Consider the following 57,671-nt stretch of genomic DNA (forward strand, 5'->3'; position numbering starts at 1 on the left):
TGGACAACAGCCGCTCGATACGGCGCACCCGATAGCGGACTGTGTTGGGGTGCACCTGCAGCCGGCTGGCGGCACCGGCGATGTCACCGAAGCAGTCCAGATATACCCGCAGCGTGTCGGCCAGCACCGGGTCCTGTGTGTTCAGCTCATGTATCCGTGGGTCGACCAGTCGTTCGTCGGCCCCGATCAGGGTGACGATTTCGTCGAGCAGCACCGCGGTGCGCGCTTCGGCCAGCGACGTCACCCGACCGAATGAGACCGGGTGGCGTTCGGCGCTGTCCAGCACCCGGTCCACCTCGATGCGGGCGGCGGGCACGGCAGCCAGACCGGGCACCGGCGCGGCGATGGCCGCGCGCAGTTCGACGTTCAACTCCGCCCGCAGCGCACTGATGGTGCCTCGCACCCAGGACGCGACCGACCGGGTCTTGGCGGTGTGCGGAAGCAACGCATAGATGCGTGAACCGTTCGACACCACCTGGGCATCGCGCCGAAAGGCACTGGCGCTCAACGCTACAACGTCGGCAAGCCGGGCCGGGCGATCGGCGCCGCCGATTGTGTCCCAGCCGATCAGCGCGCCGGTTCCGTCCGTCGGCAATCCGAGCTCGCGCGCGAGGCTCGATGCGTCGCCGGGCTCGCCCGGCATCAGTCCGAGGAGTTGCTGGACCTGCCGAACATGGGGGGACGGCCGGGCCGCGAGCCGGCCCATGATCCTGGCGGCCAGCACGGCGGCACCCCGCAACATCTCTTCGGCGTCGTCGGCCAGCGGCTGCGAACCCTGCTGCACCCAGATAGTGCCCGCGAACGTCGGCGGCTGCGACTGGTGGATACCGATCGCCACCCGGGGGCGCAAGCCCAGTTCGGGGCGTGCATCGACGCGCACGACGGCGCTACCGGCACGCAGTGCGTCGAAGATGCCCCATTGGCCGATCCACTGCAGATGCTCGGGCGGGCCGGCGCGGCCCAGGATGGACAGCCGCCGCAGCTCATCGGCCTCGTCGCTGGAAGCGGAGTAAGCCAACACATGGGACTGTGCGTCTTCGATGCTGACCATGCCGTGGATGCGGTCGGCCAGCGACTGGGCCAGTCCGAACAGGTCGGTGCCGGAGTCCTCGTGCTGGCCCGCGCGGTCCCCGTGGTGCTCCAAGACGTGATTGACCAGTTGATAGATCCGTTCCCAACGGGCCTGCGGCTCCACTGCGACCACCGCCGCGCCGGCCCGTGCCGCCTTGGTCACCAACTCATTCGAGGGCGTCTTGGCGAAGACCGCCACCGGGACGTTGACTTGTTTGCCGATCCAACGCACCGCCTCGTCGTCGCTCACGCCGACGAAGAAGAACACATCGGCCGAACCTGCCGCCCGTGCCAGGCCCAGGCGCAGGTCATCCGAGTCGATCAACGCGGCTGTGGCCACCGGGAGATCCAGCCCGCGGGGAGCCTGCACCAGGCTGACCATCGTCGCGTCCAGGGCGAGCAGCAACTGTCCCAGCCCGATACCTGCCATTTGTCGGATTCTACTAGCAAATTCGCAAGATATTGTCCGATCAGCCAATCGATCGCCGCGTCCGGCCGGGGATCCTGACGGAATGGACGCGATCACCCAGGTACCCCTCCCGGCCAACGAACGGGTTCACGATTACGCGCCGAACTCCGCGGAACGCGCCCGGCTGCGTACCGCACTGACCGATTTGGCCGACCATCCGATCGACCTGCCGCATGTCATCGGTGGCAAACACCGGATGGGCGAAGGCGAGCGCATCGACGTGGTACAGCCACATCGACATGCCGCCAAGCTGGGGACGCTCACCACTGCCGGGCATGCCGACGCGTCGGCAGCCATCGAGGCGGCGTGCGCCGCGAAGGCCGGGTGGGCGGAAACACCATTCGACGAACGCGCCGCGGTGTTTCTGCGGGCGGCCGACCTGCTTGCCGGGCCGTGGCGGGAGAAGATCGCGGCCGCCACCATGCTGGGTCAGTCGAAGTCGGTGTATCAGGCCGAGATCGACGCGCCGTGTGAGCAGATCGACTTCTGGCGGTTCAACGTCGCATTCGCCCGGCAGATCCTCGCGCAGCAGCCGATCAGCGGGCCGGGGGAGTGGAACCGCAGCGACTACCGCCCGTTGGACGGCTTCGTCTATGCGATCACCCCCTTCAACTTCACCTCCATCGCCGCCAATCTGCCTACGGCTCCGGCGCTGATGGGCAACACCGTGATTTGGAAGCCGTCGATCACGCAGACGCTGTCGGCCTACCTGACCATGCAACTGCTCGAGGCGGCCGGCTTGCCGCCCGGTGTGATCAACCTGCTCACCGGGGACGGCCTGGCGGTATCGGATGTCGCGCTGCGCGATCCGCGATTGGCCGGCATCCATTTCACCGGTTCGACGGCGACGTTTCAGCGGCTTTGGCAGCAGGTGGGCGCCAATATCGCCGGGTACCGGAGTTATCCGCGTCTGGTGGGTGAGACTGGTGGCAAGGACTTCGTCCTGGCGCACAGCTCGGCACGCCCGGATGTGTTGCTTACAGCGCTGATTCGCGGCGCGTTCGATTACCAGGGCCAGAAATGCTCGGCAGCGTCGAGGGCGTTCATCGCCCGTTCGGTGTGGCAGCGGATGGGCGACGAATTCCTTGGCGCGGTAGGCGCGTTGCGCTACGGCGACATCACCGACCTGTCCAACTTCGGTGGCGCCCTGATCGACCGGCGCGCCTTCATCAAGAACGTCGACGCCATCGAGCGGGCCAAGGGTGCCGCCGGCATCACCATCGCCGTCGGCGGCGAATACGACGACAGCGAGGGCTATTTCGTGCGTCCCACCGTCCTGCTGTCCGACGACCCGACCGACGAGGCGTTCGGCACCGAGTACTTCGGGCCGCTGCTGGCGGTGCACGTGTATCCCGACGACCAGTACGACCGGATCCTCGACGTGATCGACACCGGATCGCGCTATGCGTTGACCGGGGCGGTGATCGCCGATGACCGCCAGGCGGTGCTGACCGCCCAGCACCGGTTGCGTTTCGCCGCAGGCAATTTCTACGTCAACGACAAGCCGACCGGCGCCGTGGTGGGCCGTCAGCCGTTCGGCGGTTCACGCGGATCCGGCACCAACGACAAGGCCGGCTCACCGCTGAACCTGCTGCGCTGGACGTCGGCGCGGACGCTGAAGGAGACCTTCGTGCCGGCCACCGACCACACCTACCCGCATATGGCGGCACAGTGATGCCCGGGGTGTTCGCGCACACGCTGCGTCCGGCGATGCTGGCGGCCAGCCGGGCCGACGGGTTGCGCCGGGTGGTGGAACGCTCGACGCTGACTCGCCGGGTGGTGCGCAGGTTCGTTCCGGGTGACGGGCTGGACGCCGTTCTGGATGTTGTTGCCGCACTGCGTGATTCCGGTCGCTACATCAGCATCGACTACCTCGGCGAGAATGTCGTCGACGCCGACGACGCCGCGGCCACCGTGCGGGCATACCTCGATCTGCTCGACGCGCTGGGACGCCGCGGTGACTGCGTGTCCGACGGGGTGCGCCCGCTGGAGGTGTCACTCAAGCTGTCGGCGCTGGGTCAGTCACTGGATCGCGACGGCGACAAGATCGCGCTGGAGAACGCGCGCACCATCTGCGAGCGCGCCGAGGCCGTCGGAGCCTGGGTAACGGTGGACGCCGAGGACCACACCACGACCGATTCGACGCTGTCGATCTCGGGCGATCTGCGCGTCGATTTCCCTTGGCTGGGAACGGTGTTGCAGGCCTATTTGCGCCGAACCCGTGGTGACTGCGAGGAGTTGGCGTCGGTCGGGGCACGGGTCCGCCTGTGCAAGGGCGCCTACGACGAACCGGCTTCGGTGGCCTACCGGGCGGCCGGTGACGTCACTGATTCCTATCTGAGGTGCCTACGGGTGCTCTTCGCGGGTCGTGGCTATCCGATGGTGGCCTCACACGACCCGGCGATCATCCACGCCGTTTCCGGTCTTTCGCATGTATTCGGTCGCGATGACTTCGAGTACCAGATGTTGTACGGGATCCGAGACGACGAGCAGCTCCGGCTGGCCGAGGCGGGCAATAAGGTTCGGGTCTACGTGCCATTCGGCACCCAGTGGTACGGCTACTTCATGCGCCGGCTGGCCGAGCGGCCGGCGAACCTCGGCTTTTTCCTGCGGGCTTTGGCCGAACGAGGTCACTGATTGTGCTGCTGCGGCGCTGAAATCGTGATCTGGGCACCGTGACCGCACACTCGAAGCAGTAGCCGCACACTCGATGTGCACAAGCGCTTTCAACGTGGACGTAGGGCACCGCGGACCGGCCGTGGGCGATTGCTGCCGAAGCCGCGCACCACCCACGTGATCAACCCACACGACAACAGCATTGGATTTGACGAGTTTGTTGACTGGCTGATCGAGGCAGGTCATCCAATACACCGGATTGACGAATTTGCCGACTGGCGGAAGCGGATCGAGGCAGGATGGCCGCCGACGGGCTCGGGGTGATGGTGCATGGATCCGCTGGGCACCAGTGGAGTCCTCAGTCCATGACGAACCCGGCTTGGCGCTGCGCCTCGAGGATCTCCGGCACATGGGTCTCAGCCCACTCCCGCACAGCTTGGAGCGGCACCAAGAGGGAGCGGCCGAGCGGCGTTAGTGAGTACTCAACCCGCGGCGGATTCTCGTCAAAGTCGGTGCGGAGAACTAGCCCGTCAATCTCCAGGGCGCGCAACGTCTCCGTAAGGACTTTCGGCGTGATGCCCTTGATATACGTTTTGAGCTCGGTGAATCGCATGGTCCCATCGACGAGAGCGGTGACGACGAAGATCGTCCACCGAGCGCCGATGCGGTGAAGCACCGTGCGGCTCGGGCAGGTGGCCGCCATGACGTCGTATGCGTTGCCCATTGCGTCATACCTTCTACAGTCTTGCTGAATTGGCCAGTATCGAAACCATACCGCCGCTGCTGCGCGCCTCTAGAGTGGAGCTCCGGGCCGTGGCTCCGTGGCAACACGATGGAATTGGCTGATGTCGCCTCGCCTCCGACTACCTCACAATCGAAGGTCCCTGCCAACCCGAAAAAATCGCCGATGGCACGGCTCGTAGTCCGTTGTCAGGGCCGGTTTCGTTGAAGTTACCGGTATGGAAACCATACCGTCTGAGACTGCGAGGCCAGCTGGCCCGCGACGCATTGGAAACCAATCGCTATCAATGGAGCATGAATTGAGCAAAGAGCTGACTGGACAGACGGTCCTCGTCATCGGTGGGTCCAAGTACCTCGGTGAGGCAATCGCCCGCAAGGCTGCCGCCGCAGGTGCGGTGCCCGTGATCGGCGCACGTGAACTTCGAGATGCGTCGACCGTCGCCAGTGACCTGCCGGGTGGCATTGCGATTCGCATCGACGTCACAGACGAGGCGAGCATCGCCGCCGCCGCAAGAAAACTCGGCGGAGTGGATCACATTGTGATTACCGCTTCGGCTCACCACAACGTGCCGATTACTGAGCTGGAATCCGCCAAGATCATTTCCGCGTTCGAGGCAAAAGTATTCGGGGCGCTCCTCGTGGCGAAGCATTTCGCACCAATACTGCCGCCGAGCGGTTCAATTCTCTTATTCTCCGGCGTCGCTGCCTGGAAGCCCGCACCGCCTTACACGATCATGGGCGTAAGCAACGGCGCCGTCGCCTTCCTCGCCACCCATCTTGCGAAAGAACTCGCCCCGATCCGCGTCAATGCTATCTCGCCCGGCATCGTTGACTCCGGCACCTGGGATCGCCTGGGCAAAGAAACTAAGCAGGGCCTACTTGATGGCGTCGCGGCCTCCAATCTCGTTGGCCGCGCGGGACGCAGCGACGACATCGCGGACGCAGCTATGTGGCTACTGGGCGCCGGTTTCGTTTCCGGCGAGACCATTCACGTCGAAGGCGGAGCGAGGCACGCATGACATCGATTTCTGACGCGCTCTGATCTGATGAAACGCGTCAGGCGATTACGTTCGCAGCATGCACGTCGTCGGCGGCCGGGCCTCGATCTGCTCCATTGCCCACCCGTAGTCCGGCTTGCCGGCCGGGTGAGCTCTTCACCTCATCGGCGCGGCCGCGACCGTCGCGACTCGGCCGGCAGCAGGGCCTGAAGGTGTTCCCGGCGGTGGTAAAGCTGGGGCGTCCGGCAAACACGGCACACCCTGACATCGACCCGTTGTCAGCCAGGCCTGCCGGGGGCGCCTGCTGCCCCGTGGGTTCCAACTGCCCCGGGCGTTCCGGCTAGCCCGTCGGCGGCCTGCCCTCCGGCGCCGCCGCCGGCGCCGGCGACGCCACCGTTTCCGCCCGTGCCGCCAGTACCACCGGCGCCGCCGGCGCCGCCAGACCCGGTGGATCCCATACGGCCGAACAGTCCAGAGGCGCCGCCGGTGCCGCCACGTCCGCCGTCTCCGCCGTCCCCGCCGTCTCCGCCCGCTCCGCCGTCTCCGCCGTCTCCGCCGTCTCCGCCCTTGGCACCGTTGACGCCGGCGCCGCCGAGACCACCCGTGCCTCCCGTGGCGCCGGAAGCGCCGTTGCCGCCATTTCCCCCGGTTCCGCCGGTTCCGCCTGCACCGCCATCGCCGAATAGCCACCCGCCGTGACCACCTGCGCCGCCGGCTCCGCCGCTGGAACCGGCGCTGCCTGAGACGCCGGACCCGCCGGTGCCTCCGGTACCGCCGTTCCCGCCGGACGCATCGATTAGGTAGCCGGACCCGCCGACTCCACCTCGACCGCCGGCCGCGCCCGTCCCGCCGGGGCCGCCCGCCCCACCACCACCGCCCCCGCCAGCCTGGTACGAGCCGTTGCCTCCCACTCCACCGCCGACGCCACCGCCGGAGCCGCCAATGCCAGGAGAAGAGCCTCCGGCGCCCGGGTTTGCTCCACTACCGGCGGCGCCGGGGACGCCCCCAGCGCCGCCGTTCCCGCCGGACCCTTCGTCGCCTCCGCCGCCTCCGCCGCCTCCGCCTGACGTGCCGGCGGTACCCGCGCCGCCGGCACCGCCGGGTCCGCCGGGTGCACCGCTTCCACCGGCGCCGCCAGCGCCGCCGCCGCCCCCGGCACCGCCGTTGAAATTAGATGCGTCCCCGCCGTTCCCGCCTGCCGCGCCGGGCGCACCGGCGGCGCCTGCCCCGCCCGCTCCACCTCCTCCGCCACCGGTGTGCCCGGTAGCACTACCTTCGGTTCCGGCGGCGCCGACGCCCCCAGCGCCACCGGTTTGACCTGCGGTAGTGCCGTTTTGGCCGGACTGGCCACCGCCACCGGGTTGCGAAGCGTCGCTACCGGACTGGGCGGCCGGCCCGATGACGTTTTCGGTGGGGTTGAGCCCCGCAGTACCCGGGATGCCTGCCCCACCGTGCCCACCAGCTCCGCCGGCGCCGACCAGCAAGGCGTTGCCGCCCGCTCCACCGGTCTGCCCGATTCCACCTGCCCCGCCGGCACCACCATTGCCAATCACACCAGCGTCTCCGCCGCGGCCACCAATCTGCCCGACGCCCCCGGCCGCCCCCGCCCCGCCATTGCCGATCAGCCAGCCGCCGTCACCACCCCTACCTCCCGGGGTCGTCGCGTCCGCGCCGTTGCCCACGAGCGGACGACCGGTCAGGGTCTCAAACGGTGCATTGACCGCGTCAAGCGCTTGCCGTAACAGGAGCCGATTCGCCTCCTCGGCGGTGGCATATGAGCGCGCATCTGCGTTGAGGGTTGCGGCGAACTGGTCATGGAAGGCTGCGGCTTGTTTGCTCAGGCGGCAATAGTGCTGGGCGTGGCCTGAAAATATGTCGGCAATCTGAGCTGATACCTCATCTTGGGCCGCAGCTGTGATCGCAGTAATTTTACTAATTGAATTGGCGTGAACGGCGCTGAGCCGCGAACTGACACTTGCCAAATCCGTTGCCATGGTTTCAAGAATTTCCGGTGCAATGATGACGTAATTCACGGCAGCAACCTCCAGAGATTTTGACATTAGGTCGACCGGGGTCCGTATGGACGAATCTCGCCTCCGCTGGGCGAGATCCAGCGGTGCTTTGGTGCTGTCGAGCCGTTCGATCGGTGAATACCAGTTCGTTCGGGCCGGCGCTGTCAACGCCGGACAAGCCAACGGTCGCCGCGAGCGAGAAGATTGGCCGAGCGGCCGTTTCTTTCTCAGGGCACTGGCGCATTGGACGTCCGCTGACGGCGATTGGTGTTGGCGGTGAACGCCTTGGAAGAGGTTGCGCCACCAGGTTTGTCAAACCTTCTTCGCGGGCGCGCCCACGCCACCCGCTCCTGAAATTCCGCCGGCACCACCTTGACCGCTGACCGGGGGTTGTCCGGGTCCACCAAGTTGACCCAGTTCCCCTAAACCGTGGGCGCTTGTTCCGCCGCGGCCGCCGTTGCCGCCGTGGCCGCCAGTGCCGCCGCTGACACCGTTTCCCCCGCTGCCGCCGGTTCCGCCGGGACCGCCGTCAGCGCCGGGTTGATCGACCACGTGGGTGGTGCCGCCCGCACCGCCGTTGCCGCCGGTTCCCCCATCTCCGCCGTTTCCACTGTCGACGCCACCATCGCCGCCGTTGCCGCCGGAACCGCCTGCGCCGCCCATGGTGGCCGCACCGGTGACAATGTTGCTAGTGCCGGCGGTGCCGAAGCCGCCGTTGCCGCCCGTGCCGCCGTTGCCGACCCGCCCGCCGTCACCGCCTCTTCCGCCAGCGCCGCCGCTGTTGCCAGCGCCAGTCGCATTGGCGCCGTTGCCGCCGTTTCCGCCGTTGCCGCCGCTGGTGAACGACGCCCCTGATACGCCGGCCGCGCCTTTCACCAGCCCGTTGCCGCCGTTGCCGCCGGTGCCGCCGGCCCCCGGGTCACCCCCGTGGCCGCCCGCCCCCCCGGCGCCATTGTTCACACCTGTCTGCCCTTGGGCGCCGTCGCCGCCGTTCCCGGCGGCCCCGCCGTGGCCGCCAGCGCCGCCACCGCCGCCGGCGCCCCCTTTGCCTGCCAGACCAGTAGCGGCGAGCGCGGCACCGCCGGTCCCGGCGTTACCTCCGATCCCGCCGGCGCCACCTTTACCACCGGATCCGCCGTCCCCGCCGGCGCCGTAATTGACCAGTGCCTGACCCGACGCACCATCAACACCGTTTCCGCCGAATCCGCCACCTCCGCCGGCCCCACCGTCACCGCCGGCTCCGCCGTTGCCTCCGAGCTTCCCACCGCTACCGCCGGCCCCGCCGGGGCCGCCCGCCCCGCCTGTTCCTCCATCGCTACCCGACTGCCCGGGAGCTGAGCCACCCACACCGGCGGCACCGGCTGACCCGGTACCACCCGTACCACCGGCACCGCCATTGCCGAACGCTCCGCCTTCACCGCCCCGGCCACCGACTCCGCTCTTGAAGGCGTTTCCTACGCCATCAGCGCCGGCGCCGCCCACACCGCCGTCACCGCCGCTGGTGAACGAACCCCCAGCGGCGCCAACCGCACCTTGAACCGATCCGCTGCCACCGTGACCGCCGGCGCCACCAACGCCCGGGTCACCTCCGTGCCCGCCGGCGCCCCCGGCGCCTTTGTTGACGCCCTGCTGACCGTCCGCACCTGCGCCGCCGTCACCGGCAGCCCCCCCGTGGCCCCCCGAACCGCCTGCGCCACCCGCGCCCTGACTGCCGTTGTGACCCGAGGCCGCCAAGGCGGCGCCGCCGGCACCTCCGTCGCCACCAGCGCCGGCCATCCCGCCTTTTCCGCCCGAGCCGCCGTCCCCACCGGCACCGTTGTTAATGAGCGCCTGCCCGGAGGCGCCGCCAGCACCGCCGCCTCCGTCGCCGCCGGCTCCACCGGCTCCACCAGTCCCACCGTTTCCGCCGTCACCGGCCAGGCGCCCGCCGCTGCCGCCCGCTCCGCCAGCTCCACCATCCCGACCCGCTCCGCCATCGGTGCCCGACTGGCCGGCGGCCGACCCACTGACTCCGGCGGCACCCGCAGCCCCGGCCCCACCGGCCCCGCCGTTGCCACCGTTGCCAACAGCTCCGGCGTCCCCACCACGTCCGCCGACTCCACCGTTGATCTGACTTCCCGCCGCGGCGTCGGCACCGGCTCCCCCCACGCCCCCATTGCCGCCGCTGGTGATCGACGACCCCGGGGCGCCGACGGTTCCTTGAACCAGACCATTTCCGCCCTGACCGCCGACGCCGGCGGCGCCGGGGTCACCTCCGTGACCGCCCGGACCCCCAGCCCCCGCAAGCTGACCAAGGCTTCCGTTGCCGCCGGCGCCACCGTCTCCGGGTGACCCGGCGTTGCCACCGATTCCGCCGGAACCACCGGTACCTAAGGCTCCGAACTGGCCGAAGACGCCGCCTGCTCCGCCAGCTCCGCCGTCTCCACCGGCACCGCCGGCACCGGCGTCACCACCGGCACCACCAACACCGCCGGCACCGGCTGTCGGGTAGCTGGTACCCCCGACCCCCCCGACACCCCCGGTCCCGCCGGCACCTCCTGCGCCACCCGCTCCGCCGGCGCCTCCCGCGCCCCCGTTGCCGTACAACCAGCCGCCTCGTCCCCCTGGGCCACCATGACCACCGATGCCCCCGGCACCACCGGTCCCGCCGGCGGCTCCGGCGCCGCCGTCGGACCCGTTGACGCCCGGCGCTCCCGCACTGCCCGCCGACCCGGCCAATCCGTGGCCGCCGGCTCCGCCCACGCCACCGGCGCCGCCGGATCCAAAGAGCATCGCGTGACCTCCCGGACCCCCCGCACCTCCCACGCCTCCACCGACGCCAGAACCTCCGGCGCCTCCAGCGCCGCCCCAGCCGATTAGGCCGGCGCCACCGCCGCGCCCGCCAGCTTGGCCCGCCGCACCCGAGCCTCCCGCCCCACCGTTGCCGATCAGCCAGCCACCATCATCGCCGGCGGCGCCGCTCCCCGGAAGCGCGTCGGCGCCGTTACCTATCAATGGACGCCCGGTCAGCGCCTTCACCGGCGAGAGCCACTGCGCGCTTGATGCTTCGTCCAGCAGAGAGCCCAATACCGACACGTTTGTCGCTTCAGCAACGGCATAGGCCCTTCCTGCCGCCGCGAAATTCTGCGCGAGCTGTTCGCCCCACACGGAGGATGCAGCGCTGAGTTGTTGAAACTGCTGGGCGTAGATGCCGAAGAACGACGTGATGGCCGCCGACACCTCATCTACAGCTGGAGCCGTCACGCCTACGGTTGCCGCCGCCGCCAGGGCGGCAGCCTGCTTCACCTGCGCATTGATCTCAGCCACGTCAATCGCACTTGTTGCCAGTGCGTCGGGTGTCACCACTAATTTTGGTTTGAGCGACCATGCAGTCAGGGATTCTGTACCCACCTTGCACTCCGTCCGATTGATAGCGGTCCTTGTTGCGTATTCGGTGAATTAATGGCGGTGTGACATTAAACGAGGTAATTCAGAACTTCCTGGGTTGCTGGCCTTCTTCACTAGAGATGTGTGCGACGGGGGAGCGGGCAAGGTCCATTCAGCCCGCTGACAAGTTTCTCTGTACGCCCGCCCATGGTCCGCACCCGCTGGCCAAATTGCGCAAGCGCGAGCTCGAAACAGTCTCGGGAGAAGTCCGGCCACAACTCGTTCACGAACAGCAACTCCGAGTAGGAGGAATGCCACGTAAATCCGTTGGACAAGCGATGCTCGCCGCCGGTGCGGATAATGAAGTCGATGTCTAACATCTCCGGTGCGTAAAGTAGCTGTCGGAATTCTTCTTCGCCGCTGCCGATGTAACATTTTGCGGCGTCCAACAATTCTTGGCGGCCGCCATAGTTGAGCCCGACGAACAGGGTCATCCGGGTGTTGTGTGCGGTGGCTGCCGCTAAGTCGTCCAATGCATCGAGCACTGGTTCTGGCAGTCCACTGCGTGAGCCCAAATGGCAGATGCGGACGCCGAGTGGCGCCAGAGCCTCCACGGCACGGGGAAAGTGAGTTGCGAACAAGTTCATCAAGTCGTCGACTTCGGCGGCGGGACGCGTCCAGTTCTCTGCGGAAAAGCCGAACAGGGAAAGCTGCTCAATACCTAGTTCGCATGCATCTCGTGCGCGAGCGATCCCGACAGCAAGTCCGGCAAGATGACCTTCGATCGTTGTGAGGCCATTCAAGTCGGCCCAACGCGCGTTGCCATCAGGTATCAGGGCCACCGTGCGTGGCAAAATTGCCGTTGCCATATTTGGCGTACGTTTAGTGATCTGCTTCATGAAAGGTCCCCATTGGCATCAATTCTGTAATCCGGTCCACGTATTCACGATCGACTTCTCGTATCGATGGCCCTCGCAATCTGCTTTTTCAAGGAAACGCACGAAGCTGGGTCGGGGTTGACCGAATCAGCCTGTGCCGGGCCGGCCACTTTTGCCGTTTGTTCCGCCCGGACCTGCGGCGCCCCCGGCACCGCCGGTTCCGCCGTGGCGGCTGCCCGAAAACGCTGTAGCGTCACCGCCGTTGCCGCCGTCACCGCCGTTGGCGCCGAAACCCGTCGCGTCGCCACCGTCACCGCCGTCACCACCGGTGGCGCTGCCGAAGTTCGTGCTGGCGTTGCCCCCGTTGCCACCGTCACCGCCATTGCCGACCGAGCCGCCATTGCCGCCGCGGCCACCGCTACCGCCGTGGGCGGCCCCATTGGAGAGGTGAGCCGCGAACCCATCACCGCCGGTGCCGCCGTCGCCGCCGGAGCCGACCGCTGCGCCGTGAAGTCCCCCGGTCCCGGCCTTGCCGCCGCTTCCCCCGATGCCGGCAGTGCCGCCGGCGCCGCCGTGACCCGGGCCGCCGGGATTACCGCCCCTGCCGCCGGCCCCGCCGTCGACGTGCCCGCTATCCCCATTTCCGCCATCGCCGCCGTCACCCGGCGCCCCAGCGTCACCACCGGTGCCCCCTGCTCCGCCGTTGCCATTGACCCCCAACGCTCCGCCCTTGCCGCCGACCCCACCCGTTCCTCCGGCCCCGCCGTTGCCACCGTCGCCGCCCGTTCCACCCGTGCCGCCCGCGGTCGTCGCGGCCGCGCCGTCGATTCCGTCACCCCCGGTCCCACCGTGACCGGCGTTGCCGCCGTTGCCACCGTTGCCCGATGCCGCCAACGCGTCGCCACCATTCCCGCCGGCTCCGCCGGTGCCCCCGACCGAGCCGTTACGCGGGGTGTCGATTACCGAGACGACATCGCTGCCGAAATTGGTCACGTAGACCGAGCCGTCACCGCCGACCGCGACGGAATAGGGGTCATCAAAGCCGGCGAGTGTGGCGATAATTTCGTTGTTGCCGGTGTCGACGACCGCCACCGAGCTGCCGCCCGGATCGGTCAACACGTAGAGCCGAGTGCCGTCCTGGCAGATTGCCAAGTCCCACGGTCCGTGTTGCAACTGGACGGTGGCCGTGACGCTGTTTGTGGCGGTCGTGATGACCGATACCGTGTTGTTGAGGGCGTTGCTGACGTAGACGTGAGTGCCGTCAGGGCTGACTGCCACGCCAGTCGGATAGGTGCCGACAGCGATCGTTCCGGTCACAGTGTTGGTGCTGGTGTCGATCACCGAAACGCTGTTGCTAAACGCGTTGGCAACGTAGATGCGAGTGCCGTCGGCGCTGACTGCCACTCCCAGCGGTCCTGGCTGCACCTGGACGGTGGCAGTGGTGCTGTTGTCGGCAGTGTTGATCACCGAGACGGTGTGATCCTGATTGTTGGTGACGTAGATCCGGGTGCCGTCGGGGCTGACTGCCACGCCCCTCGGGAAAGCGCCGACAGCGATCGTTCCAGTCACGGTGTTGGTGGCGGCGTTGATGACCGACACCGTGTTACTGCCGGCGTTGGCGACGTAGACGTGGGTGCCGTCGGGACTGACCGTCAGGCCGGTCGGATCGGCCAGGCCGCCGATCGTGGCGGCAATGGTATTGCTGGCGGTGTCGATCACCGACACTGAGCCGCTGTTCAGGTTGGCGACGTAGGCATGGGTGCCGTCGGGGCTGAGCGCCACACCGGTTGGCGAGTTGAAGCCGGTGATGTTGGCGACGACCGCCAGGGAATTGCTGGTGCCGGCGGCCCCGGTTCCGCCGTCGCCGCCGCTACCGCCATCGCCTCCGTTCCCGGAGACCCTTCCGCTGCTGCCTCCGTCCCCACCGCGACCCCCGGCGCCGCTGGCGCTGGTTGCGTCAGCATGACCGCCGACTCCGCCGTCACCGCCACGCCCGCCGTTACCAACCGCTCCGCCGTCGCCACCCTTTCCGCCGTTGCCGCCATCGACGCCCGGCGCGGCGGGACTGTAGCCGTCGCCGCCTGCGCCACCGTCGCCGCCGCTGCCGGCCGCGCTTCCGGATCGGCCGTGCGCACCGGCGGTGGATCCGCTCCCACCGTCACCGCCCGTGCCGCCAGCGCCCGGGTCGCCGCCATTCCCGCCCTTGCCGCCGTCGGGGCTGCCGGCATCGCCCGCGGCGCCGACACCGCCTCTGCCGCCCTCGGCGCCAACGCCCCCGGAGCCACCGGTCCCGCCCGCGCCATCGACGCCGGCGTGGCCGAACAAGCCTTTCGCTCCGGCAGTTCCGCCGTTGCCGCCATCGCCGCCATCACCGCCCCTGCCGCCGTCACTGCCGTCGAAACCGTCGCTACCGGCTGCGACTCCGGGCGACCCGTCGGCGCCGCGGGCACCGATTCCGCCGGAACCACCGTTGCCGCCGTCGCCGCCGTTGCCGCCGTCGCCGAATATCCGTCCGCCCGCGCCGCCGGACCCACCGGATCCGCCGCCGCCGCCTTGACCGCCGGGATCGCCAGCGCCGTGGTGGACACCGGTCGCGTCGGTGCCGAGGCCGCCGTGACCACCGGTGCCGCCGTTGCCGCCGTTGCCATAGACGAATCCGGCGGTGCCGCCGTCGCCGCCGTTGCCGCCGGTGGCCCCAGCGCTGACGCCGCCGGCCCCGCCAAGGCCACCGTTACCGAGTAACCAGGCGTGGCCGCCCGCGCCGCCGACGCCACCGGCCCCCAGTAAGCCGGTGGCCGCACCGCCCGCGCCCCCGCTTCCGCCGGCACCGAACAGCCAGCCCCCGGTACCCCCAGCGCCACCGGCACCGCCGTTGCCGGTCGACGATGCGCCGCCGGCCCCGCCCGCGCCGCCCTGACCGATCAGGCCGGCACTACCGCCGCCACCGCCGGTTTGTCCGGCCGCACCCGAGCCGCCGGCACCGCCGTTTCCCCACAGCAGACCGCCGTCGCCGCCCGCCGACCCGGTTCCGTCTAATCCGTTGGCGCCGTTGCCGATCAGAGGACGTCCCAATAGGTGCTCGGTGGGCGCATTGACCAGAGCGAACATCGCCTGCAGAGGCGATGTGTTGAAAGTTTCGGCTTGTGCGTATGGGCCGCCGGCGGCGGACAAGGCCTGGACGAATTGGTCATAGGAGGATTCGACGCGTGCGGTGAGGGCCTGAAAGTCCCGCGCGTGACCGCTGAGGAATGCGGCGACGGCCTCGGAGACCTCGTCTTGTGCTGCCGCCGCGAGGTTGGCGGTAGGTCCCGCCGCGACCGCATTGGCCGCGGCGATCATCGAACCGAGATCTTTCAGACCGGAGGCTGCGGCGCTCAGCGCCCCGGGCGACGCGATCACGTACGACATATGTTGTCTCCCAACAACTGTGGATAACGATGAAGCTCCGCAACGACCGATCAGAGTCGGGCAGCAAAGGTGGCGAACTACGCGAGTCCGCCCGCGCCGCCCGGGCCACCCTCTCCACCGCCGCCGCCCGTCGCGCCCGCATGGGACAGCCCGTCGGCGCCGGTGCCGCCGTCTGCGCCGGTGCCGCCGGTGCCGTCACCTCCCTTACCGCCGTCACCGCCCGTGCCGCCATCGCCGCCGGAACTGCCGGCGCTGCTGCCGTTGCCGCCGTCACCGCCTCTGCCGCCGTCGCCGCCCCTGCCGCCCGCGCCCGAGGGGGATGGGGGGTCGTGTGTGCCGGTGTCGCCGCCGCTGCCGCCCGCGCCCGTGGGGGGTGGGGGTGGGAGGTAGTGTGTGCCGCCGCCGCCACCGAGACCGCCTACGCCGCCTCTGCCACCGGTGCCGGCACCCGCACCGCCCATGCCGCCCGTGCCGCCCGTGCCGCCATTGCCGGCATTGCCGGTGTCGGTGTAGGCGATGTTGCCGCCATGGCCGCCGGTACCGCCGGTGCCGCCATCGCCTCCGAATCCTCCGGCGCCGGTGGCTGCTCCGCCGGTTCCGCCGTTGCCTCCAGTGCCGGCGGTACCGCCCTTTGCGTGTTGTGATCCCACGGCGAAGCCGCTGTCACCGCCAGAGCCGCCTTTGCCACCGTTTCCGGCGGTACCGGTGTCGGCGGTGGCGGTTCCGCCGGTCCCGCCGTTGCCGCCGTTGCCGGCAGTGCCGTCGGTGATGCTGGGACCGCCGCGTCCGCCGTCGCCGCCGTTACCGCCGGTGTAAAAGCCGAAGCCGGCATCGCCGCCGTTGCCACCGTCGCCGCCGTTCAAGCCATAGCCGCCTCCACCGCCGGCGCCGCCGCCGCCGCTGTATCCGAAGGTGTCGCCGCCATTGCCGCCATCGCCGCCGCGGCCACCGGTGCCGGTTGCCTCAGTGGCAGTCGTGCCGTTGCCGCCCCTACCGCCGCCGCCGCCCTCGCCGCCTGTGCCGCCGAAGCCGGTGGCGACACCGGCATTGCCGCCCTTTCCGCCGTCGCCGCCGTCGAAGCCGTTACCGCCCGCGCCGCCGGTGCCACCGGCGCCGCTGGTGCTGACATCGCCGTAACTTTTGCCGCCGTTGCCGCCTCTGCCGCCGTCTCCGCCGGTGCCGGCGGTGCTCAGGCTGCCGGCAGCGCCGGCGGTGCCGGCGTTGCCGCCCTTGCCGCCCTCGCCGCCGTCGCCACCGGTGCCGTGGCCCTCGCCGCCGTTTCCGCCTGTCCCGCCATTTCCGGCGTTACCGCCCGTGCCGCCGGTGGCGCCCTGTCCGCCGTCTCCGCCGACGCCGCCGGCACCGCCCCGTCCGCCGGCGCGGACAGTACTCGACGCGCCGTCGCCACCTTGCCCGCCGGCGCCGCCCTGGCCAGCGTGGAGCCCGGTGCCGCCGATACCGCCGTCACCGCCGCTACCGCCAACGCCGTCGTGAACGCTGCCGGTGAAAGCGCCGTCGCCGCCATGACCGCCGCTGCCGGCGGTTCCGCCGCGACCTCCACTCGCAACGCCGCCGTTGCCACCGCCGCCGCCGAGGCCGCCCGTACCACCGCCGTAGCCGCCGTTACCACCGTCACCGCCTCGGCCGCCGACTCCGCTGCCGTTTGCGTCGGCGGTGCCGCCGGAGCCGCCCGTTCCGCCGGTGCCGCCGGTGCTGTAGCGACCTGCCGCACCGCCCAAGCCGCCCTTGCCTCCGGTGCCGCCGGCGATGCTGCCGGTGCCGCCGTCGCCTCCGGTGCCGCCCTTTCCGCCGTGGCCGCCGTCGGCCCCGGGGGCGGTGCCATCTGAGCCGCGTCCGCCGGTACCGCCAGTCCCACCGTCGGCGCCGCGTCCGGCGTCGGTTCCGCCGCTGCCACCTGTGCCGCCTGCACCTCCGTTGCCGCCACTGACGGCGTCGCCGCGACCGTCGGCACCGTTTCCACCCGCGCCGCCGGTCCCGCCGTTGCCGACCCGCCCGGCGTCGCCACCGTGACCGCCGCGCCCCCCGTCGGCGGCGACCGGGCCATTACCGTTACCTGTCGCCGCGCTGAGGCCCGTGGCGTCACCGCCGTCACCGCCCCTCCCGCCGTTGCCGCCGCCTCTGGGTCCGTCGTTGCCCGCAGTCAGACCGTCGGCGCCCTTGACGCCGTTCGCGTCGCCCGGGGCACCGCCCCTACCACCAGTTCCTCCCGCGCCCGGGTCGCCCCCGTGGCCGCCCGCACCGCCGTTTCCGGCGCTAGGGCCGCTGTCGCCCTTGCCGCCGAGGCCTCCGTCTCCGCCGGCTCCGCCGAGCGCCCCGTTACCGCCCGCGCCACCGTTCCCGGCACTGCCCGCATGTCCGAAGAGCCCGCCCGCACCGGCGGCCCCGCCAATGCCACCATCTCCGCCGGCGCCGCCGGCACCACCGTGGGCGCCAGCCCCACCTGCGCCGCCGTCTGCTCCGCTGTTTACGAGGGCGTTGCCGCCGGAGCCGCCGCTACCACCGGTGCCACCGCTGCCGCCGGCACCGCCGACACCGCCGTTGCCGCCCGAGCCGCCGGACCCCAAGATCAGGCCACCGCGCCCGCCGGCGCCGCCGGCACCGCCATGCCCACCGGCCCCGCCGTCGCCGCCGACAGTTCCCCCTGCGCCGCTGTCGCCGGTGCCGGCGGCCCCGCTATCACCCATGGAGCCGGCAGCACCGGAGGTGCCGTTTCCTCCGATTCCGCCCGCACCACCGACGCCACCGCTACCGAACACAAATCCGCCGCGACCACCGGCGCCGCCGGTTCCGCCATTGGCGCCATCTCCGCCGGTGCCGGCATTGCCACCGCTCCCGCCCGTGCCTGCGAAGTATCCCGCGCGACCGCCGGCCCCGCCGTCGCCGCCGGCGACACCGCTAGCGCCGGCGCCTCCGGAGCCTCCGGCCCCTCCGTTGCCGCCAAACCATCCGGCATTGCCTCCGGCCCCGCCGCTTCCACCTCCGACGCCGCCGCTGCCGCCGGCCCCGCCGCTGCCGAACAGGCCGGCCGAGCCACCGGCGCCGCCGTTTTGGCCTGCCGCTCCTTGCGCGCCATTTCCTCCGTTACCCCACAGCAAACCCCCGTCGGCACCGTTACCGCCCGCGGTGGTTGCGCTGGCGCCGTCACCGATCAGTGGGCGTCCGATCAGCGCTTCAGTCGGTGCATTGATCACTGCGAGCAGGTTCTGCTCCACGGATTGCAGCGCGGGCACGTTGGCGGCCTCGGCAGCCGAGTAGGCGTTCGAAGCATTGCCCAGCGCCTGGACGAACCGCTGGTGGAATGCTGCGGCGTGCGCACTGATCGCTTGATATTGAGCGCCGTGATCGGAGAAGAGTGCTGCGATAGCGGCGGACACCTCGTCCTCAGCGGCAGCACGCAGTGCGGTGATGTGAGTGGCCGCAAGCGCATTCCCGGCGCTGATCGAGGAACCGATACTGGTCAAATCCGTCGTCGCCGCGGCAAGCATGTTCGGTGCGGTAATCAGGTAGGACAACTCGACTCCTTCAAAATGCGGCCTCGACGGTTGCTGGGCGCGAGGGAATGCGAACAGGACCGGCCAGAACGAGCATCAAAGCGGTTCGAAGATGCGGTTGACGCGAAATCGTCGCGACGTTCTCGTCCGCGATTGGGCGGCCCATGTCCTTGATGGTTTACCGGCTGACAGTGCATTCGGTAGACGCCGCGACGTTGTATGGCCACAACGCCGCGTTGTGCCCACCGTGCGATCGGGCAGCTCAGCTCGCTAGCCGCACTTAACCGTTAGCGAAGATCAACTCGTGTTCAGTGATGCGAATCCGGTCACCTTCACGAAGCACGGCGCTGGTGTGAATACGGCGCCCCGAAACGTAGACGCCGTTTACCGAACGCAGATCCACCACGACGAAATTGGACCCGGTATCGACGATTGCAGCGTGGTGACGGCTCACTTTGGCGCCCTCAAGAACGATGTCATTGTCCGGACTGCGCCCGATACGGGTGGTCGTGGCGAAAAGTGGATATTTGTGTCCGATGGCGTCCCGAAGTGAGGGGCCGTGGGTAGCGCCCGGAGGTGCCGTCATGTGCTGCGCGAGCGTGCTGATGGTTTCGTCCGCGCTCGATTGGGCGGTAGCACGGACATCGAGTGGCCGCTGCCTGAGGATCCGCTGGTGTAGCGCACGCACTGCAGGTCCGGGATCGACGCCGAGGTCGTCGGCGAGCCGGTCTCGCAGTCGCTGGTAAGCGTCGAGCGCGTCGGATTGCCGGTCGACCAGATAGTAAGCGGCGATCAACTGCGCCCAGAGAGGTTCCCGGTAGGGGTGGTCAGCGACCAGTGTCTCAAGCTCGCTGATTACTGAATGCGCTCGGCCGCAAGCGATTTCAACTTCGGCACGAGCGAGTTGTGTCAGCACCTTCTCCTCGTGGAGTCCTCTTGCGAAGGCGTCGACGAAGTCGAAGTCACGCAAGTCGTCAAGCACTGGTCCGCGCCACTCGGCAAGTGCGGCCGAGAAGTGGCCGCTGGCCTGCTCAAACCGCGCGTCCGCGGCGGCCCGTAGCCCAGCCTGTTTTTCGGTCACGAATCGGCCGAGGTCATAGTTGCTGTCGAGAACCGCGAGTCGGTAGCCCGGCGACGCGTTGGCCAGCAGGGTGCGTGCTTCGAGACCGGCTTTGCTCATCAGACGACGCAGATTCGACACATAGGCGTACAGCGTCGCTCGCGCACCGCTCGGGGCTCCTTGCTCCCAAGCTGCGTCGATCAAAGCGTCGGTTGCGACCGGTCGGTTTCGATTGATCAGCAACATCGCCAGTACTGCACGTTGCTTCGGCGTACCCAACGGTACGACCGCACCTTCGATAGTCATTTCCAACGGCCCGAGGACGCTGAAGTGGACAACATGTCGCGCCACCGTCATCGGGTTCCTCCAACTGTCGGCGCAGTGATGCCCATGATTGACGTACTTCCGTAGTCAGGGTCCGACTTGTGGTGGCATGACAGCCGCCGTCCTCCCACGCCCGCCGTTCGAGTTGTCCATAGCCAGGGCGACCGCTTCGTCGAAGGTGAGCGCAGCGCCGTAAGCCCATGTGGCCTCGAATTCCGCGCCGAGCTCCTGACGCGTCCGCGAGTAGCACTCGTCATGATGGGAAAACTGATCCGGAACGTGCATCAGCGGACTGCCGATGGCTCGGCTGAACGCGTCGGCAGCCGCCAGCATGGCGCCGGCATGGAGCCAATCCCCATGAGAGCCGGCGATCCACGCCAAGTTCTCCAGGCACTGTGCACCGGTAAACGGATCGCCGAGCAGTTGTGACAGCTGAAGAGCCTCGACAATGGCACGTTCTGCACCCTGCAGTTCTGCGCGCAGCCACTGGACTACGCCGAGCGCTACCAAAGCCCTTGACCTGTACCAGGATTCGCCGTGCGAGGTCGTGATGGCCAACGCTGCGTCAAAGCAGCTCGTCGCTTCGTCAAGATCGCCGGAGATCTCGGCAGCCCATCCGAGATAGTAAGTCGCGGCGAACCGCACTTCGAATTCGCCCGTCTGCTCTGTTGCACGCCGCAGGAGCTCGACTCCGCGCGCAATATCGCCGGTTTGCACGGCAACGTAACCGTCGATGGCGTCGAATCTGGCGCTCAGTTCTGCCGATTCTGCGTCTTCGATGTCACGCATCGCCGCGAGCTGATCGCGCGCCTCGGCGGCGACAGCCCGAACCGCCGGGAGGTCCATTTGAAAAAAGGCGATCACGGCTATTTCGCTGAGGGCGCGGACGCGCACGGGGGCCGGTTGAATTGACGTCGCGCCCAGTGCTGAATCGAGCCAGCGGCGTGCTTCCCCGAACATCCCGTTCTTCTGCCACACCGGGCGCATAGCCATCGCGATCTCTATCGCGGTTGTCGGGTCATGGGCCAGCGAGAACTGCAGCGCTTCGCGCACATTGGGCATCTCTCGCAACAGCCGCTCCGACCAGTGCAACTGAGCGTGAGTGAACCATTGCGAGTTCGCTTGTGTGACGAGCTGGTGATACCAGCTGGCGTGGCGGGCACTCAGGCGGTGTTGTTCGCTTTGGGTGACATGGGATTTGACGAAGTCGCGCAGAGTCTCCAGGAGCCGGAAGCGCACGTGGTCGCCCTGTTGGACGCGGATCAGGATGGATTTGTCGACAAGCACGCCCAGCAGGTCGAGGAGCAGGTCTTGGGCGGCTAGGTCGTCGGCGCAGAGGTGTTGGGCGGCAGGCAGATCGAAGGTTCCAGCGAACACCGAGAATGCTGCCCACAGGCGTTGTTCCGTGTGGGTGCACAGTTGGTAACTCCAGTCGATGCAGCTGGCGAGCGTCTTTTGGCGGCTCGGTGCGCCGCGGTGGCCGCGGGTGAGCAGCGCATGAGGCTCGGAAAGTCCAGCGGCGATCTGTTCGACCGACATGGCGCGCAACCGGGCGGCGGCCAACTCGATCGCCAGCGGTAGGCCCTCCAGACGGGTGCAGATTCGGGTCACGGCGGCACCGTTGTGTTCGTTCAGCGTGAAGTCGGGCACCGCGGCGCACGCGCGCTTGAGGAACAGCGCCACCCCCGGGTAGGTGGCGAGGCAGTCCGCATCCGGGACGACTTCGGGTCCGGGCACGCCCAGCGGAGACACGGTCCGCACTGTTTCGCCCGCGATGTCGAGAACCTCTCGGCTGGTCGCCAACACGTGCAACTGCGAACAACGGTGCAGCAACGTGTCGGCGAACTTCGCCGCGTCATCGATCAGGTGTTCGCAGTTGTCCAGAACCAGCAGCGCACGGCGTTCAGTCAGGACATCGACCAGCACTTCGGTCAGCCGTCGGCCGGGCTGATCGCGCACGCCCAGCGCCGCGGCCACCATTTCGGTCAGCAGCGTTCCGTCGCGCAACTCGCTCAGTTCCACCAGCCACACCCCGTCGGGGTAGTCGGCGCGCAACTCCGCCGCCGCTTGTAGCGCCAGAGTTGTCTTGCCGACCCCACCCATACCGGTCAAGGTGACCAGCCGCGAGGTCGCCAGAAGCGTCCTCAGCGCGGCCACATCGTCGCCGCGGCCCACCACCTCGGCGAGTAGCACCGGCAGATTGCCCGCTCGTGGTCCCGCTGCCGCGATGGGGCGCGCCGGACCGATCCCACCGCCGCGAAAGTGGAGCAGGAGGCTCCGCAAGTGTTCACCCAGTTCGGCCGCCGACGGTCGATCAGCGGGGTCGGGGGCCATTGCCGCGGCGATGATGCCGGCCACCTCAGAGGGGATGTCATGCTCGCGTACACCGGCGGGCGGCCCGCTGCTGATCGGAGCGAACTGGGCCACCACCCGCTCGCCGTGGCGGCGCTCAACGGCCGCATGACCGGTCAGCGCGGCGAACAAGCTGGCGCCCAATCCATAGACGTCAGCGTCCGGGCTGGGGCCAGCCCCGCCGATCACTTCCGGAGCGGCGAAGGCGGGCGTGCTCGCACACACTGCCGCGGTGACCTGGAATCGCCCACTGATATGGGCGACCCCGAAATCGGTCAACGCCGGTTCGCCATAATCGGTGAACAGAACGTTGGCCGGCTTCACGTCGCAATGCACCACCCCCGCTCGGTGCGCGGCGGCCAGCGCGCCGGCGATCTTGGCGCCGACCTCAAGCACCTCCTCGACCGCCGCTACGCCCCGCTTGGCGATACGTTGTTGCCAGGATCCCTGCCCGCACAACGGCATCACCAGAAACGGCCACCCGCTGACCGTCTGACCCACCTGCAGGACGGCCACGATGTGGGGGTGCCCGGTCAGCCGTGCCATCGCCTGCTGCTCGAGCGAGAACTGGGTCCGAGCGTCGTCGGAGAGACCGGTCAGCACCTTGACCGCCACTGGGCGGCCCAGTCCCACCTGCAGGCAGCGAAATACCACACCGAACCCGCCGCGACCGATCTCCACCGCGTCAGCAAATCCCGCCCCGCCCAACTCCGTCACCAAATCGACGGCCCCACGCGGCTGGGTGGGATCCAGATCAAGCATCAGCTGCCCTTCGCCTCAGTGCTAAGAGGATAAGAGCGCGACCGCCGGGCACGCAGCACTACGCTCGGTTTGGTGCGACAGTGTCCGCCAGCGATGGTGGGGTGAGGCTATTGGCAGCCTTCGACGAGCATTGCATCGGATAGCCCGAACCGGCGCAGCGCAGCGACCATGTCTTCTGCCATGGCCGGGCGGTCCTGAAGGTTGAACCGCAGCGCTTCGAGGATGTTGGGCAACTCACGCTCAAGGCGCTGAATAAACACCGCTGGTTGAGGACCGAGCCGTTGCGCTTCGGCGTCGCAGAGCAGCTGGTGACACCAACTGGCGTGGCGTCGACCCAGGCGCATGCGCTCGGCAGCGGGGGTGCGGCTTAGGCCGAAGTGGCGCAGAGTTTCCAAGAGGCGGAAGCGCACCCCGCCCTCGTGTTCGGTCCGGATCAGGATCGACTTGTCGACCAATGCGCACAGCAGGTCCAAGAGTTGGCCTGCGGGCAGCTGCCCGCCATTGACGTACTGGGCCGCTGCCAGATCGAAGCTGTCGGCGAATATCGATAGTCGCGCCCAAAGCTGTTGTTCGCGTTCGCTGCACAGGTCGTAGCTCCACTCGATGGAGGAGGTGAGCGACCGCTGACGGGTGGGGGCGTTGCGGCCGAGACTCAGCAACGCGTAGCTGTCGCGAAGTGCGTCACCGATCTGCTCCACTGACATGACCGGAAGCTGCGCAGCGGCCTGCTCGATGGCCAGCGGCAGCCCGTCCAGTCGGGCGCAGAGGTAGGCGACCGCGGCCGCATTGTCCTCGGTGAGCTCGAATGCGGGTACCGCGACGCCGGCACAGCGAACAAACAACGCGATCGCGTCATCGTCGACCGGGTCGCGCACGCGTAATTCGTCGTCTCGGCCGGGGCAGGCCAGCGGTGAGAGCGCCAGCACTGCTTCGCCCTTGACCGCGAGGACCTCCCGACTGGTGGCCACGATCTGCAGTTGCGGGCAGCGCCGCAACAACGTCACGACCAACTGGGCTGCCTCTTCGATGACGTGTTCGCAGTTATCCAGGACGAGCAGCGCGCGTCGCTCGCCCAGCAGGTCGACCAGCCTGTCGATCGGTGGTCGGCTTGCCGGGGCACGAGTGTCCACCGTTGCGGCCACGAACTCGGTCAGCAGCGAGCCGTCGCGGAGCTCGCCCAACTCCACCATCCACACCCCGCAGGGGTAGTTGGCACTTCGCTGGTGTGCGGCTTGGATCGCCAGGGCCGTCTTGCCGACCCCGCCGGTACCGGTCAGTGTGACCAGACGTGAACATTTCAGCAACTCGTGCAGCCGAGAAAGCTCGGGCTGACGACCCACCAGAGTGTTCGGCGCTGCGGACAACCATTCCTCCGCAACGGTTCTCGCCCCGGAGGCCGGTCGGGGTGCGGGCGCCACGCGCCTGCGCGGTCTGCCACTGCCCACCCCGCCTCGTAGGACCATCTCGTCGACGGGCAGGCCGTGGTCGGCCTGGACTTGCTGAAGTTGTCGGCCGAATTCCACTGCTGAGAGCCGCTTTTCCGGATCACGGGCCATCGCTTGCTCGATGACGGCAGTAAGACCGGCGGGAACATCGTGCGCGCCGAGATCGGGCACGGGTCCGGTCGTGATCCGCACGAAGTGTGCGTGCAACTGTTCTCCATAACGCCGCTCGAAGGGCGCATGACCAGTCAACCCGGCGAACAGGCTCGCGCCTAGCCCGTACACATCGGAGGAGGGGCTGGGCGATGCACCGCCGAGAAGCTCGGGCGCGGTAAAGGCCGGTGAGCCATGAAATATCCCGGGAGCCGTCGTGAATCCGGCCTCGGTGCGCGAGATGCCGAAGTCAGACAGAGCCGGCTCACCATAGTCGGTGGGAAGAACGTTGCCGGGCTTGACATCTCGATGTATCACGCCAGCCCGGTGCGCGCACTCCAGTGCGCCGGCGATCTTGACCCCCACTCGCAACACTTCGTCCACCTCCAGCGCCCCCACGCCGGCAATGCGGTCTTGCCAAGACCCCAACGGGCAGAACGGCATGACGAGGAAGGGGTAGCCAGTGGTGGTCTGGCCGATCTGCAACACGGCCAGAATGTTGGGATGGCCCGTGAGGGCTGCCATCGCCTGTTGTTCCCGCACGAACCGTGCTCGATCGTCCCGGTACGCGGCGACCACCACCTTGACCGCGACGACACGATCCAATGCCACTTGCCTGCAGCGATATATCGCCCCGAACCCGCCCCGGCCAATCTCAATCGCATCATCGAACCCCACCGTGGCCAATTCGGCGGCGACGGTAGGGAGCACATAGCCACCTGCCCCGGCAGGTTCGGCCTCCGTGCCAGCTAGGTCACGATTCATCACTAGCCTCGGCATCCATCGATTCGCCGGGTAAGCGTACGCTCGCCGACGGCCGGAGGCCAACCCATTCGACCCAGTTGAACCGAGGATGGTTGTGGGGTCCGGCTGCCGGGTGGGGCTTCCCTGGGGTAGGCACTTCTGCGAGCCCAAACAAGCAAGTTAGGAAAGTTTTTCGGGAAATGCTGCGGCTCGCCGCCAGTCCACCCACGGGAACTTGACTCATCAGACATGGCTCTAGAAGCGCCAGTAAGGTTTTATTAAGGTCGGGGCGCGAGAGTAGGGCCATGCGATCTGTCTCCGGTTCGAAGCTCTCAACCGGTCACGCAAGTAAAGGCTGTGCCGAGGATGTCGCCTGTCGCAACGCCGCGAGGATTCGTGGCGGAAGTCCGGCATCAGCCCCCTCGGCGTGGCGCTGCGGCTTCCCCGGGCAGCGGCGGTGGTTACTATGGCGGTGACGGCCGACCGTCCGGTGTTGCCGCTCAGCTCTCGAATGCCCGAACTCGGCTCGTTCGAAATCTTCCAGGCAATTGCTGCGACAGGAAGTCTCAGCGCCGCGGCGCGCGAACTCGCGTTGACCCAACAAGCCGTGTCGAGGCGGCTCGCGTCCTTCGAGGCCCAGATTGGCCTCACGTTGGCCCTACGCACCACCCGTGGCTCACAACTCACTGCGGCGGGCGTTGTCGTCGCCGAGTGGGCGGCCCGTTTGCTTGAGGTCGCCCGCCAGGCCGACCAGGACCTGAACTCCTTGCGAAGCGAAGGCCGCCGGCGAATAAAGGTCGTGGCCAGCCACACAATCGCCGAACAGCTGATGCCCCAATGGTTGTTATCCCTGAAAGCCGCTCGACCCGGCAGCTCCTTGCCGCAGATATGTCTGACTGCCGCCGACAGCGGGGAAGCGATCGCCGCGGTTCGAGACGGCGCTGCCGATCTCGGATTCGTCGAGAACCCCGATCCGCTTGCCGGACTGGGCCATTGTGTGGTGGGCCGCGATGAACTGGTGGTCGTGGTGCTTCCGGATCACGACTGGGCTAATCGGTCACGCGTGGTGAGCGCCTGCGAACTCGCGCAGACACCTCTGGTCACCCGGGAGCAGCGTTCGCGTCCCGGCGACACCCTTACCACCGCCCTGCGCGCCGCGCTGGGCGACGACATGCAGCAAGTGCCTCCGGTCCTGGGCTTGGGGTCCACCGCGGCCATGCGCGCTGCAGTTCTTGCCGGCGCGGGACCGGCGGTCATGAGCCGCCTGGCCGTGGTTGACGACTTGGCTACCGGTCGATTGCGCGCCGTCACCATCCCCGGATTGGATTTACGTCGCAACCTCCGAGCCGCCTGGATCGGCGGGCGCACCCCGCCCGCGCTGATACGAAACCTGCTGGAGCACATCATGATTCGCACTCCGCTTACGCGAAGTGGATGCGTCGGTGCCCCGCGCTCGGCCCATCGCGGACTCACTGTGAGTAGCGGGGTTCGCTGACTGCAGTTCAGCTGCGCCGCGGCCGCGGACGCTCGCTGGCGAAGCCGCGCACCGCGAAGGCACTCACAAACTCGGCCACGACGCCCGGATCGTCCATGTCCCGAATCGGCGACGCGGTGCTGAACAGTGAGAACAGGATGCGCGCGAACCATTCCCCGGCCGCCTCGACGTCGAGGTTCTTCCGCACCTCACCGGTGAGCTTGGCGGCCGAGAAGTATGGCGCGAAGAAGTCGACACATTCACGCAACAGCAGTGCGGCGTCCTTGGTGAGCAGCAGGCTGATCGCGTCTTCGTCGAAGTAGTCCTCAGAGGCGATGGCGCGCCGCGCCTGGGTGACGAATACCGCTGCGTTGGAGAGCTTTTCCTCCAATGACCCGCCGCGGGCCATGGCACGCGACATCTCGCGGTAGAACTGCTCGGAAGCGTGCTCGGCGCAGGCTTCCAGAATGGCACCCTTGTCGCGGAAGTATTCGTAGATCGTGCTGCGGGAGACGTTGGCCTGCCGGGCGATGTCGACGATCGTCGTCTTCAGCAGGCCGTGCTTGCGGAAGCAGGCGTATGCGGAGTCGAGGATGAGTTCCCGCGTGTCGGTCCCCGGAGCTGAAGTGGGCGCCTGGGTCATGAGCGCACCTAGTCGGCCCGGGCGAGGATCAGCCCGCTGGTGGGCACCCCGGTTCCCGAGGTGACCAGAACGTGTTCGACGTTCTGCACCTGGTTGTAGGACGTGCCCCGCACCTGACGGACGCCCTCGGTGATGCCGTTCATGCCGTGGATGTACGCCTCGCCGAGCAGGCCGCCGTTGGTGTTGATCGGGAACTCCCCACCCAGCGACAACCGTTCGATGGTGGCGAAGTCCTTCGCCTCGCCGCGGCCGCAGAAGCCCAGCTCTTCCAGCTGAGTGAACACGAACGGGGTGAAATGGTCGTAGATGAAGGCGGTTTGGATGTCGGCGGGCTTGAGGCCCGAATCGCGCCACAGCCGATCGGCGACCACACCCATCTCGGGAAGTCCGGTGATGTCGTCGCGGTAGTAACTCGTCATCATCTCGCCGTTGGCGGCCGCCCCCTGGGCCGCCGCGGTGATGATGGCCGGCGGCTGGCGCAGGTCCCGTGCGCGCTCGGCGCTGGTGATCACCAGCGCCACACCACCGTCGCTCTCCTGGCAGCAGTCCAGCAGTCGCAGCACCGGTTCGATGATCCAGCGCGAATTCTGGTGGTCCTCCGGCGTGATCGGGCGCTCATAGAACCACGCGTCAGGGTTTCGGGCGGCGTGCGCGCGGTCGACCACCGCGATGCGGCCGAAGTCCTCGTTGCTGACCCCGTAGGTCGACATGTACCGCTGCGCGTGCATCGCCACCCACGCTGCGGGAGTGAGCAAACCGAACGGTGCGTAATGCGCCATGAACAGCGGAGTCCCCAGGTCGGTGCGTCCGCTGCCGCCGAACCGGAAGCCGGAGCGTTCGTTGAAGGCACGCCAGCACACCACGACGTCGGCAACGCCGGTGGCGACCGCCATGGCGGCATGGACGACCGTGCCCGCCGCGGCGCCGCCGCCGTGGTGCACCCGGCTGAAGAAGCTCAGGTCGCCGATCCCGACATTGCGGGCGATGTCGATCTCGTCGCTGGAGTCCATGGTGAAGGTGACCATGCCGTCGACATCGCTGGGCGCCAGTCCGGCATCATCGAGCGCGGCGCTGACCGCTTCGCACGCCAATTGCAGTTCGCTGCGCCCGGATTCCTTGGAGAACTCGGTCTGGCCGATTCCTACGATCGCGGCGGCGCCGGGCAGCGTGCCGCCCATCAAGCGGCCCCGTCCAGCAGGCTGAGCACCGCCGTGCCGGAGACGTGATTGCCGAGGCTGTTGGCGGCCTGGAAGGTCACTTCGACGAAATTCTCTCCTGCCGTGCCCTTGGTCTTGCCGGTCACCGTTCCGGTGAAGCGCAGCGGGTCGTCCGGAAAACAGGGCACGCCAAGGCGAATCGACAGGTTCTTGACCATCGCCTCGGGCCCCGCCCAGTCGGTGAGGAACCGCACGCAGTAGCCGTTGCTGGTCAGGATGTTCATGAACAGGTTGGGTGAACCCTGCTTGTTGGCGTAGTCACGGTCGTGATGCACCGGCATGAAGTCCCGGGAGGCGATGGCCCCCGCGACGATCATCGTTGTGGTGATGGGGATTTCCATCGGGGTGACCTCGTCGCCCTCGGAAATGTCCTGCCAGCGCAGGGTGGTGGTGCGGCTGTCGATGGTGGTCATGTGGGTCCTTCCGAATACGTCGCGCCGAGTTGGGCAAGCTGTTGGGACGCCGGGCCGAGGGTCAGTTCGTTGTGTTTGGCCCACAGGAAATAGCGGTGCAGGGGATAGGTGGTGTCGATCCCGATGCCGCCGTGCACGTGCTGGGCGGTGGCGGCCACTCGGGCTCCCGCTTCGGCTGCCCAGAATTTGGCGATGCGGGCCGCACGGTCGGCCGGACGGCCGTTGGCGAGGAGCCACGCCGCGTGCCAGGTGGTCCACCGGATCGCCTGCACGTCGATGAAGGCGTCGGCCATCCGCTGCTGCACGGCCTGAAAACTGCCTATCGGCCGGCCGAACTGTTCGCGCTCGCTGGTATAGCCGGCCGCGATCTGCAGGGCACGGTCGGCGACACCGAGCTGGATGGCGCACAGCGCCACCAGCGCACGCGTATACAGCGATTCCACGTCGCCGTCGAGCCGGTCCTGCTCGGGAACCACTGCGCCGTTCAGGAATACGTCGGCGTGGGGTTCGCGGTTGGTGGTCGGCACCGGCCGGACATCGACGCCGTAAGTGTCGGTGGCCAGCAGGAAGAGCCCCACCCCGCCCTCCTGCGTCGTCGCTGGAATCAGCATGGTGTCGGCCAGCTGCGCGGCGGGCACCAGTTCTTTGGCACCGTCCAGGCGCCAGTTCGTTCCGTCGCGCCGGGCGGTGGTGATGGGAAAACGCGGGTCCGAGCGACCGGGTTCGGCCAGGCCCGCGGTGAGGATACGGTCACCGGTCACCACACCGGGCAGGTAACGCTGCTGTTGCTCGGAGTTACCCTGCCGCGCAATGGGATCGGCGCCGAGGACCAGGGTTGCATAGGCCGGCACCGGGGCCACGCCCCAGCCAACCTCGGCCAGCAGCACCCCCAGTTCCACGAAGCCACCGCCGTTGCCGCCCACAGCTTCTGGCAGCGCGGTGCCGAGTAGGTCCAGGGTGGCCAGTTCCTTCCACAACGCCTCGTCGTAGCGGATTCCGGATTCCAGTTCGGTCAGCCGCTCCGGGGTGGCACGGCGCTCGAACAGTTCACGGGCGAGCTTGGCGACCGTTTCCTGCTCTTCGGTGAACGCGAAGTCCATGCTCACTCGCTGGGCCGAAACTGGTGCAGCACCAGGTCGTTGTCGAATGACTGGAAGTACACCTCGACGGACATCCCGACGGTCACCTCGGCGGGGTCGATCCCGGTGAGGTTGGACACCAACCGCACGCCCTCCTCGAGCTCCACCAGCGCGACGACATAGGGGTAGTCGAAGAACGGGAACCGGGGTTCGTGCGGCATCACGTAGCTGTAGACGGTGCCGCGGCCCGATGACTCGACCGCCTCCCACTCCAGCGAGCGGCAGTGCGGACACATCGGCCGGGGCGGGTGGCGCAGCGCACCGCAGCCGCTGCAGCGCTGAATCAAAAGCTTGTTGTCCCGCAACCCGTTCCAGAAGAACTCGGTGTCCGGGCTGATCGTCGGCGGCAGTCGGGTGGCCATCAGCGCGCCGGCTTGAATCGCAGGACCCGGAATCGCTGCCGGCCCAGCACCTCGCCGTGCTGATCGGTGTAGGTGGTCAACCAGGTCAGGAAGAAGCCCGTGCCCAACGCTGTCGTCTTCTCGTCGGACACCGACTCGTACACCGCCGTCGAGCTGATCACGTCGCCCAGCCGGGGATAGCGTTCGATCTCGAACTCGGAGTTGGTGGCCACCGTGCTGGTGTAGCCGGCCTCATCCAGGAAAGCAGTGGGGTTCGACTTGATCTCGGTCGGAGCGCCGCCGCGCTCACCGATCCCTTCGAGTTTCGGCGACGGCATGATCCAGGTCTGCAGCATCACCGGCGGCGACACGATGCCGCCGAACCTCGACGTCGCCGCGAAATCCGGGTCGAGGTAGACCGGATTGAAATCAGCAAGCGCGTACGCCCAGTGCCGGATCATGGGCTGGTTGACCGGGTCCGGTGCCAGCTGGGGCTTTCCGGTGCCGCCGGTGGGCTGACCGACCAACGCCCGCACCTTGGCCTGCAACTCGGCGTCTGTCACTGAGATCCTCCTGACTTCTCGGTTGCTCGAAGATCACGCGGGGCCCGGGGCATGCCCAGGCCGGCCATGGCGATGATGTCACGCTGAATCTCGTTCGCCCCGCCACCGAACGTGTTGATCACCGCCTGCCGGTAGGCCGATTCCAGCGCGCCCCGCAGCGGCGCCTGCGCGCCACGACGTATCCCGTTGCCGTCCAATACCTCCAGCAGTTGCCGGGCCACCTGCTGGGTGAGTTCGGTGCCGAATACCTTGGCCGCGGACGCTTGTCCCATATCCAGGCCCGTGGTTCCGGTGCCTTTGGTCATGGCCGCGTTCACCCGCAGGTTGACGAGTTTGTAGGCCGCGACCTGGGCCTCCACCCGGGCCAGTGCGTGCTGCACCCATGGCTGGTCGATCACCCGGGCGCCGTCGAGTTCGGTGTCGGTGGCCCATTTCAGGGTCTTTTCGAACAGCGGCTCCAGCGCACCGAGATTGCCCAGCGCGGCGCGTTCGAAGTTGAGCTGGGTGGTGATCAGCTGCCACCCCTGGTTCTCTGCACCCACCAGCGCGCTCGCCGGGACGCGTACGTCGTCGTAGAACGTGTAGAAGGTGGAGATGCCGGGCATGGTGTGCAGGGGTTGCCAGGAGAAACCCGGCGACGAGGTCGGCACGATGAGGATCGAAATGCCCTTGTGTTTGTTGACATTCGGATCGGTGCGAACGGCCAGCCAGATGTAGTCCGCGTAGGCGGCGCCGCTGGTGAACATCTCCTGACCATTGATCACGTAGTCGGAGCCGTCGCGGACGGCGGTGGTTCGTATCGAGGCGAGGTCGCTGCCGGCACCCGGCTCGGAGTAGCCGATGGCGAACTCGACGCTGCCGTCCAGAATGGCCGGCAGGAAGCGCTGTTTCTGCTCCTCGGTGCCTTCCTGCATCAGCGTCGGGCCCACCGTATTGAGCGTCACCAACGGGATCGGCGCCCCCACCCGGCGGGCCTCCTCGGCGAAGATGAACTGCTCGATCGCCGATAAGCCGCGTCCGCCATATTCTTTGGGCCACCCGACACCGAGCAGGCCGGCCTGCGCCAGCGCGCGCACGGTGTCGCGCACCGCCGGTCCGCCCTCGATGTTGTCGCCGATCGCCGCTATGCGCTCGGGCGTCATCACCCGCTCCAGCGTGGCGCGCATCTCCGCGCGCAGCTGCTGCTGTTCGGGGCTGTACTCGAGGTGCACCGGCTCAGACCCCCAGCCGCACGGGCATCCGCTTCACCCCGGGCACCATGGTGGCCTTCATCCGGTCGACGTCGCCGGCCAATTCGAGCCGCGGAAAGCTAAGCAACAACTCCTGAAAGAAGACGGTGGCTTCCAGCCGCGCCAATTGCGCTCCGATGCAGGAATGTTCGCCGCAGCCGAAAGCGATGTGCGGGTTAGGGTGACGCGTCACCTTGAACTCTTCGGAATCGGCGCCGAAGACATCCTCGTCGCGGTTGGCCGACCCATACAACATGGTGACCACCTCGCCCTCGCGGATCAGCTGGCCGCGAACCTGGGTATCGGCGGTCGCCACCCGCGACATGCTGACCACAGGGCTGGTCCAGCGCAACATCTCCTCGACCGCGCCGGGGATCAGGGTCGGGTCCTCGATCAACAGACGGCACTGATCAGGGTGCTCGATCAGGGCGAGGGTGCCCAGCGCGATCAGGTTGCGGGTGGTCTCGTTTCCCGCGACCAGCAGCAGGAACGAGAAGTTGAGCAGGTCGTCGTCGGTGAGTCGGTGCTCGTCGATCTCGGCCTCGGCCAGCACCGACAGCAGGTCATTGCGCGGTTCGACGCGCCGTGCCGCGATGAGCTTCTGGAAGTACTCGAACAGCTGGCCGATGGCCACGAATGCGTCGAGTTCGATTTCGGGGTCGGCGGTGCCGGTGGCCGCGTCCGACCACGCGCGGAACTGCTCCCAGTCCTGTGCCGGGGCGCCGATGAGTTCGGCGATCATCCGGGTGGGCAGCGGGGCCGCGAGCTCTTCGGCGAACTCGTGCACCGAGCCGGGTTCCACCTGATCGAGGATGCCGCGCACGATCTCGCGGATCTTCGGCTCGAGCACCGCGACGCGCCGTCGGGTGAAACCCGAGTTGATCAGCTTGCGCATCTGCCGGTGCCGCGGCGGGTCGGTGAAGATGAGGTTGCCCTCCTGGACCGGATTCGGCACCTTCGGATCTGGTATCGAGATGCCCTTGGTCGAGGTGAACAACGCGGGGTTGCTCGAGACGTGGCGAATGTCCTCGTACTTCAACAAAGCCCAGAATTCGGTGACGTCGTTCCAGTGCACAGGCGAGGTCGCGCGCAGTTCGCGGTAGGCGGGATAGGGATCGCCCGCGTAGAAATCGGGGGAGTGCAGCGGGACATCAGTGAGCACGACACGCCTCCCGGTCATCCGACACTTTGCCACGAAGTGTCCTGTGGATCGTGTCTACTCTGGAACGCGTATCGCTGTCAACACATCCACAAGGCATTGAAAGGACGCGTAATTCATCGCGCCGGTGATTGACCCCGAGTCTCGGCGGGTGTACACCAGGTTGATAGATGACCGACACTTGGGGTGAGGAAGCAGATGGCCGAACTACCGCCCACCGGACTGATCGACACCTATCAGCTCTACATCGACGGCAGTTGGGTGGAACCCGAAGACGGCCGCTACGACGACATTTCGCCGGCCACCGAGCAGGTCATCGCCACCGCGCCGGACGCGAGCGTCGGTCAGGTCAGTGACGCGGTCGCCGCCGCGCGCCGGGCGTTCGACGAAGGCCCATGGGCCGCCATGTCGGCCGAGCAGCGCGGGAACTGCCTCAGTCAACTCGGCGACGCACTGCTCAAGTACGCCGACGACTTCTTCGCACTGTCCCAGGTGGAGTGGGGATGCACCGCCAACGAACGGATGATGCAGATCGACGGCGCCGCGTTCATGTCCATGCACGCCGCCCAACTCGCCACGCAGCTGGCCGATGAGACGGTCACCGGGATCGGCGCGGGAAAGACGATGCTTCGCCACGTGCCCCTGGGCGTCGTCTCGGTGCTGACGCCGTGGAACTTCCCGCATCTGCTCAATGTCATGAAGCTCAATCACGCGCTGACCGCGGGCAACACCGTCGTGCTCAAGCCGTCCCCGCTGACACCACTGGCCGGGCTCGCGCTCGCGCGAATCATCGACGAGCACACCGACTTCCCGCCCGGCGTGGTCAACGTCGTCACCCCGTCGGGCATCGAGGCGGCCCGGCTGCTCACCACCGACCCGCGGATCGACATGGTCAGCTTCACCGGCAGCACCGTGGTCGGCCGCCAGGTCATGTCCGCCGCCGGAGACTCGTTGAAGCGGCTCCTGCTGGAGCTCGGCGGCAAATCGGCGTGCATCGTCCTCGACGACGCCGAGATCACCGACGACATGCTGCAGCAGATGCTCTTCGACTGCTGCTCAATGCATTCCGGGCAGGCCTGCATCCTGCAGAGCCGACTGCTGGTGCCCGACTCCCTGCACGACGACGTCGTCGGCCGGCTGGTCGGGTTGGCCCGCGAGGTCAAGGTCGGGGACCCCACCGACCTGGAGGTGCAGATGGGTCCGCTGATCAGCGATGCCCAGCGCGGCCGGGTGGAGGCGCACGTCGCCGCGGCGCTGGGCGAGGGCGCCAAACTGGCCACCGGCGGCGGTCGGCCCGCCGGATTGGATACCGGTTTCTACTTCGAGCCGACCATCCTCACCGATGTCGAACCCGATTTCGTCATCGCCCAGGAAGAGGTGTTCGGCCCGGTGCTGAGCGTGCTGCGCTACCGCGACGATGACGATGCGGTCGCCATTGCCAACAACTCCCGGTACGGCCTGTCCGGCTCGGTCTGGGGCGCTGACGTGGATCGCGCGGTGGGGGTGGCCCGTCGGATTCGGACCGGGCAGGTCGCGGTCAACGGATGCGGGCCCGGCGCCGCGCCGTTCGGCGGCTTCAAGCTGAGCGGTCTGGGCCGTGAGGGCGGCGGGATCGGCGGGGTGCACCAGTACATGGAGCAGATGGCGATCGGGGTGCCCGCGTGAGCGGACCCCTCACGGGGCTCCATGTCGTCGAAATCGCCACCCAGATCTCGGGGCCCTACGCCGCAAAGCTTTTCGTCGACCTCGGCGCCGAGGTCATCAAGATCGAACCACCCGATGGGGACCCGCTGCGGCGCTGGGGGCCTTTCCCCGCGGGCGTCCCCGGAGAACAGGGCGGCCTGTTCGAGTACCTCAATGCCGGCAAACGTGGTGCCACAGTGGATCTCGCCACCTTCGACGGGCAGGCGACCGCCCGCGAGCTCATCGCCGGCGCGCACATCCTGATCGAGAACCTGCCGCCGGGGACACTGCGGGCGTGCGGGCTGGGCGCCGAGACCCTCGATCCGAATCTGGTGTTGGTCAGCATTTCCCCCTTCGGCCAGACCGGGCCATGGCGGGACCGGATCGCCAGCCCGCTGACCATGCAGGCGGTGTCGGGCTGGATCACTGCCCGCGATCCGCAGCGCCCACCGGTGCAGGCCGGGGCCCGGATATCGGAGTACATCGCGGGTGCCTACGCCACACTGGGGGCACTGACGGCGTTGCGTGTCGACGGCCGCGGCCGCGTGGTCGATGTGTCGGAGTTTGAGTCGCTGCTGTCGACGCTGCCGTATCCGATGCTGACGTCAGAGCGGATGCGGAGTCTGGGGCTGCCGCCGAATGTGCGGTCCACGCCGATGCTGGGCGTGGTGCGGGCATCCGACGGCTGGGTGGGAATCAACTGCCTGACCGGGCAGCACTGGCTCGATGTGTGCGCGATGCTGGGGCTGCCCGAGTACGGCGAGCACCAGATCGCGATCATGCTCGGCGGCCCCGAACGCGCCGAATTCTTCGCCGCCGCAGCGCCGTTGCTCGCCGAGCGCACCGTCGCCGACACCGTCGAACTGTGTCAGGCGATGCGCATCCCGGCCGCGCCGGTCAATGACGGCGCCACCGTGCTGGACTGTCCGCAGTACGCCCAGCGCAGCTTCTTCGTCGAGACCGCCGGCTTCCGGCGCCCCGGCGCACCATTCCGGCTGTCCAAAACCCCGGTCGCCCCACCTGGACCCGCGCCGCAGCTCGGTGGCCGGGCCGAATGGTCGGACCGTGGCGAATCCTGTTCGCCCACAACCGGTGCCATACCTTTTGCCGGGCTGCGGGTGCTGGACCTGAGCACCTTCTGGGCCGGTGCCTATCTCACCTGTTATCTGGGTGCGTTCGGCGCCGACATCGTCAAGGTCGAGTCCATCCAGCGTCCCGACGGACACCGCTACTCGGGTGCCTTTCCCTTCGAGGGTGCGGACTGGTACGAGCGCAGCGCGCTGTGGCAGGCCACCAACCTCAACAAGAAAGACATCACCCTGGACCTGACCTCGCCACGCGGACGTGACACCGCACGCCGGCTGGTCACCCGCGCCGACATCGTCGTCGAGAACTTCTCCCCGCGCGTGGTGGAACACTTCGGTCTGCACTACGAGTCGCTGGTCGCGATCAAGCCGGACGTGATCGCGGTGCGGATGCCGGGCTTCGGACTGCAGGGACCCTGGCGCGACTACGTCGGGTGGGCATTGAACATCGAACAGACCTCCGGGATGACGGCCGCTACCGGCTACGCCGACGGCCCGCCGTGCAACCTGCAGGGACCGGCCGATCCCGTCGCCGGAGTGCACGCCGGGGTGGCCCTGCTGGCCGCTTTAGAGCACCGCCGCCGAACCGGCGCGGGCCAACTGATCGAAATCGCCCAAATCGAAGTCGCCGCAGCCGTCACCGCCGAACCGGTCATCGAGTATTCGATGAACGGCGTCGTCCGGCCGCGTGCCGGCAACCGGCTGCGCGGCTACCTGCAGGGCGTCTACCCAACCGCCGAGGACGACGTGTGGGTCGCGCTGTCGGTACCCGACGAGGCAACGCTGGACCACGATGAGTTCGACGGGCTGGTCACCGCCTGGGCCCGCACCCAGACCGCCACCGCCATCGTGGAAATCCTGCGCGCCCAATCTATTCCGGCCGAACGGCTGGCCACCGGCGACCGGATGTACGACTTCGAGCAGCTCGACGCGCGGCGGTTCTACGAAGAGTTCACCCACCCGGTCACCGGGCCGCGACGCTATCCCGGCTGGCCGTTTCGCATCTCTCCCGGACCGGCGAGCCACCACCGCACCGGCGCGCCGACATTGGGTCAGCACAACGACGAGATCCTGCGCGGGCTGGGCCTTTCCGGCGATGAGCTGGTCGCCCTGCGAGAGCAGCGGGTCATCGGGGAGCGTGTGGCCGGTGGCTGACGCTCATGCTGTAGAGCGTGCAGCCAGCCGGACGCTCGGCGACGATCTACCGTTGTCCGGTGACGTGGAAGAGGTGCGAGGGTAGAGCGCTGGCGGACAGCGCTCTCAGTGACGACGCGCGGGACGCCCAGCTCGAGGACTACATCCGGATGCAGAATCCGCAGCTGACCGACATCCGGCTGGCGCACGCGACCCCGATGGAGGAGGCGGACCGTAGCGGGCAGCCTGTCAAACGGTGGTATCACGTTACTTACCTGGCGAACGACTGCGGCTCTTGAGCTGCACAGATACCCGATCAGATGCGTCAATGTATCGAATATCACGTTCCGAAACGGTGTGAAAGTGGTGCGTCGCGGCGTACCGGCATGACAAGCTGCACGGCATGGTTGTCGCGATTGCCCGTCCCAAGATCGAAGGAAGCATCGCCGTGGCCGAAGACCGGCAGATCGGCTTCGCGGAATTCGGCGCGCCACAGGGACGCGCGGTCTTCTGGCTGCACGGCACACCCGGAGCCCGCCGGCAGATCCCGACCGAGGCACGCGTCTACGCCGATCACCACAACATCCGCCTGATCGGCGTCGACCGGCCGGGTATCGGTTCCTCGACGCCGTATCAGTACGAGGCCGTTTCCGCCTTCGCCGACGACCTGCGCGCCATCGCCGACACCCTCGGGATCGGCAAATTGGCTGTCGTGGGCCTTTCCGGCGGAGGCCCTTACGCCCTGGCGTGCGCCGCCGGCCTGTCCGACCGCGTGGTGGCGGCCGGCGTGCTCGGCGGTGTGGCGCCCACGCACGGCCCCGACGCGATCAGCGGCGGCCTGATGGACCTCGGCTTGCGGGTCGCGCCGTTGCTGCGGCTGGGCGGTACCCCGTTGCGGCTGGGCGCGAGCCTGCTGATCCGGGCCGCCCGCCCGATCGCCTCGCCCGCGCTCGACGTCTACGCGCTGCTCTCGCCCGAGGCCGACCGTCATCTGCTCACCAGGCCCGAGTTCAAGGCGATGTTCCTCGACGACCTGCTCAACGGCAGCCGCAAGCAGCTGGCCGCGCCCTTCAACGACGTCATCGTGTTCGCCCGGGATTGGGGATTCCGGCTCGAGGAGGTCACCGTCCCGGTCCGCTGGTGGCACGGCGACCACGACCACATCATCCCGTTCTCGCACGGCGAGCACGTCGTGTCCCGGCTCCCCAACGCCGAGCTGTTCCATCTGCCCGGCGAAAGCCACCTCGCCGGCCTCGGTCGCGGCGAAGAGATCCTGGCCACCCTCATGAAGGTCTGGGACGAGGAGGCTTGATCATGCTCGCCGAAGTCAGCGAACTGGACGTTGACCGCCCGGCATGGTCCGGCCACACCACCGCGGCCGCCCCGGGGCTGGCTCTCTGGCTCACCGACATCCCCCGCGCCGTGGTCGAGTACGGCCAGTTGGTCGCGGCACTGCCGCTGCGACGCAAGCTGCCGACCGGCGACGGGCATCCGGTACTGGTGTTGCCCGGACTCTTGGCCGGCGACGGCACCACCTGGACCCTGCGCCGCCTGCTGACCCGCCTCGGGTATCAGGCCCACGGGTGGGGGCTCGGGGTCAACATCGGGCCGACCACCAAGGCGGTGGCGGGCATGTCGGCGCTGCTCGACGAGCTGCACGACCGTCACGACACCCAGGTCAGTCTGATCGGCTGGAGCCTCGGCGGGATTTTCGCGCGCAGGCTGGCTCGCCGCAATCCGGCGGCGGTGCGCCAGGTGATCACGCTCGGCAGCCCGTACCGCATGCAGCATGAAGGCCAGTCCCGCGCCGCCCGGCATTTCAACCTGTTTGCGCGCATGCATGCAGAGCGGCACGAGCTGCCGTTGTCGATGGAGAACGAGCCGCTGCCGGTACCGGCGACCTCCATCTACTCGCGCTTCGACGGCATGGTCGCGTGGCAGACGTGCGTCGACGCCGCCGCCGACCGGGCTGAAAACATTGCGGTGCTCAGCAGCCACATCGGTTATGGCCATCACCCGGCCACCATCTGGGCGATTGCCGACCGCTTGGCGCAGCCGGTCGGCAGCTGGGCCCCGTTCCGGCCGCCGGCGGCGCTGCGCCCGCTGTTTCCCAAGCCGTTCGACCCATGCGGGTAGCGTCGCTGACGTGTTGCTGACCTCGCTGAACCCATCGGCGGTTGCCGCCACCGACATCCCCGATGCGGTCAACATCGACGGGGTCACCCTCAGCCGCAGCGACCTGGTGGGCGCCGCGACATCGGTGGCCGAGCGGGTGGCCGGCGCGCAACGGGTCGCGGTGCTGGCCACGCCCTCGGCATCGACGGTGCTGGCGATCACCGGTTGCCTCATCGCGGGCGTGCCGGTGGTGCCGGTTCCTGCCGACGTCGGAGTGGCCGAGCGCCGGCACATGCTCACCGACTCCGGCGCCCAGGCATGGCTCGGCCCGATGCCCGACGACCCGGAAGGGCTGCCGCACATTCCGGTGCGATTGCACGCGCGGTCCTGGCACCGTTATGCCGAACCGTCACCGGATTCGGTGGCAATGGTGGTGTACACCTCGGGTACCACGGGATTGCCCAAGGGCGTACAGGTGAGCCGGCGCGCGATCGCCGCCGATCTGGACGCGCTGGCCGACGCCTGGCAGTGGACACCGGACGACGTGCTGGTACACGGGCTGCCGCTGTACCACATCCACGGCCTGGTGCTGGGCATGCTGGGGTCGCTTCGGGTGGGAAATCGCTTCGTGCACACCGGAAAACCGACTCCGGCCGGCTACGCTCAGGCTAGTTTGCAAGCCCACGGCACGCTGTATTTCGGGGTGCCGACGGTGTGGTCGCGGGTGGTCGGTGATGCCGCGGCCGCCGATGCGCTGCGCCCGGCGCGGCTGCTGGTATCGGGCAGCGCAGCGCTGCCAGTGCCGGTGTTCGAGCGGCTCGAACGGCTCACCGGGCACCGGCCCATCGAACGGTACGGCGCCTCGGAATCATTGATCACCCTGTCGACCCGCGCTGACGGGGAACGGCGCCCGGGCTGGGTGGGTCTGCCGCTGGCCGGCATCCACACCCGGATGATCGACGACCACGGCGAGCCGGTTCCCCACGACGGCGAAACCGTGGGCAAGCTTCTTGTTCGCGGGCCGACGTTGTTCGACGGATACCTCAACCGGCCCGAAGCAACCGCCGAGGCGTTCGACCCGGACGGCTGGTACCGGACCGGAGACGTCGCGGTCGTCGACGACGGCGGGATGCACCGCATCGTCGGGCGCGAGTCGGTCGACCTGATCAAGTCGGGTGGCTACCGGATCGGTGCGGGCGAGATCGAGACCGTGCTCCTGGGTCACCCGGGTGTGGACGAGGTGGCGGTGGTCGGGCCTCCGGATGAGGACTTGGGACAGCGGATCGTGGCCTACGTCGTCGGCTCCGCGGCCCCCGATGAGCTCATCGACTTTGTCGCACAACAGCTTTCGGTGCACAAGCGGCCGCGCGAGGTGCGCTTCGTGGAGTCGCTGCCCCGCAACGCGCTGGGCAAGGTGCTCAAGAAGCAGCTGTTGGCAGAGGGCTGAGCCTCATCGTTTGAGTCGGCACGAACGTTCGTGTTGAGGACGGTCACGCAGAAACTTCATCACCGCGGCTGCGTCCGGAACCCACTTCGCTGGCTTTGCGGCCGCGCCACTGAACTGCTTCAAGGGCTACGGCGACGTGCACAGACGTCTGGTTCAGCGGCCGCGGCAGCAGTCGTTGAGCGGCTTCGACTCTGCGCAGCAGTGTGTTGCGGTGAGTGTAGAGACGTTTGGCAGCGCGGGAGGCATTACATTGCTCGTTGATGAATGTCAGCAGCGTCGCCTGCAGTTCGGGACTTGCTGACTCGAGCTCGCCGAGCGTGCCGGTGATGAATTCTCTTGCAGCATCTGTGTTTTGAGTGATCAGATCGACCAGTTGTAGATCAGAGAAGAACGCCACTTGCTGGTCCGACTGAAGCCGCGCCAGGGTGCGCTGCGTGGTCAGCGCCTCAAGGTGGCTGCGCCGAAAGCCTTCGGTTCCGCTTGCGGTAGTCCCGATGGCGATGCGTGCCCCGGCCACGTTGTTCACGGCCTGCCCGACTGCGTCGACGTCGAGACCGGTGGCCTCGGCTAGCCACACCCAGCGAGTGGCGGCATTGGCGACCACAGTCAGCTGCTGCACCGATCCCACGGCGTGGCTGAACGCGTCAGCGGCTCGATCGAGATTGCTGTGGTCGCCGTCGAGTTCGTCGGTCCAAACGACGGCGGCGGTATGAGTTCGATTCAGCGGGTAGCCTAATCGCGCCTCGGCGCGCTCACGGCTCATCGGGGCGGCCTCGAGGAGGAGCCTGACCACTTCGAGGCGCTCCGCATGGGTGCCGCGGGTCAGCTCGTCGTGTTCCAGCTGGATATGCCGGGCAATGCCCGCGAGCGTGGCCTCGATGAAATCGTTGACCGACCTGGCGGAAATGTCGAGCAGTTCACGTAGTTCTTGCGGGTCAGATGTGAGATCGAATGCGATCTCCATCCAGAGCCGCCACGCGACGTACTCGCCGCTTCGATAGACGTCGAGCGCCAGCGTGTCTAATCCGCGGCGTACCAAGTCGCGGGCCATGCGCAGCGGCTCCGCGCCGAGATTGGCTGGCACTGGGCTCCCGGGGTCACGCAAATTAGCAGCGGCCCAGTGCACCAGGTTCGCGCGATTGGCTGTCTTGACCACCTTGGAGAGGACCGGGTCGTTGGCGATCGCCGGGTTAGCCGCTATCGTTGCGCGGTCCAGTTCCTCAACCCACTCGGGGGCGGGATTAAGGGCGATCCGGGCTCCCGCTCGGATTAGCTCACGAATTCGCGGCGAGGGTTGCTTCCATGCCACGCGCCGATTCTAGGACGATTAGGAGCGATGCGCCTGTTATGTCCCGGCTGTTGGGGGGCTTTAAGGCTCCTGGCCCGTTGATCACTCGAATTTTGGTGTCGGCTACGTCACCATCGGCCGGCAGTGCGATCTAGCGATCGAGCTGACCGATGTGCTCAGTGCGGAAGTCGTGCGGGCATGGGCGAGCCGTTGACCAGTGCAGACGTAGTGCGATGTGAGTGGGCCAACAGGGGAACTGAGGAAACTCAAGTGCACAATAGGTAAACAATAAATCCTTGCGCTGCGGATTCCGCGCAGTTGCATTCTGGCTGAACATAATTGGCTGAAACTCGATCGGGCGGGCAGCTGACCCGACGTACGGCTGTGCCGCAACGTGGTGGCCGCTAGGGAATCACTGATTAGAGGGCCATCCTGAGCGGGTGGATGCCAGGTGCGGGTCCGTCGGGGCCCCTGTGTCGCGCGGGAGGTTCGTGGCGTGCTGATGTGCCCGGTTGACCGTCGAATCGACACTGACCGCCCAATCGATGCGATCGGCATCGGCGGCCGCGGTGAGTACCACCGCCAAGATCGCATCCCAGGTACCGTCCTTGCGGTACTGGTCATGACGGCGCCACGTGGTCTTCCACGCCCCGAACTCGGCCGGCAAATCCCGCCACGGACAACCCGTGCGATAACGCCAGATGATCGCTTCGACTACCGTGCGGTGATCACGAAACGGCCTGCCGCCCTTGGCCGAAGCGACCGGCATCGAAGGCTCGATCTGGGACCACATCTCATCAGACAACACCTGCAACCGCGACATGCCTCTGCACACGCCAGCCCAACCACGAAATGGTTACGGGACACGCCCTAGTGGCTGATGTGGGGCACAGCGAGTCAAGCCTGCGCTACGGTCGGCCAACCCGACCGCACGTGCAACAAATGCATGAAGCAACTATATACCTAGGGTGCATTTTGCACCAAGGGGAACCGAAAGTTGGGAGGATCCGACCACTGCCAGGCCCGAGGGGTGCAATCTGCCCACCGAAAGGTGGCCTTCGGGGAGAAATAACCTATTGCGGCCATTACCTCTTCGTGATCATTGGCTCCATTGCGTCTCCGCTAACCCACCAGTGGCGGAGTGCGAGAGCCAACGATGGCTCAACAGTCAACAGTCAACAGTCAACCGGCATTTTCGGGCCCATGCTCGGTTCCTTGGAGGAGGTAAACGCATGTCTTTCGTGACAGCACAACCAGAGATGCTGGCGGTAACAGCGGGCGAACTGAGTACGATCGGCGCGACATTGAGCGCAAGCAATGCTGCCGCAGCAGCGCCGACTACCGGGGTTCTGCCGCCGGCCGCGGACGAGGTGTCGGCATTGGTTGCCGCTCAGTTCGCGGTACATGCGGCGACGTATCAGGCGGTGAGTGCCAAGGCCGCCGCGACGCACAACCAGTTCGTGGACACTCTTGCCACCAGCGCCAGTTCCTACTTGGCCACCGAAGCCGCCAACGCGGTGGCGACGGCCTGAGGGCGGCCCGCGTAATTCGAGCAGGAGGGTACTGAGATGGATTTCGGCGCGTTACCACCGGAGATCAACTCCGCGAAGATGTACGTCGGTCCGGGTTCGGGTTCAATCCTGGCTGCTGCGGAGTTCTGGGATGGCATTGCGGTTGATCTGTTCACCGCGGCGTCGTCATTCCAGTCGGCGGTCTGGGGCCTCACGGCCGGGTGGCTGGGTCCGTCGGCAGTCTTGATGGCGGCGGCGGCCGCACCGTACATCATGTGGATGAATGTCAGCGCAACCCAGGCTGAGCTGACCGCCACCCAGGCCAGGGCTGCGGCCGGCGCCTACGAGGCGGCATATGCGATGACGGTACCGCCGCCGGTGATCGCCGAGAATCGCATCCAGTTGTTCACATTGATCGCGACCAACCTCTTCGGGCAGAACACCCCGGCGATCGCGGTGACCGAGTTCGAATACGGCGAGATGTGGGCTCAAGACGCTGCAGCGATGTATGGCTACGCAGCCGCTGCGGCGGTGGCCACGGAGACTTTGACCCCGTTCGAGGAGGCGCCGGAGATCACCGACGCGGCTGGTCTGGTCGAGCAGAACGCTGTCGTCGAGGAGGTTATCGACAACGCCGCGGCAAACCAGCTGATGAACGCCGTCCCCAAGGCACTGCAGGGGCTCGCCAGTCCGGCCAATGAAACCGCGGCCCCGGAGGCGCCGAAGTCGTTGTGGGCCACAGTCTCTCCCCACTTAGGGCCTATCGGCAACATCGTTTCGATGGTCAACAACCACGTGTCGATGGGCAACACGTTGCTCTCGGAGACCAACACCATGAGCTCGATGATGAAGCAGTTTGCTCCGGCGGCGACCAAGGCCGCTGAAACGACGATAGGCACAGGGGCTATGGCGATGGGCTCGATGGGCTCGCTGGGCTCGGTCGGCCCGATGGGCTCAATGGGTAGCGGAATCGGTTCCTCGGGTATCGCCAGTGGCGTGTCCGCGGGCCTGGGCCGTGCCATTTCGGTTGGCGAGCTCTCGGTGCCCAAGGGCTGGGCCGCGGCAAACCAGACGGTCACTCCGGCGGCGCGGGCGTTGCCGCTGACCAACGCGGCCAGCGCCGCTGAAAGCGGGGCCGGACACATGCCGGGCGGAGTGCCGGTGGGGCAGATGGGCAGGGGCAGCTCCAACAATGGGATCAACAATGTGCTGCGAGTCACCCCTCGCCCGTTCGTGATGCCCCGTCCCTTGTCGGCCGGCTAGCCCCCGGGGTCCTGCCGAACGGAGCCCGCAGCTGGGATGCGGTGATCGCAACAGTTGCCGGGTGTCCCTGGCGGGCTGGTCGATGCCGCCCGAAAGCGGACCGGACGACGTCAGGGTTTGACACGGCTCGCCGGCCGCACGATGGTTCGACCGAGTCTTTCGCTAGCACAGCGGCTTTGGATGTTCTGCCCCCGCACCGGATTGGCCGGGGGCTGGGAGCAGAACACCGATCAGCTAGACGGCGCCTCTCTGAGTCAAGTACCCGGTTGTAGAGTGGCTGCTGGTAGGTCCGGGAAGTGACTTGTCCGAAGCGTCAGTGTGCGGGGTTTGAGCTGGCCGCGCCGGATGTTAGTGCCGCCCCCGAGTATCCTCCCGGGCCTGCTTCACATCGTGCGGAATCTCGGCTCAGCTGTCGGTAGACGACGTCGGATAGGCTTCGTTTGAGGCAGCGCAATGCTTCTGGGTGGCTCTTGCCGGCGGCGCGTTTTGGGTAAGTCCCCTGGCGTGGTGGGGTTTCGGATCTGAGGTCGACCGGTCCGGCGATGCCTCGGGCGTGTTGTTGAGGGCTGTGGGGTGGGCCATCGCGTAGTGGTCAGTGAGTTACCGACGAAAGTGACTCACAGAAAGACATACGACGCAATCACCCAGGACCATTCTGCCTTGCTTGCCCAGCTTGACGCTTTGAAGTCTGCTGATGCCGGGGCGGTGTTCGCCGAGTTGATCCGTGCTGGGCTGCAGGCGCTGATCGAGGCCGAGGCCACTGAGGCGATTGGGGCGGGCCGCTACCAGTGATCGGCTGATCGCGGCGTGCATCGCAATGGGCATCGTCCCAAGACGGTGTCGACCACTGCCGGTGATGTTGAGGTGCAGATCCCCAAGCTGCGCGCCGGGTCGTTCTTTCCGTCGCTGCTGGAGCGGCGCCGGCGTATCGACAGGGCGTTGCACGCGGTGATCATGGAGGCATACGTGCACGGGGTGTCGACGCGCAGTGGCGATGACCTGGTCGCGGCGATGGGCGTGCAATCCGGTGTCTCCAAGTCGGAGGTTTCCCGGATCTGCACTGGCCTGGACCGCGAGATCGAGGCGTTTCGCGCCCGTAGCCTGGCACATACGCAGTTTCCGTACGTGTTCTGCGACGCCACGTTCTGCAAGGTGCGGGTCGGGGCGCACGTCGTCTCTCAGGCGCTGGTGGTGGCCACCGGGGTATCCATTGAGGGCCACCCGCGAAGTGCTGGGGACCGCGGTGGGTGATAGCGAGTCGTACGAGTTCTGGCGGGAGTTCCTGGCCTCGCTGAAGGCCCGCGGGCTGTCCGGGGTTCATCTGGTCATCTCCGATGCCCACGCTGGCTTGAAAGCTGCAGTGGCACAACAGTTCACGAACTCTTCGTGGCAGCGGTGCCGGGCGCATTTCATGCGCAGCCTGCACTCCGCGGCGTCCGCCAAGCACGTCCCAGCGGTGACCGCGGCGGTCCAGACCATCTTCGCTCACACCGATCCCGATGAGGTTTCCGCGCAGTGGGATCGTGTCGCCGACACCCTGGCCTCGTCTTTTCCGAAGGTGGCGACAATGCTGGGCGAGGCTAAGGCCGACGTGTTGGCGTTCACCGCGTTCCCGAAGGCGCACTGGCAAAAGATCTGGCCGAACAATCCCATCGAACGGTTAAACAAGGAGATCAAGCGTCGAGCCGATGTTGTGGAGATCTTCCCGAACCCGGCCGCGCTGCTCCGGCTGGCCACTGCGGTGGTCATCGAAGCCCACGACGAATGGCAGATCACCCGACGTTACCTCTCCGATGTCTCCATGGACGAACTACGCACCGTCATCGCCGCCAAACACGCGGCCGCAGCACTGGACAAGCAACACCAAATCGCCTAGCGATCAACAAGACTCGTTGATCACAACGCGTGAACTACGCCAGATCCGAAGTCCACCACTCCCTGGGACGCTATCCCGTCGGCTGTCGCACGCGAGGGTGCGCAGCTGTGCGCGGACACGCCGTGGTGGCCGGCAATTTGCGCATCCTCGTGGCGAGCGGCGTTGTGGTTAGGGCACCAGCGCCCAGAAGGGGTGGGTCACCGACCACACCGGGTGGGTCAAATCGTCGGTGTAGTGATACACCGGGTGCGTCGGGGGTGGGGTGGGGTGCATCGGCGCGACCGGCGAATGCATCGGACCCATGCCGGGCTGGCCTGGGGCGGCCGCGGCTACCGCCGGTCCGGCCGCAACGGAGGCCAGTGACAATCCGGCGGCACACAGCACACCCGCCGATATGGTGCGAATCGTGGACATCTTTTCGTCTCCCTTCGGTCAATATCGTCAACCATAGTTGACATTAAGCCATGATAGGGACCGGCAGGCTATATTGTCAACTATGATTGACGAAGGCGGTCCCCGGTCGCCCCAGACCGACCTCGGTCAGGCCATCCGGATGGCCTGGTGGAGTTACGTCCATCGGGTCGATACCGAGATGCAGGCCGGCGGTTTCCCGGAGCGACGTTTCGCCATGAACTACGTGTTTGCCCTGTACGCCCAGCCCGGGCCGATGACCATCTCGGAGATGGGACGCCAGTTCGACGTCTCTCGGCAGGCGGCCAGCAAACTCGTCGGAGAGCTCTGCCGCGAGGGCTATCTGCAGACGGCGGCGTCGGCCACCGACCAGCGTGAGAAGGTGGTCGTGCTCACGCCCAAGGCAATCGACTATGTGACCGCGCGGCGGCGGGCGGCGGCCGAGCTGGACCGGGCGATCGCCGAACGCATCGGTGACGACGGGCTCAGCGAACTACTGCGGATGCTGCGCGCGGTTGGTGCCGTGTCGACGACGGGGACCGACTACGACCCCGCCAACGTATACCGGTCACCGAAGCTGTGGTGACCGATCCAGGCGATATCCAGCATGTTCGCAGCCTTTTCGCGGCGCATCACCGGACTTGACGCCATAATCTCAAATGCTGTGCACCGAGCAGCGGTTGACCCGGACGTATCGCCCATGAGACGGGTGGCCCTGGCCTGCCTGGTCGGCTCGGCGGTCGAGTACTACGACTTCTTCATCTACGGCACAGCGGCGGCGCTGGTGTTCCCCACCGTCTTCTTCCCGCACCTCAATCCGACCATGGCCACCGTCGCGTCGATGGGCACGTTCGCTACCGCCTTCCTCTCCCGGCCGCTCGGCGCCGCGGTCTTCGGGCATTTCGGCGATCGGTTGGGGCGCCAGAAGACTCTGGTAGCCACCCTGCTGATCATGGCCGTCTCGACGGTGTCGGTGGGGCTGGTGCCCGCTACGGCGACGGTGGGCGTGGCGGCCCCGCTGATCCTGATCATGCTGAGGCTGGCGCAGGGCTTTGCGGTCGGCGGCGAGTGGGCGGGGTCGGCCCTGTTGAGCGCCGAAACAGCGCCGGCCGACCGGCGCGGCCGCTACGGCATGTTTACCGTGGTTGGTGGCGGTATCGCTCTGGTGGTGAGCAGCTTGACCTTCCTCGGGGTGAATTTCACCATCGGCGAAGGCAGTTCGGCGTTCATGAATTGGGGGTGGCGGATCCCCTTCCTGTTCAGCGCGGTGCTGATCGCCATCGCACTGTACGTTCGGCTGAACATCGAGGAGACGCCGGTCTTCGCTCAGCAGCAGCGCGAGAGCATCGCTGTGGCAACACCATTCGCGCTGGTGCTGCGGCTACAGGGACGTGAGATCGTGCTGGCCGCCGGCTGCGTGCTCGGCAGCTTCGGTCTGGTCTATCTGGCCAGCACGTATCTGACCGCTTACGCACACTCACATCTGGGCTACTCGCGCAACGTCATCCTGCTGGTCGGTGCGCTGGGAGGGCTGGCGTGCATCGCATCGGCGGCGGTCACCTCGACGCTGTGCGATCGGTTCGGGCGCCGTCGCGTCATCGTGGTGGGCTGGGCGGTGGCCGTGCCGTGGCTGTTGGTGGTGATGCCGCTCATCGACTCGGGCAACGTCGTGTTGTTCGCGACGGCGATTGCCGGGTTGTTTGCCGTCGACGGCGCCGTCTTCGGACCCGTCACCGCGTTCATCCCCGAACTGTTCCCCACCCGGTACCGCTACACGGGCACCGCGCTATCGATCAACCTCGCCGGCATCGTCGGTGGTGCAGTGCCGCCGCTGATCGCCGGTCCCCTATTGATGCACTACGGCAGCTGGGCGATCGGGCTGATGATGGCGGGCCTGGCGCTGGTCAGCCTGGCGGCCACCTACCTGTTGCCGGAGACCAACGGCAGTGCGCTCGCCGCCCCCGCGGCGCAGCCGGCTCAGTTGGCGTGCAGTTCGGCGTTGAGCGCGATGCCCTGACCGTCGCGGGACACCACCTCGACCGCGCCGGTCAGCGAATTGCGGCGGAACAGCAGGTTGTTGCCGCCGGACAACTCTCGCGCCTTGACCGAATCCCCTTCGGGCGTCGTGACTTTGGTGCCCGCGGTGATGTACAGCCCCGCTTCCACCACGCAGTCGTCGCCCAGCGAGATGCCCAGCCCGGCGTTGGCCCCCAGCAGGCAGCGCTTGCCGATCGAAATGACCTGCGCGCCACCGCCGGACAGCGTGCCCATGATCGAAGCGCCGCCGCCGACATCGGAGCCGTCGCCCACCACGACGCCCGCGGAGATGCGGCCTTCCACCATGGACGCCCCCAGAGTGCCGGCATTGAAGTTGACGAAACCTTCGTGCATCACGGTGGTGCCCGGGGCCAGGTGGGCGCCGAGCCGCACCCGGTCGGCGTCGGCGATGCGCACTCCCGCGGGCAGCACGTAGTCGGCCATCCGGGGGAACTTGTCGACGCCGTACACCGTCACCGGTCCGTGCCGGCGCAGCCGCGCCCGCACCGCCTCGAACCCCTCGACCGCGCAGGGGCCACGGCTGGTCCACACCACATTGGTCAGCACCCCGAACAGGCCGCCGGCGTTCAGCCCGTGCGGTGCCACCAGGCGGTGTGACAACAGATGCAACCGCAGGTAGGCGTCGTACGCGTCGGTGGCCGCATCGTCCAGCGAACCGATGGCGGTGCGGATCGCGATCGTCTCGGTCTGGCGGTCGTCGTCGCGGCCGACGAGCGCCGCCAGTTCGGCGGGAACGTCGGACAACGCCAGGCGCGACGTCGCGGTCGTCTCCGAGTCGCTCAATTCCGGCGCGGGAAACCACGCGTCGAGGACAGCTCCGTCAGAGGCGAGGGTCGCCAGGCCGATACCTGCAGCTCCAGTCACGGTCGACAAGGGTACTTCGGTCGCCGAGCAGACGCAGAATCGCATGCCGAAGGCATCCTGGATGCGATTTTGCGACTGCTCGGCCGACTAGGCTGGGACCCGTGCTGGACTTGCGCGGAGACCCCGTTGAGCTGACTGCGGCGCTGGTCGACATCCCCAGCGAGTCGCGGGACGAGGCGCGCATCGCCGACGAGGTCGAGGCGGCCCTGCGGGAGCAGACCGCCGGATTCGAGATCATCCGCCGTGGCAACGCGGTGCTGGCGCGCACGGCACTGAGCAGGCCGTCCCGGGTGCTGCTGGCCGGGCATCTGGACACCGTCCCGGTCGCCGGCAATCTGCCCAGTCGCATCGAGAACGGCGAGTTGCACGGCTGTGGCACCTCGGACATGAAGTCCGGCGACGCCGTCTTCCTGCACCTGGCAGCCACCGTGGCCGAACCGGCGCACGACCTCACCCTGGTTTTCTACGACTGCGAGGAAATCGACTCCGCGGCTAACGGTTTGGGCCGCCTGGAGCGTGAGCTGCCGGACTGGCTGACAGCCGACGTCGCCATCCTGGGCGAGCCCACCGGCGGCTTCATCGAAGCCGGCTGCCAGGGCACGCTGCGCGTGGTCGTCAGCGCCACCGGAACCCGCGCGCACTCTGCCCGTTCCTGGTTGGGCGACAACGCCATTCACAAGCTAGGTGCCGTGCTGGACCGGCTGGCCGGTTATCCCGCGCGCAGCGTCGACATCGACGGTTGCGTGTATCGGGAGGGCCTTTCCGCCGTGCGTATCGACGGTGGTGTCGCGGGCAATGTGATTCCCGATGCCGCCACGGTCACGATCAATTTCCGTTTCGCCCCGGACCGTTCACCGGACGGGGCGTTGCGGCACGTCCACGAGGTGCTCGACGGGTTGGATGTGTCCATCGAACTGACCGACTCTGCGGCCGGTGCGTTGCCCGGTTTGTCGGCGCCGGCGGCCAAGTCTCTGGTCGAGGCGGCCGGCGGCCAGGTGCGGGCGAAGTACGGCTGGACCGATGTCTCGAGGTTCGCGGCGCGGGGCATCCCCGCGCTGAACTACGGGCCCGGCGACCCCAATTTGGCACATAAGCGCGACGAACGGGTGGCCGTTGCTCAGATCACCGCCGCGGTGGACATGCTGCGGGGTTACCTGAGCGGGTAGCTACTGGCCTAGCTGCTCGGCCTGCCGGGCGGCATCCGCGGCCGCCGCGCCCATTCCGATCCCGGCCAGGTCGTCGGCCACCGACCTGAGCTCGCCCGCATCGCCGGTGACCAGGGCGCGGGCGTGTCGGGTGATGAGACTACCTGCGGCGCAGTGTATTTCAGCTGCCAAGCGAGCAACCGGGTCTGCCGCCCGCCGGTCACCCAACCGGACGGCGTCATGCCAGGCGAGCAGCGCCACCGCCGACTGCCCGGCTCGTTCGGCGGCCCGCGCGGCCTCTCGTGCCGCCGCGACGGCGCCGGCGTGGTCCCGCGCGGTCGCCCTGGTCCAGGCGCGGGCTATGCCGAGTTCGGGTGCGAACAGGGCCGACTTCGTTCCGTGCCGGGACTCGGCCCGCCGCAGCGCTTTCGCCGATCCGGGAATATCCCCTTGGCGGGCGATGGCCGTCGCGAACAACATCAACGACAACGGCCCCCAGGAGTAACCGGTGCGTTCCAGCTCGGCCGCGGCGGGCTCCAAAAGTGCTGCTGCGAGGTCGAATTCACCCTTGATCAGGAGCACGTAAGCCGACAGTACCTCGCCGATCGCTCGACCGGGCTGCTGTAATTCGGCGAAGTCGGTGAACTGCTGGGCCAGCGTCTGCGCCTGCGCAACGTCGCCCGCCATCAACAGCGACGTGATCTGGCCCAGTCCCACCGTGAACCGGAGCAGGCCCGGGTGCTCGGCGGCCGCAGCCTGTTCGGCCAGGCGTTCGACGTCACCGAACCGGCCCATCCGGGCGGAGGACAACGCGGCAGCGCTCGCCGCCCACGCCACCGCCAGATCACTGGCCGACGATCCGGACAGCACCTCGGTGGCCAAAGCCACTGCGCGGTGCAGGTTTCCGGAGTTCATTGCGAACGTGGCACTCAACCCGTCCAGCACGGTGCGCGCCGCCGGGTCGGTGAACCGGTTGCGGGTGGTCTGGAGGAAGGCAGTGGCCTTCTCCGGCTCACCCAGCATGAAGAACTGGTTGGCCGCCCGCGGCACCGCCCACGCCATCAGCTCCGGCTCCGACAAGCTCGCCGGATCCACCGCGGCCAGCACCGCGTCGGCCTCGCGGCCGCGTCCCTGCCATCCCAGTGCCTGCCCCAGCACCAGACGCGCATCCAATCCGCCCGACCGATCCACTGCCGCGCGGGCCAGCCGTTCGGCAAGTTGCAGGTCGCCCAACCGCAGCGCCTGCTGCGCGGCAGCCTCCACCTCAGCGACCGGCTGAGGGGCGTCGCTGTCCAAGGCCAGCGACGCCAGCCGCAGCCGTGCGCTGGGGTGGTCCGACGGGTGCTGCGAGAGCAGGTGCACCAATTCGGTGCGGCGCCGCCGCGCGCCGTCGCGACCCAGGGCGGCCGCTGCGCGGTCGGCGAACATCGGGTGCGCGGTGTACACCATCGGCTCGTCGGGATCGCCACCACGCAACCGGATCTCGGCGGCGCCCAAGTCCTCGGCCTGGCTCACCGCGCCATCGCCCGCCAGCACGGTCAGATCGGCCAGCGACAGCGGCTCGGCGATCGCGAGATAGTCCAGCACCGAACGCGCCGGCCCCGGCAACTCGCTGAGAAACTCGTCGACCTCGGCCGGTGTCGTCACCCCGCGGGGCGGCTCGAGGTCGATGCGGTCCAGCAGTCCGTCGGTCCACAACGCGGCGATCGCCGCCGGCGCCGCGTCGGCTCGGGCGGTGACGATCATCCGCGCGGCGCGGGTGAGTGCCAGCTGATACACCAGCGTCGCCGACAGCACGTCCAGGTCGTGCGCTTCGTCGACGACCAGCAGCAGATCGCCCTGCTCGGCGGCACGAACCAGCGAGGTGCGGGCGGCACGCAACAACGCGGCCGGCTTCCCGATGTCGGCCCCCCAACCCAGAAAGTCGATCAAATGCCCGAAGGCGCCGAACGGAACCACTTGCTCGGCCGGGGTACCGATGACCCATCGGGTGGTCGTACGCGGGTGTTGGCCGCAGAACTCCTCGGCCGCCAAGCGCGCCAAGGTTGACTTGCCGACACCGTCGGGCCCGAGTACCACAGCGCCACCTTTTTCGGCCAGCGCGGCGGTCAGCCGCTGCAGGGCGGCCGTGTGCTGGGGGACATTCCAACGAATCGGCACCGTTGCGAGTCTATGGCCCATGTTCGGTGCACAGCTTGTGCAGGGTTGGTCTACGTTTCGGATATGCCCCGCACAACCAGCCGCCAGTGGACGGTGGCGGTGTACTGTGCCGCGACACCTACGCACCCGGAGCTGCTGGAGCTTGCCGCGTCGCTGGGCGCCGGCATTGCCGAACGCGGCTGGACGCTCGTGTGGGGCGGCGGTCATGTCTCGGCGATGGGAGCGGTGGCCTCGGCGGCACGGGCCTACGGCGGCTGGACCGTCGGGGTGATTCCGACCCTGCTGCTCAACCGTGAACTGGCCGACCACGATTCCGACGAGCTGATCGTCACCGACACGTTGCGCGAGCGCAAGCGGGTGATGGAGGAGCGGGCCGACGCCTTCATTGCGCTGCCCGGCGGGGTCGGCACCCTCGACGAACTGCTGAGTGCATGGACCGAGGGATACCTCGGCGTGCACGACAAGCCCATCGTGCTGCTCGATCCCTGGGGCCACTATGACGGTATGCGCGCCTGGGTGTACGGATTGGTCGACAGCGGTTACATCTCCCAGGCCGCCGTCGACAGGTTGATCGTGGTGGATAAAGTCGGCGATGCGCTACAGGCGTGTGCGCCCGACTGACGGGACCAGCGGGTACTAACGAAGCGAGGGATCACGTGTCCGACCAAGGCGCGCGCACACGAGTCAAGCTCACCGATATCGCATTGCGGGTGCCCGGCCTCATCGCGGATACGCCGTCGATCGCGCGCGGGGTCAGCGGCCTGCTGGCCCGGCCCAACTCCAAGACGTCGATCGCGTCGGTGTTCCAGGACCGGGCCGCCCGTTACGCCGACCGCGTATTCCTGAGGTTCGGCGATCAGGAGCTCACCTATCGCGATGCCAACGCCACCGCCAACCGATACGCCGCGGTGCTCGCCGCGCGCGGGATCGGCCCCGGCGATGTCGTCGGCGTCATGCTGCGCAACTCGCCGAACGCGGTGCTGACGATGCTGGCCGTGGTCAAGTGCGGCGCCGTCGCCGGCATGCTCAACTACCACCAGCGCGGCGACGTCCTGGCGCACAGCCTGGGTCTGCTGGACGCCAAAGTGCTGATCGCGGAATCCGATTTGGTCAGTGCCGTCAGCGAATCCGGCGGGCCGGCCGGTGACGTGCTCACCGTCGAGGATCTGGCGCAATTCGCGACCACCGCTCCCGCCACCAACCCCGCCTCATCGACGACGGTGCGGGCCAAAGACACCGCCTTCTACATCTTCACCTCCGGCACCACCGGGTATCCGAAGGCCAGCGTGATGACGCACTACCGCTGGCTCAAGGCGCTCGGCGCATTCGGCGGGCTCGGACTGCGGTTGAAGAGCTCCGACACGCTCTACAGCTGTCTGCCGCTTTATCACAACAACGCGCTGACGGTCGCGGTGTCGTCGGTGATCAACTCGGGTGCGACGCTGGCGCTGGGGAAGTCTTTCTCGGCCTCGCGGTTCTGGGACGAGGTGATCGACAGCGGGGCGACCGCGTTCATCTACATCGGCGAGGTCTGCCGCTACCTGCTCAACCAGCCGGCCAAGCCGACCGACCGCAAGCACAAGATCCGCGTCATCGCCGGCAACGGCCTGCGCCCCGACATCTGGGACGAATTCACCGAACGGTTCGGTATCGGCCGGGTGTGCGAGTTCTACGCCGCCAGCGAAGGCACGACCGCGTTCATCAATGTCTTCAATGTGCCTCGCAGCACCGGGATTTCGCCGATGCCGCTGGCCTATGTCGAATACGACCCGGACACCGGTGAGCCGGTGCGCGACGACAGCGGACGGGTGCGCCGGGTGCCCGCCGGTGAACCCGGCCTGCTGCTCAGCCCGGTCAACCGGCTGCAACCGTTCGACGGCTACACCGACAGGTCGGCGACCGAGAAGAAGCTGGTGCGCAACGCTTTCAAGGACGGCGACTGCTGGTTCAACACCGGCGACGTGATGAGCCCCCAGGGCCTGTTCCACGCTGCCTTCGTCGACCGGCTGGGCGACACGTTCCGGTGGAAGGGCGAGAACGTGGCCACCACCCAGGTCGAAGCGGCGGTGTCCGCCGATCCACACGTCGAGGAGTGCACGGTCTTCGGCGTCGAGGTGCCCCACACCGGCGGGCGCGCCGGGATGGCCGCGATCAAACTGCGCGAGGGTGCGGAGTTCGATGGCCAGTCCCTGGCCCGCGCGGTGTACGACAAGTTGCCGGCCTATGCGCTGCCGTTGTTCGTGCGGATCGTGGAGTCGCTGGAGCACACCACGACCTTCAAGAGCCGCAAGGTGGAGTTGCGCAAGCAGGCTTACGGTTCTGACGTCGAGGACCCGCTGTACGTGCTCGCCGGTCGCAAAGAGGGCTATGTGAAGTTCTACGACGAATACCCGGAGGAAGTCGCCGCGGGTAAACGGCCGCAGGGCTGAACGCCCGTCGGGGCCGCGTGCCGGCTTCGGGTGTGTGGCTATGGCGGCGACATCGCGAATTTCCCGCCATGAACGCACACGCCGTGCCGCCACCGCACACTAGATGCCGTCGATCCCAATCCAACGGGCACTATGGAGAGGTGCAGTCAAGCCTGTGCGGCCGCCCCGTTGCGGGGGATCGCGCGCTGATCATGGCGATCATCAACCGCACCCCGGACTCGTTCTTCGACAAGGGGGCGACCTTCGCCGACGGCGCCGCCCGCGAGGCCGTGCACCGCGCGATCGCCGAGGGCGCCGATGTCATCGATGTCGGCGGAGTCAAGGCCGGCCCGGGCGAGACCGTCGACACCGACACCGAGGTCGCGCGACTGGTGCCCTTCGTCGAATGGTTGCGCGGCGCCTACCCCGACCAGCTCATCAGCGTCGACACCTGGCGCTCGGAGGTGGCCAAGCTGGCCTGCGCGGCCGGCGCGGACATCATCAACGACACGTGGGGCGGGGTGGACCCGGTCCTGCAGGACGTGGCCGCCGAGTTCGGCGCCGGCCTGGTTTGCGCGCACACGGGGGGAGCGCGACCGCGGACCCGGCCCTTCCGGGTGAGCTATGGTACGACTACCCGCGGCGTGGTGGACGACGTGATCGGCCAGGTCACCGCCGCCGCAGAGCGGGCAGTCGCGGCCGGGGTGGCCCGCGACCGGATACTGATCGATCCGGCGCACGACTTCGGCAAGAACACCTTTCATGGCCTGCTCCTGTTGCGGCACGTGGCCGATCTTGTTAAGACCGGGTGGCCGGTGCTCATGGCTTTGAGCAACAAAGACTTCGTCGGGGAGACTCTTGGGGTGGACGTGACCGAACGGCTCGAGGGCACGCTGGCGGCCACCGCACTGGCCGCGGCCGCCGGGGCGCGCATGTTCCGTGTCCACCAGGTCGCGGCGACCAGAAGGGTGCTGGAAATGGTGGCCTCGATTCAGGGCACCCGGCCGCCGGCGCGCACCGTGCGAGGCCTGGCATGACGGCGTCGGAACTGGTCGGGGCGGATCTCGTCGGCGACCTGGCCGAGCGCAGCTGGAACCGGCCGCGCTGGACCGTCAATGAACTCGTCGCCGCCAAGGC

General features: G+C 67.7%; 41 protein-coding genes and 3 pseudogenes (1 of these 44 running past the window's edge). 21 read left to right on the forward strand and 23 right to left on the reverse strand.

What is annotated here, in order from left to right; translation table 11 throughout:
* Window positions 1-1,501, reverse strand: a 1,501-nt coding sequence (locus AC5Y7D_RS22810) for a PucR family transcriptional regulator (protein WP_499927956.1), incomplete at its 3' end; no start/stop codon positions are given.
* Between the two features lie 82 nt (window positions 1,502-1,583).
* On the opposite strand from AC5Y7D_RS22810, the gene pruA reads away from it, so the two are divergent.
* The 3 genes and pseudogenes from pruA to AC5Y7D_RS22825 form a co-directional block, all read left to right on the forward strand.
* Window positions 1,584-3,215, forward strand: coding sequence for an L-glutamate gamma-semialdehyde dehydrogenase (gene pruA / locus AC5Y7D_RS22815; protein WP_499927957.1), 1,632 nt, complete (start codon window positions 1,584-1,586; stop codon window positions 3,213-3,215).
* Window positions 3,215-4,177, forward strand: coding sequence for a proline dehydrogenase family protein (locus AC5Y7D_RS22820; protein ID WP_499927959.1), 963 nt, complete (start codon window positions 3,215-3,217; stop codon window positions 4,175-4,177). Before pruA ends, AC5Y7D_RS22820 begins: the two co-directional genes overlap by 1 nt.
* Before the next feature lie 147 nt (window positions 4,178-4,324).
* Window positions 4,325-4,453 (forward strand): annotated as a pseudogene (locus AC5Y7D_RS22825) (hypothetical protein); the annotation flags it as partial.
* Between the two features lie 61 nt (window positions 4,454-4,514).
* Here the strand turns inward: AC5Y7D_RS22825 and AC5Y7D_RS22830 are convergent.
* Window positions 4,515-4,880, reverse strand: a complete 366-nt coding sequence (locus AC5Y7D_RS22830; RefSeq protein ID WP_499927961.1) for a winged helix-turn-helix transcriptional regulator — start codon at window positions 4,878-4,880, stop codon at window positions 4,515-4,517.
* Between the two features lie 316 nt (window positions 4,881-5,196).
* Here AC5Y7D_RS22830 and AC5Y7D_RS22835 point away from each other — a divergent pair, with 316 nt between their 5' ends.
* Window positions 5,197-5,916, forward strand: coding sequence for an SDR family oxidoreductase (locus tag AC5Y7D_RS22835; RefSeq protein WP_499927962.1), 720 nt, complete (start codon window positions 5,197-5,199; stop codon window positions 5,914-5,916).
* A 257-nt stretch (window positions 5,917-6,173) separates the two neighbouring features.
* Here AC5Y7D_RS22835 and AC5Y7D_RS22840 read toward each other — a convergent pair whose 3' ends face one another.
* The 8 genes from AC5Y7D_RS22840 to AC5Y7D_RS22875 all read right to left on the reverse strand — a co-directional run bounded on the left by AC5Y7D_RS22840 (window position 6,174) and on the right by AC5Y7D_RS22875 (window position 25,944).
* On the reverse strand, window positions 6,174-7,955 hold the full coding sequence (locus tag AC5Y7D_RS22840; RefSeq protein ID WP_499927964.1) for a PE family protein: 1,782 nt from the start codon (window positions 7,953-7,955) through the stop codon (window positions 6,174-6,176).
* 264 nt (window positions 7,956-8,219) lie between these two features.
* Window positions 8,220-11,213, reverse strand: coding sequence for a PE family protein (locus AC5Y7D_RS22845; RefSeq protein WP_499927966.1), 2,994 nt, complete (start codon window positions 11,211-11,213; stop codon window positions 8,220-8,222).
* Between the two features lie 194 nt (window positions 11,214-11,407).
* On the reverse strand, window positions 11,408-12,172 hold the full coding sequence (gene uppS, locus AC5Y7D_RS22850) for a polyprenyl diphosphate synthase (RefSeq protein ID WP_499927968.1): 765 nt from the start codon (window positions 12,170-12,172) through the stop codon (window positions 11,408-11,410).
* 126 nt (window positions 12,173-12,298) lie between these two features.
* A complete protein-coding gene (locus tag AC5Y7D_RS22855) occupies window positions 12,299-15,559 on the reverse strand; it encodes a PE domain-containing protein (protein ID WP_499927970.1) in 3,261 nt (1,086 codons plus the stop codon).
* Between the two features lie 77 nt (window positions 15,560-15,636).
* Window positions 15,637-19,092: a PE family protein gene (locus tag AC5Y7D_RS22860; protein ID WP_499927972.1), complete on the reverse strand. Its 3,456-nt coding sequence runs from the start codon at window positions 19,090-19,092 to the stop codon at window positions 15,637-15,639.
* A gap of 259 nt (window positions 19,093-19,351) precedes the next feature.
* Complete coding sequence (locus AC5Y7D_RS22865; RefSeq protein ID WP_499927974.1) at window positions 19,352-20,488, reverse strand: BTAD domain-containing putative transcriptional regulator; 1,137 nt, start codon at window positions 20,486-20,488, stop codon at window positions 19,352-19,354.
* A gap of 54 nt (window positions 20,489-20,542) precedes the next feature.
* Complete coding sequence (locus tag AC5Y7D_RS22870; protein ID WP_499927976.1) at window positions 20,543-23,569, reverse strand: protein kinase domain-containing protein; 3,027 nt, start codon at window positions 23,567-23,569, stop codon at window positions 20,543-20,545.
* A 107-nt stretch (window positions 23,570-23,676) separates the two neighbouring features.
* On the reverse strand, window positions 23,677-25,944 hold the full coding sequence (locus AC5Y7D_RS22875) for a protein kinase domain-containing protein (RefSeq protein ID WP_499927978.1): 2,268 nt from the start codon (window positions 25,942-25,944) through the stop codon (window positions 23,677-23,679).
* A gap of 457 nt (window positions 25,945-26,401) precedes the next feature.
* Between AC5Y7D_RS22875 and AC5Y7D_RS22880 the strand changes: the two are divergent.
* Window positions 26,402-27,328 (forward strand): annotated as a pseudogene (locus AC5Y7D_RS22880) (LysR family transcriptional regulator); the annotation flags it as partial.
* 82 nt (window positions 27,329-27,410) lie between these two features.
* On the opposite strand, the gene AC5Y7D_RS22885 reads toward AC5Y7D_RS22880, so the two are convergent.
* The 8 genes from AC5Y7D_RS22885 to AC5Y7D_RS22920 are packed head-to-tail and all read right to left on the reverse strand — an operon-like array spanning window position 27,411 to window position 34,107.
* A complete protein-coding gene (locus AC5Y7D_RS22885) occupies window positions 27,411-28,025 on the reverse strand; it encodes a TetR/AcrR family transcriptional regulator (protein ID WP_499927980.1) in 615 nt (204 codons plus the stop codon).
* Window positions 28,026-28,033: 8 nt separating this feature from the next.
* Window positions 28,034-29,203 (reverse strand): lipid-transfer protein, encoded by a 1,170-nt coding sequence (locus tag AC5Y7D_RS22890; protein WP_499927982.1) that lies wholly within the window; start codon window positions 29,201-29,203, stop codon window positions 28,034-28,036.
* The gene (locus AC5Y7D_RS22895) at window positions 29,203-29,655 is read right to left on the reverse strand and encodes a MaoC family dehydratase (protein ID WP_499927984.1); all 453 of its coding nucleotides are present in this window, start codon (window positions 29,653-29,655) and stop codon (window positions 29,203-29,205) included. Before AC5Y7D_RS22895 ends, AC5Y7D_RS22890 begins: the two co-directional genes overlap by 1 nt.
* The gene (locus AC5Y7D_RS22900) at window positions 29,652-30,755 is read right to left on the reverse strand and encodes an acyl-CoA dehydrogenase family protein (RefSeq protein ID WP_499927986.1); all 1,104 of its coding nucleotides are present in this window, start codon (window positions 30,753-30,755) and stop codon (window positions 29,652-29,654) included. The genes AC5Y7D_RS22895 and AC5Y7D_RS22900 overlap by 4 nt, the downstream gene beginning before the upstream one ends.
* A 2-nt stretch (window positions 30,756-30,757) precedes the next feature.
* Complete coding sequence (locus AC5Y7D_RS22905; protein ID WP_499927988.1) at window positions 30,758-31,156, reverse strand: Zn-ribbon domain-containing OB-fold protein; 399 nt, start codon at window positions 31,154-31,156, stop codon at window positions 30,758-30,760.
* Window positions 31,156-31,698, reverse strand: a complete 543-nt coding sequence (locus AC5Y7D_RS22910; protein ID WP_499927990.1) for an FAS1-like dehydratase domain-containing protein — start codon at window positions 31,696-31,698, stop codon at window positions 31,156-31,158. Before AC5Y7D_RS22910 ends, AC5Y7D_RS22905 begins: the two co-directional genes overlap by 1 nt.
* A complete protein-coding gene (locus tag AC5Y7D_RS22915; RefSeq protein ID WP_499927992.1) occupies window positions 31,695-32,909 on the reverse strand; it encodes an acyl-CoA dehydrogenase family protein in 1,215 nt (404 codons plus the stop codon). The genes AC5Y7D_RS22910 and AC5Y7D_RS22915 overlap by 4 nt, the downstream gene beginning before the upstream one ends.
* Before the next feature lie 4 nt (window positions 32,910-32,913).
* Window positions 32,914-34,107: a cytochrome P450 gene (locus tag AC5Y7D_RS22920; RefSeq protein WP_499927994.1), complete on the reverse strand. Its 1,194-nt coding sequence runs from the start codon at window positions 34,105-34,107 to the stop codon at window positions 32,914-32,916.
* 177 nt (window positions 34,108-34,284) lie between these two features.
* On the opposite strand from AC5Y7D_RS22920, the gene AC5Y7D_RS22925 reads away from it, so the two are divergent.
* The 6 genes from AC5Y7D_RS22925 (at window position 34,285) to AC5Y7D_RS22950 (ending at window position 41,550) form a co-directional block, all read left to right on the forward strand.
* Window positions 34,285-35,751 (forward strand): aldehyde dehydrogenase family protein, encoded by a 1,467-nt coding sequence (locus AC5Y7D_RS22925; protein WP_499927996.1) that lies wholly within the window; start codon window positions 34,285-34,287, stop codon window positions 35,749-35,751.
* Window positions 35,748-38,009, forward strand: a complete 2,262-nt coding sequence (locus AC5Y7D_RS22930) for a CaiB/BaiF CoA transferase family protein (RefSeq protein WP_499927998.1) — start codon at window positions 35,748-35,750, stop codon at window positions 38,007-38,009. The genes AC5Y7D_RS22925 and AC5Y7D_RS22930 overlap by 4 nt, the downstream gene beginning before the upstream one ends.
* A 59-nt stretch (window positions 38,010-38,068) precedes the next feature.
* A complete protein-coding gene (locus AC5Y7D_RS22935) occupies window positions 38,069-38,287 on the forward strand; it encodes a hypothetical protein (protein ID WP_499927999.1) in 219 nt (72 codons plus the stop codon).
* 104 nt (window positions 38,288-38,391) lie between these two features.
* Complete coding sequence (locus AC5Y7D_RS22940; protein ID WP_499928001.1) at window positions 38,392-39,300, forward strand: alpha/beta fold hydrolase; 909 nt, start codon at window positions 38,392-38,394, stop codon at window positions 39,298-39,300.
* Window positions 39,301-39,302: 2 nt separating this feature from the next.
* Window positions 39,303-40,124, forward strand: a complete 822-nt coding sequence (locus tag AC5Y7D_RS22945; RefSeq protein ID WP_499928003.1) for an alpha/beta hydrolase — start codon at window positions 39,303-39,305, stop codon at window positions 40,122-40,124.
* A gap of 10 nt (window positions 40,125-40,134) precedes the next feature.
* A complete protein-coding gene (locus AC5Y7D_RS22950; RefSeq protein ID WP_499928005.1) occupies window positions 40,135-41,550 on the forward strand; it encodes an acyl-CoA synthetase in 1,416 nt (471 codons plus the stop codon).
* A 43-nt stretch (window positions 41,551-41,593) separates the two neighbouring features.
* Here AC5Y7D_RS22950 and AC5Y7D_RS22955 read toward each other — a convergent pair whose 3' ends face one another.
* The gene (locus AC5Y7D_RS22955) at window positions 41,594-42,859 is read right to left on the reverse strand and encodes an Rv1453 family transcriptional regulator (protein ID WP_499928007.1); all 1,266 of its coding nucleotides are present in this window, start codon (window positions 42,857-42,859) and stop codon (window positions 41,594-41,596) included.
* 391 nt (window positions 42,860-43,250) lie between these two features.
* Window positions 43,251-43,661 carry an IS5 family transposase gene (locus AC5Y7D_RS22960; RefSeq protein WP_499928009.1) on the reverse strand — a complete coding sequence of 137 codons (411 nt, stop codon included), beginning with the start codon at window positions 43,659-43,661 and terminating at the stop codon, window positions 43,251-43,253.
* 409 nt (window positions 43,662-44,070) lie between these two features.
* On the opposite strand from AC5Y7D_RS22960, the gene AC5Y7D_RS22965 reads away from it, so the two are divergent.
* The 3 genes and pseudogenes from AC5Y7D_RS22965 (at window position 44,071) to AC5Y7D_RS22975 (ending at window position 47,488) form a co-directional block, all read left to right on the forward strand.
* Complete coding sequence (locus AC5Y7D_RS22965) at window positions 44,071-44,370, forward strand: PE family protein (RefSeq protein ID WP_499928011.1); 300 nt, start codon at window positions 44,071-44,073, stop codon at window positions 44,368-44,370.
* Window positions 44,371-44,406: 36 nt separating this feature from the next.
* Window positions 44,407-45,612: a PPE family protein gene (locus AC5Y7D_RS22970; protein WP_499928013.1), complete on the forward strand. Its 1,206-nt coding sequence runs from the start codon at window positions 44,407-44,409 to the stop codon at window positions 45,610-45,612.
* 639 nt (window positions 45,613-46,251) lie between these two features.
* Window positions 46,252-47,488, forward strand: a pseudogene (locus tag AC5Y7D_RS22975) (IS256 family transposase).
* A gap of 168 nt (window positions 47,489-47,656) precedes the next feature.
* Here the strand turns inward: AC5Y7D_RS22975 and AC5Y7D_RS22980 are convergent.
* On the reverse strand, window positions 47,657-47,902 hold the full coding sequence (locus AC5Y7D_RS22980; RefSeq protein ID WP_499928014.1) for a hypothetical protein: 246 nt from the start codon (window positions 47,900-47,902) through the stop codon (window positions 47,657-47,659).
* 82 nt (window positions 47,903-47,984) lie between these two features.
* Here AC5Y7D_RS22980 and AC5Y7D_RS22985 point away from each other — a divergent pair, with 82 nt between their 5' ends.
* Entirely contained in the window at window positions 47,985-48,485 is a 501-nt protein-coding gene (locus AC5Y7D_RS22985) for a MarR family winged helix-turn-helix transcriptional regulator (RefSeq protein WP_499928016.1), read from the forward strand.
* A gap of 114 nt (window positions 48,486-48,599) precedes the next feature.
* A complete protein-coding gene (locus AC5Y7D_RS22990; RefSeq protein ID WP_499928018.1) occupies window positions 48,600-49,916 on the forward strand; it encodes an MFS transporter in 1,317 nt (438 codons plus the stop codon).
* On the opposite strand, the gene dapD is transcribed toward AC5Y7D_RS22990, so the two are convergent.
* Entirely contained in the window at window positions 49,877-50,830 is a 954-nt protein-coding gene (gene dapD / locus AC5Y7D_RS22995; RefSeq protein WP_499928019.1) for a 2,3,4,5-tetrahydropyridine-2,6-dicarboxylate N-succinyltransferase, read from the reverse strand. The genes AC5Y7D_RS22990 and dapD overlap by 40 nt on opposite strands.
* 92 nt (window positions 50,831-50,922) lie before the next feature.
* On the opposite strand from dapD, the gene dapE reads away from it, so the two are divergent.
* The gene (dapE, locus tag AC5Y7D_RS23000; protein ID WP_499928021.1) at window positions 50,923-51,987 is read left to right on the forward strand and encodes a succinyl-diaminopimelate desuccinylase; all 1,065 of its coding nucleotides are present in this window, start codon (window positions 50,923-50,925) and stop codon (window positions 51,985-51,987) included.
* Here the strand turns inward: dapE and AC5Y7D_RS23005 are convergent, their stop codons facing one another.
* Window positions 51,988-54,126, reverse strand: a complete 2,139-nt coding sequence (locus AC5Y7D_RS23005) for an AAA family ATPase (RefSeq protein WP_499928023.1) — start codon at window positions 54,124-54,126, stop codon at window positions 51,988-51,990. It abuts the gene before it with no gap.
* A 63-nt stretch (window positions 54,127-54,189) separates the two neighbouring features.
* Between AC5Y7D_RS23005 and log the strand changes: the two genes are divergently transcribed.
* The 4 genes from log to AC5Y7D_RS23025 all read left to right on the forward strand — a co-directional run.
* The gene (gene log, locus AC5Y7D_RS23010; protein ID WP_499928025.1) at window positions 54,190-54,747 is read left to right on the forward strand and encodes a cytokinin riboside 5'-monophosphate phosphoribohydrolase; all 558 of its coding nucleotides are present in this window, start codon (window positions 54,190-54,192) and stop codon (window positions 54,745-54,747) included.
* Window positions 54,748-54,782: 35 nt separating this feature from the next.
* Complete coding sequence (gene fadD6 / locus AC5Y7D_RS23015; RefSeq protein WP_499928027.1) at window positions 54,783-56,555, forward strand: long-chain-acyl-CoA synthetase FadD6; 1,773 nt, start codon at window positions 54,783-54,785, stop codon at window positions 56,553-56,555.
* Between the two features lie 68 nt (window positions 56,556-56,623).
* The gene (gene folP, locus AC5Y7D_RS23020) at window positions 56,624-57,571 is read left to right on the forward strand and encodes a dihydropteroate synthase (RefSeq protein ID WP_499928030.1); all 948 of its coding nucleotides are present in this window, start codon (window positions 56,624-56,626) and stop codon (window positions 57,569-57,571) included.
* Window positions 57,568-57,671, forward strand: the 5' end (the start) of a protein-coding gene (locus tag AC5Y7D_RS23025; protein ID WP_499928031.1) for a glucosyl-3-phosphoglycerate synthase. The gene runs 844 nt beyond the window's last position; 104 of the gene's 948 nt are visible here — the first part of the coding sequence; it begins with the start codon at window positions 57,568-57,570; its stop codon lies beyond the right edge, outside the window. Before folP ends, AC5Y7D_RS23025 begins: the two co-directional genes overlap by 4 nt.

The organism is Mycobacterium sp. NGS49 (genome assembly GCF_059812565.1).

Bases quoted from the DNA above. Each gene is read 5' to 3' on its own strand.
- pruA (WP_499927957.1), top strand. From the start codon at position 1,584: ATGGACGCGATCACCCAGGTACCCCTCCCGGCCAACGAACGGGTTCAC.
- AC5Y7D_RS22820 (WP_499927959.1), top strand. From the start codon at position 3,215: ATGCCCGGGGTGTTCGCGCACACGCTGCGTCCGGCGATGCTGGCGGCC.
- AC5Y7D_RS22830 (WP_499927961.1), bottom strand. From the start codon at position 4,880: ATGGGCAACGCATACGACGTCATGGCGGCCACCTGCCCGAGCCGCACG.
- AC5Y7D_RS22840 (WP_499927964.1), bottom strand. From the start codon at position 7,955: ATGTCAAAATCTCTGGAGGTTGCTGCCGTGAATTACGTCATCATTGCA.
- uppS (WP_499927968.1), bottom strand. From the start codon at position 12,172: ATGAAGCAGATCACTAAACGTACGCCAAATATGGCAACGGCAATTTTG.
- AC5Y7D_RS22855 (WP_499927970.1), bottom strand. From the start codon at position 15,559: ATGTCGTACGTGATCGCGTCGCCCGGGGCGCTGAGCGCCGCAGCCTCC.
- AC5Y7D_RS22865 (WP_499927974.1), bottom strand. From the start codon at position 20,488: ATGACGGTGGCGCGACATGTTGTCCACTTCAGCGTCCTCGGGCCGTTG.
- AC5Y7D_RS22870 (WP_499927976.1), bottom strand. From the start codon at position 23,569: ATGCTTGATCTGGATCCCACCCAGCCGCGTGGGGCCGTCGATTTGGTG.
- AC5Y7D_RS22875 (WP_499927978.1), bottom strand. From the start codon at position 25,944: ATGCCGAGGCTAGTGATGAATCGTGACCTAGCTGGCACGGAGGCCGAA.
- AC5Y7D_RS22885 (WP_499927980.1), bottom strand. From the start codon at position 28,025: ATGACCCAGGCGCCCACTTCAGCTCCGGGGACCGACACGCGGGAACTC.
- AC5Y7D_RS22890 (WP_499927982.1), bottom strand. From the start codon at position 29,203: ATGGGCGGCACGCTGCCCGGCGCCGCCGCGATCGTAGGAATCGGCCAG.
- AC5Y7D_RS22895 (WP_499927984.1), bottom strand. From the start codon at position 29,655: ATGACCACCATCGACAGCCGCACCACCACCCTGCGCTGGCAGGACATT.
- AC5Y7D_RS22900 (WP_499927986.1), bottom strand. From the start codon at position 30,755: ATGGACTTCGCGTTCACCGAAGAGCAGGAAACGGTCGCCAAGCTCGCC.
- AC5Y7D_RS22905 (WP_499927988.1), bottom strand. From the start codon at position 31,156: ATGGCCACCCGACTGCCGCCGACGATCAGCCCGGACACCGAGTTCTTC.
- AC5Y7D_RS22920 (WP_499927994.1), bottom strand. From the start codon at position 34,107: ATGACCGGGAGGCGTGTCGTGCTCACTGATGTCCCGCTGCACTCCCCC.
- AC5Y7D_RS22925 (WP_499927996.1), top strand. From the start codon at position 34,285: ATGGCCGAACTACCGCCCACCGGACTGATCGACACCTATCAGCTCTAC.
- AC5Y7D_RS22940 (WP_499928001.1), top strand. From the start codon at position 38,392: ATGGTTGTCGCGATTGCCCGTCCCAAGATCGAAGGAAGCATCGCCGTG.
- AC5Y7D_RS22945 (WP_499928003.1), top strand. From the start codon at position 39,303: ATGCTCGCCGAAGTCAGCGAACTGGACGTTGACCGCCCGGCATGGTCC.
- AC5Y7D_RS22960 (WP_499928009.1), bottom strand. From the start codon at position 43,661: ATGTCGCGGTTGCAGGTGTTGTCTGATGAGATGTGGTCCCAGATCGAG.
- AC5Y7D_RS22965 (WP_499928011.1), top strand. From the start codon at position 44,071: ATGTCTTTCGTGACAGCACAACCAGAGATGCTGGCGGTAACAGCGGGC.
- AC5Y7D_RS22970 (WP_499928013.1), top strand. From the start codon at position 44,407: ATGGATTTCGGCGCGTTACCACCGGAGATCAACTCCGCGAAGATGTAC.
- AC5Y7D_RS22980 (WP_499928014.1), bottom strand. From the start codon at position 47,902: ATGTCCACGATTCGCACCATATCGGCGGGTGTGCTGTGTGCCGCCGGA.
- AC5Y7D_RS22985 (WP_499928016.1), top strand. From the start codon at position 47,985: ATGATTGACGAAGGCGGTCCCCGGTCGCCCCAGACCGACCTCGGTCAG.
- AC5Y7D_RS22990 (WP_499928018.1), top strand. From the start codon at position 48,600: ATGAGACGGGTGGCCCTGGCCTGCCTGGTCGGCTCGGCGGTCGAGTAC.
- log (WP_499928025.1), top strand. From the start codon at position 54,190: ATGCCCCGCACAACCAGCCGCCAGTGGACGGTGGCGGTGTACTGTGCC.
- folP (WP_499928030.1), top strand. From the start codon at position 56,624: ATGAACGCACACGCCGTGCCGCCACCGCACACTAGATGCCGTCGATCC.